The organism is Vibrio genomosp. F6, assembly GCF_005146325.1.
GTDB lineage: Bacteria > Pseudomonadota > Gammaproteobacteria > Enterobacterales > Vibrionaceae > Vibrio > Vibrio cortegadensis.
In genome coordinates, this window is record NZ_SYUT01000024.1 from 115,344 (window position 1) to 173,014 (window position 57,671).

Genomic DNA, 57,671 nt, shown 5'->3' on the forward strand with positions numbered 1-57,671 from the left:
AAACTCCAAAGCGAGTACACACAAATGCTGCACTCTCTGCGTACACCACTCTTGTAAATCCGGCTCCGCTCTCGTGTCACAACATACCGCCTGAAGCTTGCTGTAAGCGAACATCAGATATTGGTAGGCTTTTTCTTGATGATGTGGATTTTGGTTTGAATTTCGGTAGAAAGTAAAGATACGCAGGCAGCCGTCTAACCAACATGCGATGCCTTTGCTTTGTTCATCCGTGATCAAAGGCCCCCAGAGTGCATCTGGAGGCGTTAAGATCAAAGGTTCTAACCGTTCCACTTGATCATGCTTTCGGTTTTTGTACCAATCTCCGACGGGCTCTAACCAAGTGTCTAGTTCATTCATGCAACATTATCCCACTGTTTAACAAAGTGATTATCTGCGACTCGCTTAACTTCATGCTGTATTTCGCTGCTCTGTTTTCGAATACGATCTGCGTCTATGGAATAGTTTGGCTCATTTTTTACGAGTTCACCAAATGGCAGATCGGGATCTGGCACCGCAGAGATCAACAATTTCGTATATGGGTGCTGCGGGTTAGTTAAGATCGACTTAGTTGATCCCCATTCGACGATCTGTCCTTTATACATTACCGCGGTTTCTTCTGCTATGTAGTGTGCGGTCGCAAGGTCGTGAGTAATGTACAAGAAGCCTATCCCAAGCTCTTTCTTCATTTTTTGCATGAGATTGAGCACGCCAAGTCGAATTGAAACATCCAACATCGAGGTCGGTTCATCGGCAAGAATGACTTCAGCCCCAACCGCAAGTGCTCTGGCTAGGTTAACCCGCTGTCTTTGGCCGCCACTGAGTTCATGAGGGTATTTCGCGAGAGTTTCGACGGGTAACTCCACCAGCGTTAATAACTCTTTAAGGCGCTCTTCTAGAGCCGATTTATTGGCGACTTGCTTATGAATCATAAGCGGGCGCGTTAAGTGGTGCTCTATGGTGTGAGTAGGATTGAGTGAGCCAAATGGGTCTTGAAACACCATTTGCACACGGCTGCGGTAATCCAAGATGTCTTTGCGGCTGTTGAATGTAGAAATGTCTTTGCCGTTGAATAGGATCTCTCCCTCAGTTGCAGGGTAAACCTTGGTCATCAGCCTCGCGCACGTGCTTTTCCCGCAACCAGACTCGCCAACCAGTGCTAACGTTCTTCCCGCATATAGGTCAAAGCTTACGCCGTGCAAGGCTCTGAATATTTCTTCTTTGCCAAACCCACCGCCGACAGTGAATTCTTTAACGAGGTTTTTTACTTGAAAAATAGGTTGTGACATAGAGCTCTCCTAGCAGGCTGTCGCGTGAGCATGTTCGTGAATATTAGGGAAAGAACTCCATAGTTTTTGGGTGTAGGAGTGCTGCGGATTGTTACGAATTTGATAGGCTTGGTTGACTTCAACGATTTGGCCGTGACGCATGATGGCAATGCGATCGCATAGTTGACTCATTAATGCCAAATCGTGGGTAATGAAGAGTATCGAGAAGCCAAACTCCTCTCTGAGTTGGTGTATCTGCTGCAAAATCTCACGCTGTACTACCACATCTAGAGCCGTTGTCGGCTCGTCCATGATGATCAGTTTAGGGTTAAGTGCGAGGGCAATGGCAATGACTAAACGTTGACGCATTCCCCCACTGAATTGGTGAGGGTATTCGGTGAGCCGGTGGCGCGGAATGTTGACCAAGTCGAGTAACTTTTCTGCGCGATCTTTCGCTTGTTTATTGTCCATTCCTTTATGATGGCGCAGCACGTCGGCAAATTGTTCTTCAATGGTTAACACGGGATTGAGTGAATTCATCGCACTCTGGAACACCATAGCAATTTCGCTCCAACGCAAGGTATTCAATTGGTTGTCGGATAAGCTCAACAGATCCTGTCCGCCAAAGAATATTTGGCCACCAGATATGAACGCGGGCGGCTTATGCAGACGGTTAATAGCAAACGCGATGGTACTTTTGCCACAGCCAGACTCTCCGGCTAGCCCAAAAATCTCACCCTGGCCAATGCTAAAGCTGACGGATTTGACCGCGTTGAAATCACCATCATCGGTGATGTAGTCGACGCATAAATTCTTCACTTCGAGAAGTGGTGTATCTGAATTTCCCACAGACATGATAAATACTCAGTTATGATATTGATAACCATTATCATTAACATGTGTTGAATTTAGTGAAAGCGGTGAGCACAAAAATAATGAAGTGGCTCGAAATTTATCTTGAGTTGTTACACGAATTTTCAGCGGAAAAGAAGAATGGTGAGAGGGAAAATGAGAGATGGATCAAACCACATTTCTTATGGGGAATCTTTTAAATGTAATTGCAGAAAATGCTTTTGGCAAAGTTTAAATGAGGCATTTATTAATTAGGTTTGTGAAGCGTCGGAATCATCACATTTCAGTACAGATTGTCTTAACAACGAAAACCACATTTGCTACAGATTACCTGTCCGCTACATGGTGCTTTCGGAGGAAAACATGTCGATTAATTCAATTAACCATGACGAAATGACAAATATTGCAAATACGTGGGATATCACGGAAGAAGAAGTTAACCATAAACCTGAACGCCAACTAAAATCAGCTGAAGCTCGTAGACGTATCGAAGCGATGAGAGAGATTCGTGAAAGTGGTTTAAGTATGGATGAGGCGAGAGAACTAGGATTACTTCATTAATCAAAAATAGAGATACCGCGTTGCAATAAACGAGAATTCAAAAGGTGGCCGAGTCCACCTTTTTTGTTGCCTGAAGTTAAATATTATCAGCCCGATGCTGTGCGGTGGTGCAATGATATTAAGATTCATTCTGCTGATTTGCTGCTCAATTGTGTGTGATTCGAATAAAAAGAAGTGAAAAAGGTGCGGTTTTCTTGCTGTTAATCGTATTTTCTACTCTGAAATCTTATTTGCTCTATGTTATATTTCCAGCCCAAATGTATTACTGAATGGGCTGCCTATGTCGATTAACCTGTCATTGCTTCCTCCCGATGAGAAAAATAAAATCGAGCTGGATAAACAGGCATCGTTTTTAGTTTGGAAATTAAAGCAAGCTAAAGCGGGTCCTGAAGCAATTACCGAGCAAGCCAACAAAATTGTCGATGAACAAGAAAAAGTATGGTTTGCGCAGTCTGTTGACAAATACAAGCGAGTAATGGGCGTCGCATAAGCGAAACGCTTTTCTTCTGCATTAGTGGGCATTAATGGTCTCACTTTTTGCTAGAATCTGCCCTGTTAAATTGAATCAGAGAGAAGATCCCGATGGGAAGAAGTTTTGAAGTGCGCAAAGCCTCAATGGCAAAAACTGCAGGCGCAAAAATTAAAGTTTATTCCAAATACGGTAAAGAAATTTACATGTGCGCGAAAAATGGTGGTTCAGATCCAGATATGAACCTGTCGCTGAAGCACCTTATTGCTAAAGCGAAGAAAGACCAAGTACCTGCGCACGTTATCGATAAAGCGATCGATAAAGCAAACGGCGGCGGTGGTGAAGATTACGTGCCAGCTCGTTACGAAGGTTTTGGCCCTGGTGGCACAAGCGTAATCGTTGACTGTCTAACGGACAACGGTAACCGTACATTCCAAGATGTTCGCCAATGTTTTGTTAAAACAGGTGCGAAAATCGGCGTAGAAGGTTCTGTTTCTCACATGTTCGCTCACCAAGCTGTATTCCAGTTTAAAGGCGAAGATGATGAAGTCATTCTTGAAACACTAATGATGGAAGACGTAGACGTAACAGATGTTGAGCTAGAAGACGGTGTGATCACTGTATTCGCTCCAACCACTGAGTTCTTCAAAACGAAGACGGCGCTAACGGCTGCATTCCCAGAGCTGACTCTAGATGTTGAGGAAATTACTTTCGTTCCTCAAACTACAGCGCCAGTGGCTGAAGAAGATTCTGAGAAGTTCCAAAAATTCTTAGACATGCTAGACGAATGTGATGATGTTCAGCAGGTTTACCACAACGCTGAGCTGTAATTGATGGTCGATTAGCTTTTCCATGATTGGGTGAAGCTGAGAATAAATAGAAGCCGAGCGAAATGCTCGGCTTTTTTATACCTTGTTTTTACCATTTTACTTGCCATTGACCGTGGGAGTACAAAGTGTGTATCAAGCTACGCGCCATTCACGCTTAGTACATTCCGTTTATCCTCATTTATTGCCGTTCGTCGCACAGTGCGGCGGCATTCCATTTTTGTCCGTAACCTTTCAATATCAACATTTGAAAGGGACAGCAATTATGACCACTCGCACACATTTATTACCTTCAACATTTTCTCCTGCGTTATATGTTACTCGCCAAATTCTGGCCGCTGTAGCCATTGTCAGTTGCTGTGTGTTGCTAGGCACGAATATGGCAAAAGCGAACCCACCCACAGCCTTGATCAATTCGTATAATCAAGCGGCACAAGGGGATGAAGATAAGGTAGAAGACGTTTATCAACAGTTGACCTCGCTTATAAAACAACAAGGCGCTACGCCACTCACTTTAGTCTACTTAGGCAGTACAGAAACGCTACAAGGGCGAGATGCATTCTTGCCTTGGAATAAAATGAAGTACGTTGAGAAAGGGCTCGCCACGATAAATAAGGGACTTACCTTACTTGATAGCCAACTTACCCCTCTCGTGCAGCAAGAACGCATTCAAGGCATTCCTGAGAGCTATCTGACGCGTGCGCTGGCGGCAGCAACCTACTCCTCTCTTCCCGACATGTTTAACCATTTTGAGCGGGGTTACGATCTCTACTTAGCGCTACTAACAGAACCTCAGTTCGAACAGCAACCTTTTGCGGCAACGGCATGGATTTATCGTTATGCGATTCAAGCATCATTAAGAGCAAATGATAGGGAACAAGCCCAAAAGTGGATGGCGTTGATGGAGTCTAAGGATCCTCAAAATCTAGAAACTGAGACAGCAAGAGCACTCGTCGGTCAAAGTCGTGGTTAAGGGTCATTGGCATATATTGGGAGTTAACTATGATTCAATTTAATCAAATTGCGAAAAAGTATCAGCTAGGCAGTCAATCAGTTGCGGCATTGCAATGCGTTGATGGGCTCATTAATCAAGGTGAGATGGTTGCACTGTGTGGGCCATCCGGATCAGGCAAGAGTACGCTACTGAACATCCTAGGTTTATTGGATATGGAATACCAAGGAGAGCTCTCTCTAAACGGGATCGATTACCCGAAAGAGCCTTTAGCCGCCGCCAAGATCCGCCGTCATAATTTCGGTTTTGTCTTTCAAAAATTCAACTTAATACCCGTAATGACAGCGTTGGAAAATGTCGCTTATCCCTTGCATCTGAATGGTGTGAATAAGCCACAGCAAGATGAACAGGCGAAGTTGATGTTAGAAAAGGTAGGGCTTGGGGAATTCATCCACCATCGTCCAGATAACTTATCTGGAGGGCAGCAGCAGCGAGTGGCGATTGCCCGCGCATTGGTTCATAAACCCGCTTTAGTGATCGCCGATGAACCGACAGCAAGCTTAGATAGCCAAACCGCGAATTTGATCATCGATATTATGAAAATCTTGTGCCATGAAATGGGCACCACATTCATTGTCGCTACTCATGATCCTCGTATGGCGCAACGCTGCGATAGAAGTATTGAATTGCTGGATGGAAGGATTAATCATGGAGAGTCATCACTGATGAGTCACCAATCATTGAACGCTCAGAGCGTCGAGCGTCAGTTAGATCAACATCAAGTGAATGTAATGGAGGGGATGTTATGAGTCAATCAACGGATTCTGAACGGACAAAAACCATTAATGTTGCTCCGAAGAGGATCAAATTACTCCCTACCTCTTTAAGACTTGCCTGGCTCAATTTACGCAGGAATAGTCGTCGTAGCCTTTTATCCGTGTTGATCATCGCGATTGCTGTCTTTGCTCTTACTAGTGCTGGTGGCTTTGGTTTGTATACCTACGAATCTTTGCAAGAATCGACCGCAAGAGACACTGGTCATTTAACCTTGAGTCTACCGGGTTATTTTGAACAAGATGAAGAGATGCCATTGAGTAATGGTTTGGAGAATACGCAAGCCTTAATCAGACATATCATCGGCGATGAAGCGGTACGCGGTGTTCAACCTCGGGTCTATTTTAGTGGCTTAGTCTCGAATGGTACCAAGTCGACCATCTTTATGGGAACCGGCGTGAACGAGCGTGAGTTTGATATGAAAGGGCCGTTTTTGGACATGAGAGCGGGAAGCACGCTCTCTGATGTGAATTCAAGTCGTTATGATGCAGCAGAACCTGAAGTGATGCTTGGTGTCGATTTGGCGCGTAATTTGAAAGTGTCGATTGGGGATTGGGTAACACTGCTCGCGACCACCAGCGATGGGGCGTTGAATGCGTTCGATTTTAAAGTCCGTGGTGTCTACTCCACTGGCGTGCCGGATCTCGATAAGCGCCAGTTGTATGTGCATATTACGAGTGCGCAAGAGCTCTTAGCATCAGAAAAGGTCAGCACTCTGTCTGTGTTCTTATTTGAAACTTCTCAAACAGCAGCCGTACAAGCACGTATAGATGCTCAATTAAATGACTTAAAAGAGAGATCTCAGGAGCAAGGAGACATCGATTTGAGTCAAGATCTTGAGATCACCCCTTGGCAAGATCGCGCTTTTTTCTATAAGAAAGTGAAAGATCTTTATGACCGTATTTTTGGGATCATGGGAGCGGTGATGGCGTTAGTCGTTTTTGTTGCACTGTTCAACACCATGACCATGTCCGTAACTGAAAGAACCCGTGAAATAGGCACACTTTCGGCTCTAGGAAGTTACCCATCAGAAATTGTGCGTGGCTTTTTACGCGAGGCGGGATTACTGGCCTTAATCGGCAGTGTGGTTGGCACAATATCAACGGCCGCAGTGAGTATTATTTTGCTGGTGGTCGATGTTCAAATGCCGCCACCACCGGGAAGAACGGAAGGCTACCCACTGAATATTTACTTCTCCTATGAGCTTGTGCTGATGGCAACCGCAGGGGTGATGGCCATTTGTATTATTGCGGCATTTTTGTCAGCAAGAAAAGGTGTCAATAAACCTATCACGGAGGCGTTAACTTATGTTTAATTTTTCATCTGTACTACTGATGAGTACGCTACTGATTTCTGGACATGCACTGGCAGCGTCAACGCCAGACAAGCAAGCTGTCACGACGATGATCGCGAATGCTGATCAGTATCGAATTCAGCCTGGCGCGTCTAAAGTGATCTCTTTTGTCAGCCTTTATAAACATGACGAGCTTGATAGTACCCGCCAGTACAATGTCTATACGCGACCAAACCGAGAATCTCTGGTGGTATTTAAATCCCCAGTAGAAGCGGGGCAAAAAATGCTGATGAAAGAGGACAATTACTGGCTTCTCATGCCGAAAAGTCGTCGCCCAATTCGGATTACACCCATGCAAAAATTGCTTGGAGAAGCCTCTGTCGGAGATATTTCTACGCTAACGTGGAGTGAAGATTATCAAGGTGAGTGGGTCAATGCAGAGCAAATAGAAACAGGTTCAGGACAAGAAGTGAGCGCACACCAACTCAAACTCACCGCCATCACTAAAGGGGCAAGCTATCAAGTGATTACTCTTTGGTTAAGCGCGGAAAGTGATTTTCCAATCAAGGCTGATCTGTACTTGAGATCGGGAAAAATGGCGAAGCAAGCATGGTTTAAGAAAGGATTACGTGATGGGTTAACCAGCGTGGTCGCGATGACCTTACTCGATAAGATTCAACCGAGTAAAAAAACGGTCATTGAGTACCAAGATATCTCAGTTCAGAGCCTTGATGATAAGTATTACAACCCCGCTTATTTATCTCGTAATAGTGTATCGGATCTATAGCGAATGAAGTGTAAGGAGTAGGGACTTGAATTCATGTTTTTATCTATTAGGGCGAAATTTAACCTGTGCTTTGATGCTGTTCAGTTCAGGGGTGAGTGCTAACGATTCAGAGCTTAACTTTGATTGGGATTGGCAAGTGAGTGCTGAAAGCGTTCAGTCTCGGGATTCCATTTTTTTACAGGGACTTATTGATCACCAAGATACGCTATCGACAGCTGTACAGACAGGTAAGCATCAAAGCCTCAATGCCATGCTAGATGTTGAAGCGACGTACCAGCAATGGTTGGGGTTATTTGCAATCAAGGCAACGGATATTTATGCCCACTCGAATGATTCAAGAATCGAAACCAATGATATTGACGCTGAGTTCGTGGTGCGAGAGCTCTTTTGGCAAGGTGAACTCTCATTAGATTCTATTGGGCTGAGTGAACAGTACGCTGATATCACGCTTGGGAAAATTCGACTCGATTGGGGGGTTGGCTACGGTTATCGGCCACTTGATGTGTTCAAACCTTACCGTCGAAACCCGGTTGGTATTGTCGCTGAAGAGGGCACGGGAGTCGCTTCTGTCTCTTTGTTCGATGCGACAGGTGAATGGACTCTGTTATATACCGATTCATCTTGGTCTTCTCAACCAACCAATGATATTGAGCGTCAATCGCAGCAGCAAGGCGTTGGGGTCCGTCGATACGCGATGTTGGATGAAACCGAGTATCAGTGGCTCGCGTATTATGATGATGTTCGTCACGGCTTGCTGGGGGCTAGTGTTGTATCGGTACTCAGTCTGGCTTGGGAGTTTCACGGTTCGCTGGTTTATCAGAGTGATAGTTTAGGGTACAGCCAACCTGAATCATTGACTCAGTCAGTATATTTGGATCAACAAGGGGAAGCCGTGCAAGCCTTAGTGGGGTTGACTTGGGCAAATGAGGTCGGCAATAGTGTTGTTTTGGAATATTGGTACGATAGTCGAGCATGGAGTCATTCTGATTGGCAAAAGGTAATGAATAAAGCAAACATACTGAATCAGAGTCCTTTAACCGCGCCAATTAGTGCCTCTTATACCCAAGCGTATCAACAGGCGAATTTGGTTCAACACAATGTCATGTTTCACTGGACACTTGATTCTTCGGCGTGGTCACAGTGGGAGTGGAGCCAAGGTTATAACTGGTTGCAAGATGTGACTCCTACATTTGATCTACTTTATTCTCCGCAAGATACGGGTTTTATCGCCACACAATGGTTGAACGTTGGTTTGATGGATACGGGGGAGGCATCGGTTGATTTGGAACTTGCAGCACGCTTCTTAAATGGAAAGTCGAGTTCTGCTTACGCTAACTTGCCAGATAAACATATGATTCTACTTAATCTAAAAGGACGATTTTAATGATCAACGCTAAAGTGGATAGAGAATCAAGTGGCCAAACATGGCTAAGAACGGCACTATTCACAACACTATTTTGTGTCGTGATAGCGTTTGCAACTCAATCGGTATGGGGAGGCTTAATTTATCAGCACTTGATGATCAGTTGTGGCTTTGGCTATAGTGCCATTTTTGCAGCCAAGTTTATTGATGTTGTTTTCCCTGCATTACCTCGTCGCATCGAAGTGATCTGTTCTCTGGGTTTTTCTATGCTTTTTGGTACTTGGAATGCTCAGTACTGGATTCAGGATGTCATCGGCTCAGAAACTGGACTTGCTCAGTTGAGACCCGTTGTATTTTTAGGTTTCATTTTCACCATCGTCTGTTTTTATTATTTTTACACCAAAGAACAGCAGTTGGTTGCTGAGCGCGAACTCGAAGCGATGAAAAGGAAACAGTCAGAACAAGAAAAAGCACTAGTGATCAGCCAGCTAAAGCAGTTACAAAGCCAGATTGAACCGCACTTTTTGTTTAATACATTAGCAACCATTAGTGTCTTAATTGAAACGGACAGCGATAAAGCTAAATTGATGCTGCAAAAACTGACAGAGTTGCTCCGCGCTACGCTCAATAGCACTCGCCACCAGCAGACGACTATCGAGCAAGAAGTGGCATTGGTACAAGCGTATTTAGAGATTCAACAAGTTAGGCTAGGGCAACGTTTAACGTTTTCTATTCAAACAGAAACCGTAGATGTAAGCCGATCCTTACCTCCACTTCTAATCCAGCCTCTAGTGGAAAATGCATTAACTCATGGTATTGAGCCTCTGGCGCAAGGGGGAAATATCGCGCTTGAGATCCGTCAATCTGATGATCAGTTAATCATTACCGTGAGTGATAATGGGGCAGGACTGAACCCAAATCTCAATACTGCAGGAAATGGAGTAGGGTTAGACAATATTCGTCAGCGTATTACGACCTTATTTGGAGAGCAAGCTTCAATGAGTGTGAAGGAACAAAGTTCAGGAGGCGTGAGCGCAATATTAGTACTTCCCTGTGATAAGTTAGATGGTTAGCCCACACTTTTAATTACCCAATCACACCATTCGGTTGCTAAGGAAAAAGCAAACATGCCACAATTTTATACCGCGATTATTGCTGATGATGAAGCTTTGCTTAGGCATCACTTAAATAAGACACTTGCTGAAACGTGGCCTGAACTGAATATTGTTGCCAGTGCTGAAAATGGTAGAGAGGCATGGCGTCAGATAGAGGATCATCAACCTGATGTGGTTTTCCTTGATATTCGTATGCCAGAGCTTGATGGCATTGCGCTTGCCGAAAAACTTCAGAAGATGCCTCAGTCCCCGCTGGTGGTGTTTGTTACCGCTTATGATGAATATGCGGTTAAAGCTTTTGAACAGTGTGCCGTGGATTACCTACTCAAGCCTTTATCAGAATCAAGACTGATCGCCACCTGTGAAAAACTAAAGTCACGTTTGTCGGAGATTCAATCGGCAAAAGAGCCACCAGCCGATAATTCCGATCTCTCCGCTTTGATGACTCAATTACAGCAACTTTCAACCCCGGCAGTGCCTGAATATCTAACGTGGATTAAAGCGAACGCGGGGGATGATTTACATCTGATCTCAATCTCTGATGTGTTGTATTTCAAAGCAGAAGATAAGTACGTTTCTGTGTTCAAGCGAGAAGCGGATCAACAATGCCAAGAATTTATCATTAGGACTTCTTTAAAAGAGCTATTACAACAGCTAGACCCCAACCAATTTTGGCAAATCCACCGCTCAACAGTCGTGAACGTTGCTGCGATTGAGAGAGTGAAAAAAGATTTAGCAGGCAGAATGAATGTGGTTATTGCTGGAAAAAAACTTCCGGTCAGTCGCGCATCTCAAGGGTTATTTAAAGGGATGTGACTGGCGATATTTTCATATCGACATTCAATGTTTGCTCCTCGACAGGTATCAGAAATGAAAGCGCCTCTTCTATATGACTAAAAGAGGCGTCTAAACCATTAAAGCGAAAGAATCGTTACTTATTCAGTGCGCTTGCTATGGCAATATCACGTTGAATGTTCAGTTTTTCACTCTCTGAACCTGCGTTTGATAGCTTCTGTTTCATCTGAGTCAGATATTGGTCTAACTCACCTGATGTAGCGAAAAGCTTATCTTTCACATTAATCGATGAGATGTTTGTGTAGCGGCCATCATCACTGGTTGGAACTGAAATAGTGCCATCATTAATCAATGCTTTTACCACTTCGCGCTGTTGCTCAAAACCTTTTAAACCACTCAGTGACCAGCGTTTCATTGGCTTACCTTGGTACTGGCCGTTTTTAACTTCAGTTAGGTAACGGATCGTTAAATTACGGATCGTGCCTTCGTCTTCACCGTATTCGACTTCAGTGTCAAAGATAACTGGGAATTTTTGGCCTTCTAATACACCACCAGACTTGGTTAGGTGCCCCATGCGATAGCTGTTCATCCCAAGACGAATTGGAGTCGCCTCAGTAATCATATTGCCATCTGAGAATTTAAGATCAGTAATTCGCTTGCCTGCCGGTTGAGTAAGGTCAATGGTGTAAGTCACTCCAGCAAAAAAATCATTGGTCGAGTATTTGGAAGCGCGTCGCTTTGGATTAAAGCTATAAGTAACATCGCCTTCTTTTACGCTATTGAAGTACCCTGCGGACCACTCCATGTAAGTTTTGAGTGCTTTGCCCGTCATTTCGTAAACGGTGATCTCGCCACCAGCATATTGATAGTTGTAAGCGATATCTTTCGCTTTAATTGCACCTACATCTAACTCTGCACGATCATTGTCGATTTGAAGTGCGATGACATTTGCTTTTGGCGCATAGAACATACTGGCTTCTTGGAAGAGAGCACTAACGCCAGTGTCTTGAATATGAACTTGAGGAATGCCTTTGATTTCGTTTTCAGGAACAAGATCAACCCCTGTTAACCGCGCCACAACACGATTTGCATTCTCACGTAAACGCTTGTGATAAGGAGAGTACAGAGATTCCATTTTAGGATCTGATTCAATCCCTTTTATCTTATAGGTGAAGCTGTCTTTATTGACGAGCGTATATTGGCCGCCTTTCTCTTCAAACTGAAGGTCAATTCTTGAAAGCGCACGACCATATTTATCTGGTTCCGTTACGATTACGCCATTCACTACTTCTTTATCAATGCGCGTATGCATGTGTCCAGCCACAATCGCATCGAGTTCCGGATTAGCATTGGCAATATCACGGACGCCTGTTGCTTCAATACTGTTCTCATTGTCTAAACCCATGTGGGCAACGAGAACAATCGCATCGACTTGTTCATCAATCTGTTTGATGACTTTTTTTACTTCCAATGAAGGATTGGTGAACGTCATACCTTCAAGTCGGTTCGTTCCTTCTGCAAACACCTGAGTCATCGGAGTATCCATACCGATAACGCCAATTTTAATCCCTTGTTTTTCGATGATTTTATATGAAGGTAAGAACGGGTTACCATCAGCTCGCTCAATATTTCCTGCAAGTGCTGTACCTTCAAATTGAGAAAGAGATCGGTTGAGAACTTTTAATCCGAAATCGAATTCATGATTACCTAACACCCAGACGTCATAATCCATCTCATTAAAACCAAGCATCATAGGATCGACGGGTTCATCTTTAAATGTCTCCACAAAGTTGCCTTGGATAGTGTCGCCAGCATCAACAAGAATGACGTTATCTTGGTCGTTACGAATCGCTTTCACTTTGGTTGCAATTTGGCTCAAGCTGCCACGCATGTTTTGTTTATCTGCGGCATAGTCCCACGGCATGAAGTGTCCGTGAATATCAGAAGTACCTAAAATGGTGACATCGACCATATCGCCATCGGCTGCAAAAGTTTGGCCTGCAAGGGAAAGGAGAATGGCTGACGCTAAAAAGTGTTTTTTAATCATAGGGATCATTGCTTATTTTATCGGAATTAGAGTTGGCAAATGATACTTCTGATTAAAGATAATTGAGTCGACGGTGGTCTCTTTTTTTATGCAATGAGATGTATTTCATTGCAAGTTTGTGAGAGTTATCGCAAACAAAACAGATATTGAATGCTCGTTTATTAATTAACCTAATTACGATTTAGTGGATAAAATTCACCTGAGAATTACATCGAACTCTAAGTATTTTTTGTCGTTTACGAAATTGTTAATGGATTTTTGTGAATATATCTCATTAACTTTACTTGTTTTAAATCAGTCGTTTGTATTTGTTCTGTGTCAAGGGTTAGACTGTTTTTACAGGTCTTAAATTGCACTAGTAATAAAAAATGGTTTGAGTAGTAATGACTTATTCAGTTACCCTATATATGTTATTAAGAGAAAGGATGCCTCAAAATGAAATACAAACTAAGTGCAATGTTGCTATTAATGTCAGCGGCGAGTGGCGCACAAGCAAGTGAATGTGGAAGTGTAACGATTGCTGATATGAACTGGAGTTCTGCTAGTTTAATTGCCAATGTTGACCAGTTTATTTTAGAACACGGATACGGGTGTGATGCTGAATTGATCCCTGGTGATACGATGCCAACAGGCACATCAATGATCGAAAAAGGTCAACCTGATGTTGCTCCTGAGTTTTGGAGTAACTCAATGAAAGATGCTCTGGATAAGGGCGTCGCAGAGAAGAGACTTAGATTCGCTGGTTCGGCGCTTGTCGATGGTGGTGAAGAGGGCTTTTGGGTCCCAGCTTACTTGGTAGATAAATACCCTGAAATGGCAACCATTGAAGGGGTACGTAAACATGCCAAACTATTTAAGCACCCAGAAGATCCAGATACTTCTGCATTCTATACTTGTCCCGCTGGTTGGAACTGTCAGATTAGCTCTGGAAACTTGTTTGAAGCTCTGAACCTAGAAAAAGCCGGTTTCACGATTGTTGACCCTGGTTCTAGTGCTGGTTTATCTGGTTCCATTGCGAAAGCGTACGGACGTGAAGAGGCGTGGTTTGGTTACTACTGGGCACCAACTGCGGTATTAGGTAAGTACGACATGGTTAAAATTGATTTTGGTAGCGGTGTCGATGTAGATGCTTTTACTAACTGCGTGACGAAAGAAGACTGTGAAACACCAACCGTCACAATGTACCCGCCTTCTCCTGTTCATACCATTACAACCGAAGCATTCGCTTCACGTTCTCCAGAAGCTTACGACTATTTTTCTAAACGTGGCTTTACCAATGCAAAAATGAATGAACTTCTTGCATGGATGGAAGACAACCAAGCCGATGGTGTGGAAGCGATGCAACACTTTTTAACCGAGTCACCTGAAATTTGGCATGCATGGGTACCTGCCGATGTGGCGAAGAAAATTGAAAGTGCGTTATAGCTTACCGGTTTAAAGAATCATTTTAGCAGCGTTACAGGAAGTACCGTTTTAGTAGTAAGCCGGAGCCAATCGTGGCTCCGGTATAAAAGGATATAACATGTCTGATAATAATTGGTTCACTAGCTTTCCAGAAATGGATCGTTCTACTCTAAGAACAATCAAAAAAACACTGGATGGTGGTTATCGTGAATTTTCTCGTGAGTACGGTGAATTCATCGAGTCACTATTCGATCCGCTCCTCACTTTTCTTGTTTGGTTTGAAAAACTCCTGCTTTCGACACCTTGGTTTATCGTTTTAGCCATTTGTACTGGGTTGGTCTATGCAGCAAGTCGCTCATGGAAACTTGCCCTTGGTTGTATTGGTTCTCTATTGCTGATTGGATATTTTGGCATGTGGGAAGATACGATGAGAACCTTGAGCATTATCACCGTATGTACACTGGTCTCAATTTTGCTCGGTATTCCTATTGGAATTGCGATGGCTCGTTCTAACCGCGTTCAATCAATCGTTACTCCGATGCTGGATGTGATGCAGACCATGCCAGCTTTCGTATACTTGATCCCAGTGGTGATGCTTTTAGGTATCGGTAAAATTCCGGGTCTGATCGCTGTGGTTATTTACGCGATTCCTCCAGTTATTCGTTTGACCAACCTTGGTATTCGCTTGGTTGATAAAGAAGTGTTAGAAGCGGCGACTGCATTTGGGGCCAGTCAGAAACAGCGTTTGTGGGGCGTTCAGTTGCCACTTGCAATGCCAACCATTATGGCCGGTATCAACCAAACCATTATGATGGCGCTCTCTATGGTCGTTATCGCTTCAATGATTGGCGTGAAAGGCTTGGGTCAACCAGTCCTCAAATCAATTACCAACCAGTATTTTACTTTGGGATTACTCAATGGTTTCGCGATAGTGGCACTTGCCATCTTGTTTGATCGAGCATCGCAAGCATACGCAAAACGTACCAATGCCCATTTGGGAGATCTTAAACATGACTAAACCTTTAATTGAAATCAGTGGCTTATCTAAAGTCTTTGGGCCGAAGCCTTTATCAGTTATGAACCGTATTAAACATGGTGAAAGCAAAGATACAATCCTTGCCGATACGGGTCATACTGTTGGTCTGAAAGATATTAATCTTGAAATCGAAAAAGGTGAGATCTTCGTTATCATGGGGTTATCGGGTTCGGGTAAATCAACCTTGATTCGCCATTTCAACCGATTGATTGATCCCACTGAAGGGAAAATTATCGTTGAAGGCATTGATGTCATGAGCCTGAATACGAAAGAGCTGGAAGAGTTTCGACGCCATAAAATGTCGATGGTGTTTCAACGATTTGGGTTGATGCCACATCGTACGGTGATCGAAAATGTTGCCTATGGTTTAGAGATTCAAGGCATTAATAAAAGTGCACGTTTAGCAAAAGCAGAAGAGTGGCTAGAAACAACAGGCTTGAAAGGGTATGAACAACAATATCCATCGCAGCTTTCTGGTGGGCAACAGCAACGTGTTGGTCTATCTCGTGCACTTTGTACTGATGCTGAAATCTTATTGATGGATGAAGCTTTCTCGGCTCTCGACCCTTTGATCCGTAGTGAAATGCAAGATCAATTGATTGAACTACAAGAGAAGCTGCATAAAACTATTGTTTTCATTACCCATGATTTAGATGAAGCCTTACGACTTGGTGATCGCATTGCAATTTTGAAAGATGGCGTATTGGTACAACAAGGTACACCACATGAAATTCTTCTTAATCCCGCTGATGATTACGTTGAGGCGTTTGTAAAAGATGTCAACCGAGCGCGAGCGTTGACGGTTGAAACGGTGATGCAGCCACCTGCGTTGCGTATTACTGCTGAAACCATTGAAGGTGCGTTAAGTGAAATGAAAAAATCGAAGCATGATTATGGCTATCATGTTACCGATGAAGGCTATCAAGGCTTGGTCACTCAAGAGAGCTTACAAGATGCTGTTGAAGATGTGACAGTACATGATTTTAGCGATGAGATGTATGAAGAAGTTCCGGCTGTATTACCTGATGCCGTTATTGAAGAGATCTTGCCAGATACGATGTCATGCGACTACTCGTTACCAGTGGTTGATGAAGAGGGTAATTTAAAAGGTGAGTTGGAGCGCAGTGCCGTTGCCGATATCTTTTCTGAAACGAGTGAATCAGAACCTGATGTCGAGAAAGCGTCATAGCATTGATGAACTGATTACTGAATGTAGGTATTCATTTTAATTACTTTAATTTACTTGGCCACTAGGGCGTGTTGAACTTTCACTGCGGTAGTCAGTTTGAAAGTACAACTCGCCCCATTTGATCGTACTCTTAACAATATTGAGCGCTTTTAGGTGACAAACCTTGATGATCACTTCCCATCCTCACCTTCCGAATTTCAGCCGTTATCACCTTCTATTGCAACAGTATTTAATCTGCTTGATATATTTCAATCATGGTTAACGTTATAGTTGGTGTTCGAGAAACAACACCAATAATTACCTGTACTTGCTGAAGGAGCGTCGAGGCTTATGAAGAGACTTTTGGTTAGCTTAATGACATTGTGTGCGATTTTGTTTACCACAAGCGCCAGTATTGCATCTGAGCGTGCAGATTCTGCATGGGCGTTAATTGGCGATGGAGCCTTGTTGGTAGATGTTCGAACACCTCAAGAGTTTAATGTTCGTCATCTTGATGCTGCGGTGAATTACCCACTAAATACCATTAATTCATCTTTTGCCCACATCGATAAAGATCAATTAATCGTGCTTTACTGTCGTAGTGGTAATCGTTCAGGGCAAGCAGAAGCACACTTACAAGCTGCTGGCTTTACCAATTTGCATAATGGTGGTGGACTCAATGAAATGCTAGCAGCGAAACCTTAACATTAAATAATCACTATTGGTGTAAAGGAAAGAACATAGTGTGTATTTCCTGGACGAGTTAGTGATTGCTCAGGTGTAAACCAGAGCGGTAATGAATAAGCGTTGCAAATAGATACGATTACGAATACGAGAGGTCCGTTTTGGAGAGCGAAATTATCGTCCCGCTGAACAGTTTCGTGCATCGAGTCCATGATAAATTATGGTTTTCTGATCTCGTATCAAATTTAGACTGTAGCTTAAAACGGATCAGACGCTCTCGCCACTGGACTCTTTTAGGTAAAGAACATCGGCTCACCCAGCTTCGAAATGAGTTATCAGATGATCACTATCTATGGGTGAAGCAAGCAATCGATAAGGCACTGCCAAAACGGGATATTTGTCTTGCCGAGTTAATAGAGCGCAACCCAAATATCACGCTTAATCAGTTAATAACAGTGTCTGGCTGTACCATTTCTGAAGCTCGCTTAGCCATTGATGCTTTTGAAAGCTTAGATTTGGACTAGCCTCGGTTTATCGTTATGTCCGAGATGTAACCATGCTCAGTACCGACTAAAGCTTGTTTTAGCATGGATGCGGCTTCTGTTGCGGTCATGAAGCTTGAGGTGTTGAGATCTTTACCACTGGTTTTCCAGAAGCTTGTCGCCATACCTCCTGGATACACGGCAATAATCTTCATTGGGTAACCTTTAAGCTCAAGCCGTAGCGATTCGATCAACCCACGGACAGCCCACTTAGCTGCGCAATATGTCGACTCTCCCGCTTTTCCTGCTTGGGCGGCGGTGGACATCACGACGACAACATTAACCTTATGATCGCGATAACGTTGAATTAACTCTCGCAAAAAAAGAATGGTCGAAGTGATATTGTTATCAAGGAGCTGTTTGATTGCTGCTGGATCTTGATCTTCAATCTTTCCAAAGTACCCACTACCAGCACAATGGATCACGGTATTAGGAGCCTCTTCTATCGTATCGAATAGCTCGGCAACGCTTTGAGGATCACATAAGTCACTCGCATGAGTGGTTACCTGAGCGTTTAGTGGTGCACTTATCTGCTCTAATCGTTGTTGATTGCGTCCTGTTAGAATTAATTTCTCATTATCATCGCTATATAAACTAGCCAGTGCCGCGCCTAACCCACTACTTGCTCCAGTAATTAGAATCATGAAATATCTCAGGTAATGTAAAGAGTGCTTAATGTATCGCGTCAGTGGAGGGTTTTCTTCTATTAAGAGAGTGGCAGTTCACATTTATTAATTTATTATCGAAGGAATTTAGGGTTTTGATGAGAGAGAAGAGAAGGACAAATGAGGGAAGGTCGTCACTCCATCCTCCATTGCATACTGCATAGGGAGATGGAGTGGTCATCAAATTCTTATCTGAATCAATTAAAAAACAGAGGTGTGACTCTAATTAACATCGATGACTATCTTACCGCGAGTTCGGCCTGATTGGCTCTGCAAGTGCGCATCAACAATCGTCTCAAGAGTAAAGTGATGCTCGATCAGAGGCTTGAGAAGATCGGCTTCGACTAGGCTATTTAGCTCTTTTAATATACGGCTGCTTGGTTCAATAAATACAAAGGCAGCGCGAGCATTATGTGCCTGTGCCAACTCTTCATCAGGTTGATCAACCACAGAAACAAGAATGCCATTTTCTTTCAGTAATTCCCACGAGTGCTTTTGAACATCGCCACCCATGGTATCAACAACAATATCTACGGGCTCAATTTGCTCTTTCAGCGATGATTTTGCGTAATCAACCGCTTGATCAGCTCCGAGGTTGATTAGCAGATCTTGATTCGCAGCAGAAGCCGTAGCAATCACCGTCGCGCCTTTTGCTTTTGCGATTTGAATGGCTAAGTGACCTACACCACCAGCGCCAGCATGGATGAGAACTCGTTGACCCGGTTGCACATTGGCAACATCTACAAGACATTGCCAAGCCGTGATCCCTGCTAACGGTAAAGCGGCGGCTTCTGAGAAACTCAGTTTAGGGGATTTTAAAACCGCTTCGTCTGCTTTTACTGCAATATAGTCAGCATAACTACCATCACGAGCAATGTTTGGGCGGCTGAATACCTCATCACCAACATTAAATTCACTGACCTTCGAACCGACTTCCACCACAATACCCGCGACATCCCAACCTAGCGTTACAGGTAGTTCATATGGAATGAATGCTTGCAAATAGCCCTCGCGGATTTTCCAGTCCACCGGGTTAATCGCTGCTGATCTTACGGCAATTAGAACGTCATCATCATTGATTTTTGGTTTAGTAATGTTCTCTAGCTTTAGTGTTTCAGTGCCACCATATTGGTGAATTCGGACAGCGCGCATAGGTTATTCCCTTTAACATTTTTCGTGAGTCTACTGATACGAGTGGTATGCAAAGAAAAGCACCCGTATCTGATTTTGTACTTTGGTAATGTCGACTAAATTGCGAAACCGTTAACCGTCAGTTGAACATCTATGTTGCCACGCACTGCATTTGAGTAAGGGCATACTTGATGAGCGGTTTGAACTAAAGCGGTTGCTTGCTCTTGGTCAAGATCAAGCTCAACAGATAAGCTAACCGTTAGCGCAAAGCCACCGTTTTCATTAGGACCAATACCTACTGTAGCCGTTGTTGGTGCTGATTTGATCGCCACTTTTGTTTCACGGGCTACGTGTAAAATTGCATTTGAGAAACATGCCGAGTAGCCCGCTGCAAATAGTTGCTCTGGATTCGTCGCGTCGCCAGATCCGCCCATCTCTTTTGGGTAGCTAAGAGCTAGAGAAAGCATGTTGTCATCTGTGCTTACTTGACCACTGCGACCTGCCATTGCTGTTGCTGAAGTTGTGTATAGTGCTGTCATGTTTTGAATCCTGTAATAGATAGTTATTTTGATTGCTAGCAATTAGGTTGTGCGCAACTTGATTTTTATTAATACTAATTGAAAGAATTTAAGTGCGCAAGTATATTGTGCGCAATTAATTAATTTTTATTGGTGATTACATGAGTGAGCAAGGAAAAGATGAGTACCTAAGTTTGGATAATCAGGTCTGTTTCGCTTTATATAGTGCTTCTAATGCGATGGGTCGAGCTTACCAACCTCTTCTAAAAGCGTTAGATCTCACATACTTGCAATACATAGTGATGATGGTGCTGTGGGAAGAGCAAGTGATGAATGTTAAAGCGCTTGGCCATAAAACACACTTAGATTCAGGAACACTAACGCCACTGCTAAAACGTTTAGAAGTGAAAGGGTACGTCAGTCGAACCCGTAGTTTGGAAGATGAGCGAGTTCGTGTGATATCTGTGACCGATTTGGGGGCGGAGTTACGTGAGCAGGCTAAAAGTGTTCCTAGCGAAATGCTGTGCATGTCCAAAATGAATATTGATGATCTTCTTAAGCTGAAGAAGGACTGTGAACAACTGTTAGCAAACTTAACAGGCGGGTGAATGAAAAAGTGGAATCGGGGTGAGCGATAACCTTGCCCTGATTAACGTGTTTCATTAGGTGCTGAGATTTAGCGCTATGTGTTAAATGTTCGGCTTATTTATAGTTTGATGTATATATATTGTTATATTTACATCCTTATACTCTTCTATTATCTCCTCCCACATTTAATAATAAATAGAGATGTCGCTTAAATAGCCAGTTAATAAATATTAATCAACACTTTGATAATAATGGGCATGAATAACTACTTAATTAACGAATGAATTCTATTAACATAAATATAATTTTTAGACGCGTTGGGGAATTTATTCACTTAAAACGACATAAACTACGCATTAATTGAGTGTTATTTTGGATTAAATGGAATTTATCGTGATCGAATTATCAAAAATGAACAAAAACCATAAGAAGAAGCCATTATCTCTCTGAGATTATATTCACAATAAGCGAATCGTTCACAGTGAAAACTGACATTAAAGCTCGAATATGAGTGAAACTACGGATAATTAATCGAATAATGACTATTTATTCCATATTTCTAGGCATTCTAGTGAAATGATATTCGGACATTTATCACATTTCCCCTAGATAATTTTACTTAACATAGCGCCACTTTAATCATTCATTCCAATACGATCTATTAAAAATAAAGACGTATTTCTGTACTCTATAAAAAGGATAAATGTCTAATGAGCGGCGATATCATTAAGTTTTCAAGAAACACTGAAAATGCACCACAAAGTTCTGTATCTACTCAAACAGTAGCTTTTTCTCATTATAATAATATTTCAGCTCAATTACCTGTAGACCCAAAAACAGGTAACATTGTAGTTGGCACTGTAAAAGATCAAGCAAAACAGTGTTTAGACAATATTAAAGCGATTGTAGAAAGTATCGACCACGTAATGGACGACGTAGTAAAATTGAATATCTTCGTTAAGAATATCGCAGATATTGAAGCTATCGATGAAATCTACACATCTTACTTCCAAAGCGATCTTCCAACTCGTGTAACAGTTGAAGTCGCTGCATTACCTCTGAGCGATGCTTTGGTACAGATTGATGCTCTTATCTCAAACGGTGAAGGCACAACGCCTCAAGCACCTTGCGCGCTAATTAAAGTATCAAGAAATACTGAAAATGCACCTAAGGGTTTATACTCTCAAACGGCTGCATTCTCTCACTACAACAACCTAGCAGCACAATTACCTGTTGATCCAAAAACAGGCGCATTGGTTGCTGGTGGCGTTAAAGAGCAAACAGAGCAGTGTTTGAACAACATCAATGCAATCCTAGAAAGCATCGGTCACGTGATGGGTGATATCGTTAAAACAACAATCTTCCTTAAAGATATCGAAGATGCTGCTATCGTGAATGAAGTTTGTGCTAAATTCTTCCCAGGCTACGTTCCAGCACGCACTGTTGTTAATGCATCAGCTTTACCTATGGGCGCATTGGTTCAAATCGATACTTCTGTGTCACATGGCGACGGAACTCCACCACAACTTCCTGAAGATACAAGCCTTCTTGTTATCGAAGCGAACAATACAGACAATGCTCCAGCAGCACCATACTCGCACACTGTTGCATTCTCTCACTACAATCATATTGCTGGTCAATTACCTGTTGACGCTAAAACAAATGAAATCGTTGCTGGTGATGTAAAAGCTCAAGCTGAACAGTGCCTGAAAAACATTCAAGCAATCATTGAAAGTGTTGACCATGTAATGGACGACACTGTGAAAATTAACATCCAACTTCAAAACATCGAAGATATCGACGCTGTAAATGAAGTTTACACAACATTCTTCAAAGGCGACCTTCCGGCAAGAACAGTTGTTGGTGTTTCAGCGATTCCAATGAATGCTCTAGTACAAATTGATGCTGTTGTTTCTAACTGTGAAGGTACGCCTCCACAAGCATAATCTGTATTCGATTACGGCTGAATCGTGATTAAATTGTGATGAGCATAATTGCGGTTCAGTAGCATTCGAAATGGAAAGAAGGGGGCGTTTCAGTGATCCTACTGTTTTAGCTAACGGGATTGGTTACAGAAATGACGCTTTATTGAAAGCCACTATTATTGTGGCTTTTTTCGATCGATAGGAATGAACTAACATCCAGAAGTCTCGCGCTGGTACTCTGGTAATTCATTATTTCCAGCCGTTGCTTGAGTATATAAAACCCAGCAATTACCACTTTTTACATCCCCAGAGCTACTCTTATCATAACCTACATACAAGTTAGCCGCCCCCTCTTCTTGGGTTGAAAAGCTACCGTCAATAATGATTGCATCGTCTATGTGTGTATTGTCTATGTAGTTATAGATTAAGTCCCACTCACCTTTGTGCTCTTGCTGAATCCCATCTTTGTTGAGATCAAGAAAAGTGAGTCGAGTGCTTGAGGAACTTGGATCTCTCACTTTTACATAGCCTAACAAAGCTTTGGCATGAACCTGCTCATTGGCATATTGCATGCTGCTTTGCATTGAACGGATGGTGCTGATTCTTGCATCTGTTTGGATATTCAAAAATCGAGGTAGTGCTGTGACTGCAATAATACCAAGAATGACAATAACGACGACTAACTCAATAAGGGTAAATCCTCTGGTTTTCATGTTTATTCCATTAAAATACAAAGAAAGATGAATATATGAGCACTATACTACCATTAATTCAAATGAGAATAGGTTGATACCAGCTCTAAAGAGAACCTTAAGAGATGAGTAAGCAACTTTGGTTTTATCTCAAATCTAATTTTTCCTTCAATGTTCCGGGTTTGATAAAAAGCCCAGATATGAATTTCAGATCTGGACTTTTTGTTATATCAACATATTTTATTCAGTATTCTAAACGGTGAATCGGTCAACCAAGTTATATAACTCACGCGCTTTACCATTCAATTCTTGGCTGCCAGAGCGATTTTCATTAGCAAGCCCCGCTGATTGGTTACTTTGGTCAGAAATCACCACTATACGCTCAGATATCTCTTGTCCGACAACACTTTGCTCTTCTGTGGCGGTCGCGATCAATGAATTCATATCCATGATGGTATCAATTGACTCTTTGATTTTGGCCAACGCTAGACTGGCAGAATTCGCTTCATCAACGGCTTTGACACTTCGGCTTTGGCTAGAATCCATGGCTGTGACTGCGTTGTCTGACGCCGCTTTAAGTTGTTGGATCATCGTATGGATTTCGCCTGTGCTATCTTGTGTGCGACTGGCTAATTTCCGAACCTCATCGGCAACTACGGCAAATCCACGTCCTTGTTCGCCTGCTCGTGCTGCTTCTATAGCGGCATTTAAAGCAAGGAGGTTCGTTTGTTCTGCTATATCTTGGATCACCTCTAAAGAAGATGAGATATTTTGCACATCACCTTCAAGCCTAGAGATCACATTGTTTGCTTCAGCGACTTCGTTTGCCAACGCTTGCACGGAATCGGCTGCTGAAAGGACAATCGCACTTGCTTGATCGACATTATCTTCTGCGTTTTTAGCAGACTGAGCTGCTTGATGTGCATTGTTAGAAATTTCATGAGCTGTCGTCGTCATTTCTGTCATTGCGGTGGCGACTTGGTCGGTTTCGGTATGTTGACTTGAGGCGAGTTCATCCACTTGTGTTGCACGATTGCTCATGTTATTCGTTTCATCGACGACTTCTTGGCCGACTTGGCTCACTCTAGAGATGATTGACTGAAGGCTGGTAACGAAGGTGTTGAAATTTTTAGTGAGTTCAGAAAACTCTGGAACATTAGATTCCTGCATGCGGGCTGTTAAATCGGCATCACCACTGGCAAATGAGCGAATTGAGGAATCAAACTGTTCTAATGGACGCATTATGCTGCGATTCACCAATACTGCGAATAGCGCGACAATGATGGCAATAACAAGGCAGAATAACCCAATGGATGTAATGCTTCGATTCATGCTGGCAGTCGAAAGAAGTTGCATCCCTTCAATAGCTCTATCAACGTCGTCAGTATAAAACCCAGTACCTATCATTAGATCCCATTGTGGAAAATAAGCAGAGAAACTGAGTTTCGGTAGAGGCTGTGTCTCTCCCGGCTTAGGGAAGTAATAGGTAGTAAATTGTTCCCGCTTAGCATTTTTAATCAAATCTTGAATAAGGTAGTTACCTTGTTTGTCTTGAAGGTTGATAAAATTCTCTCCAAGTCCTTTTGTGGATTGACCTTGAATGACACGGATCCCGCTAGAGGTGTACCCGAAGATATAACCACTTTTGCCAAACTTGATCTCTTTTAACGTTGCTATAACTTCTTCAAGTGTTCCATTTGAATTTACGATGGGCGTGATTGCTGTCTGAGCGATCTGAATATAGGACTTTAGTTCCGCTTTTTTCATGTTCATCATGCTGTCTCGGGTCGAATCAATTTGCTGTCGATTTAGCTTATTAAGTTCGTTGTAGGTGAGAGACATCATGCTGATAGCAATAACAAATAATGGAATCATGGAGAGTATATAAAGGCGTTTACGTATAGTGAGGTTCATAACTGCTTCCTGAAAAATGTAATAAGGCTGACATTACTCAATCAATGAGCTATTTTTTATATTTTAAATATAGTCTACCCAGTTATAAGTAATATAGATGTGAAGGAAATGTAACTTTAACTAAAGTTGTAGGAGTATTGTTTGAAGTGAGAAATCGAGGCTGATTTCAAGAGATAAGAAGCGTGTGTGACATTCGATACAGTGATACGGGTCACTGTATCGTAGTTTAATAGGAGATCAGTTTGACGGTAGGAAATAGCGATGCCAGTTGTCATTGATCTGATCATAGTTGAAGGTGCAAAAGTCTTTACGATCGGTCAGGTAATCATTTTCTACTTCATTGAGCAGTGCTTGATGTTTTTCAGGATCACTCCCGTATACAAGACATAAGGTAGAAAAATAGCGCTGTAAATCGAAACTATGTTCATCGATATACTCACCGAAATCATAATAGTCAGGCCTGTCGTCAGATTCGAAAGCGAACATATCAGCGGCACTGATTGCTGCATCATCTCCTTGATCTACAAAGTTAAGCATCAGGATAGTCGCGAAGTTATCGACCGCATCTTCCTCTTTTCCTAGTATCGCAATATCTTGATCAGCAATAAACGCATGCCCGGCCTCATGCAATAAAGTGTGCAGTAGAGTGTCTATTGCCCCCAGTTGCGCAGATTTCTGAAATTTTTCCTCATACTTATTTTTTTGAAAGTAAGATAAAGATTCTTGATAAAAGCGGTAAGGGATATAAATAGTATGTTTATCAGGATCATATAATGGCCCTTCAGTACCACCATATTGAATGGTTAATGTCTTATTAAAAGGGAAGGATTGATTGGACAGCTCTATTACCGTTTGATTGATGCCACTAGCTTCTATTTGCTGTTTCGCTACCTGCTCTGCAGAGTTGTCAGGAGCCGAAAATTGAATGATCATATTTGGTTTGGCTGCGAGGGCAGGAGAAATGCACAAACAAGAGTAAGTGATCGTGCTAAATAATCGTTTCATCAAAATCAGTCCCTTTTATTTTCAATGTTATAGCTATACCGCATTATTATCATTTAAACAAATGGCGGGATGGTGAGTATCGTTTTATAAACAACATCATTAACGGTATTGATTTTGGAGAAATGTTTCGTTTAAAGCTGAGGTGAAGATAAATTTCGGCAGATGAAGACGATGTGCTATAATCCGCGCCCGATCCGATTTGGAGCATAACTTAGGGTATTTTTATGAGTGTTAAAAACGAACTTCAAGAAATTAACAATCGTCTAGATAAGTGCCGTCATAAAATGGCTGCCGCTAAAACTCGTCAAGATCGCCCAGTGGTCCGTCAGTTTGAAGAAGAGATTAAAAAGTTAACTAAAAAAGTTGCACAGCTTAAGCATAAGCAGAGCTATGACGTGAACCAAGAGCGTAAAAGTTTAGTTGATATGCCTTTCAAGCGTGCAATTACTAAAGCAGAGCAAGCTGATATTGGTAAATTGAAAAAATCAGTGAAAGACCTAGTTATTGTCCACCCAATGACCAAATTAGGCAAAGAGTTACGTTTAGAAGAAATGACAGGATTTGCACCTAAAGCATTTTAATTCTTTAGATTGTGCGAAAAAAGGAGCTTAATAGCTCCTTTTTTGCTTTTTTACTTCTAAGTAAACAAGCATATAGGCGTAGCCAAGGCGTTATGAGGGAGATCATAAACAGGCTATCGCTGATACATACCTAACGTGCGCGTAACATTGTACGCAATTAACTTTGTACTGTGGTGTGATTTTTATTCATTTCGATTGAAGTGACCACACCAAACTGAGGACACATACCAGCCAAGGTACTTAACTATTACAACAACTCTCATTAAGGATGATGATTGAGCAAATATAAGAGGTTATATGAATCAATTAATTTCAGTAGGGCCATTAGAGTCTTTTCTTATTGCCATCAGCGTGCTATTTCTTGGCCACTTTGTTAATACTAAGCTTCCTACGTTAAAGAAATACAACATTCCAGAACCAATTGTTGGTGGGCTAATTGTCGCCATTATTATCACTATGCTGCACTTCAATGGCTTAGATCTTGAATTTTCTCTACCATTACAAAATACCTTCATGTTGATGTTTTTCAGCACTGTAGGGCTTGCCGCTAACTATACTCAGTTAATGAAAGGTGGTGCGAAGGTCTTTATCTTCTTAGGCATTGCATCGGTATACATCATTATTCAAAACGGTGTCGGGGTGTCATTGGCAACCGCTTTAGGGCTCGATCCTTTAATGGGGTTGATTGCTGGATCCATCACCCTATCTGGTGGTCACGGTACGGGAGCCGCATGGTCACAAACGTTTGCTGAAAATTACGGTTTGTCTAACACCTTAGAAATAGCGATGGCTTCCGCGACCTTTGGTTTGATTATTGGCGGTATTATTGGCAGCCCAGTCGCGCAGAAGTTGATCGATAAAAATAACTTTGAATCAGACTACGGTACTGGAACTCACACACATGAGCGCTTCCCTGAGTTAGTTACCTATAACGAATATGAAGAAGATAAAGTCACCGCAAAGAAAGTGATTGAAGTGCTGTTTATTCTTCTTATTTGTGTGACGGGTGCTAAGTACCTTGAACAATGGGTAAGTACCTTTGAGATCAAGTGGTTAATGATCCCTGACTTTGTATATGCACTGTTTATCGGTGTGTTTATTACCAACGTGATGGAAGTGACTAAAGCTCATAAGATTGATACCGAAACGGTGGATATTCTCGGTACTGTTTCTTTGTCTTTATTCCTTGCTATGGCATTAATGAGCCTTAAATTGTGGAACATCTTCGATTTAGCGATTCCATTCTTAATGATCTTAGCTGTTCAAGCGGTGATTCTAGGTATTTTCGCTTATTTCGTGACATTCAAAGTCATGGGTTCAAATTATGATGCGGCGGTTATGGCTGGTGGGCATTGTGGTTTTGGTCTAGGTGCCACTCCAACGGCTGTAATGAATATGGGCTCATTGGTTAATCGCTTTGGTCCATCACCACAAGCATTTATGGTGGTGCCTATTGTCGGTGCATTCTTTATTGATATCGTAAACCTGATCATTCTTCAAGGTTACATTTCGTTTATAGGATAAGCGGTAAATTAGCCTTTGATTAAAACGGCTAGGATACTAAACATAAAAGCTCTGCTGATTTAGCAGAGCTTTTTTTATAGGCCGGTATTAATGAGGTAGGGCTAGGAAGAACTAAGATTCTTGGTTTGTAACACTCAAAAATCCTGTTGCGAAAGTGGAAGGTAAATAGTGGCATGAATCCAGAGAAAGGCTTCTAATCAGAAGCTACCATTAACCGTTGAACTTCCCGTCTCCGCTCTTGTAAATAATTTTAATTTTAAATTCAGTGCCTTGCTGATCTTGATATGCTTGTGATTGCACTTCTGATTTGAGTGGTTTGATTTTTGCTATGATTAATTAAGACAAAAGAAATTATGCTAGTAGCTCTGTCTGTTTGCTCCATACCTTTGTGTTTGTACAGAGTGAAAATTTTATGATTTTATTTAATGATAAAATTGTTATATAAGAAGGTTATACTAGCTAGTTTTATAAAATTACGCACCAGAGGCGTTTAAGGGGACATATGGGAATTCAATTACTTTCAATGCTGGAAAGTGTCTCGAATACACTCGTTATAGACAAAAAAGGCAAATTATTGATTCTCGCAGATGGTGTGTCCCCAAGCCCTGGTGATGTAATTGTTGGCACAACGACTACTCCGGATAATAATTCTTCGTTAAATGTCGAAATTGTAGGGGAAGATAATGATATTCAACCGCTTCCACTTGGGGATGATATCGCCCAAATCCTACAAGATATTGAAGATGGTATTGACCCTACATTAAATGAAGAACAAGCGGCAGCAGCGGGTGCAGGTTTGAGTTCCAGTGTAACTTTGGCTGCATCAATTGAAGCTACGTTACTAGAGACGCTTGCCGAAACGTTTTTTGAAACAACCGCGAATTCAGAAGTCGCGCTTTCAGAAACTCAGAGTCTGGCACTCCTTGATTTACTCGTTAATGCGACGCCTTTCGCGGCAACGGAAATCAGATCTTTTGATGAGGAGTCACAAGACAGCGCGTTAAACCTCACCCTACCAGCCGATTCAGATGGTGATGTATTAACTATAACCGTGACTGAGTTACCCAATTTAGGGCAAATAACCCTTGCCGACGGAACCCCGATTTCTATCGGCCAAGAGCTGACTCTTGCAGAATTTGATAGCCTTCAATACGACGCTCCAGATGATTATGTTCCGGGTGATGACGCTGGTGCCTTTGGTTACTCTGTCGATGATAATCAAGGGGAAGATAACTCTATCCAGCAGGGTGAAGTTCAGTTTCGTATCAACCCAATTAATGATCTCCCAGTTGCCTCTGATTCTTCTCAAACAACAGATGAAAACCAAATTCTTACAGCACAAGTGCCTGATGCAACTGATGTTGATGGGACGATTAGTTCATACCAAGTCGTTGATGATGTAACCCAAGGCCAGCTTACCTTTAACTTAGATGGTTCTTATTCTTTCGATCCCGGTACTGATTTTGATTTTCTTGCGGCTGGTGAAAGTAGTCAGCTAACGTTTACTTATACCGCTATGGATAATGAGGGCGGTGTGAGTGAAACAAAAACAGTGACGATCACGGTTCAAGGCCTAAATGATCCGGCTTCTATTTCTGGGGATGATTCTGGTGCGGTAACGGAGGATACATCGTTACCGCTTCTGCAAGACAGTGGTTCTTTACGCATTTCTGATCTCGATGGAGATGATGAAGCCAGCTTTAAAACTAATAGCGTGGTTGCTGCAACTGGAACCCTTGGTGCGCTCACTTTAACGGAAGCGGGCGATTGGAGTTACTCTGTTGCTAATGCTGCCGTGCAGTATCTCGGTGAAGGTGAGACCAAATCCGAAGTGTTCACCGTCGAATCTTTAGACGGCACCGAACACACCATCACCGTAACCATTACTGGCGTGAATGATGCGGCTGTCATTACGGGCGTAGATACTGGTGTAGTAATTGAAGATGCTGCCAATCCAATTCTTAGTGACTCCGGAAAACTGGAAATCACTGACGTCGATGGCGCTGACGAAGCGAAGTTTGATATTAGCAGCGTAACACCTGCCGCTGACGCTCTTGGTAGTATCACCATTGATGAACTAGGCAATTGGGATTACACCGTCGCCAATGGCAAAGTACAGTATCTCGGAGAAGGTGAAACCAAATCTGAACTGTTCACCGTCAAATCTTTAGACGGTACCGAACACACCATTACCGTGACTATTACAGGCGTGAATGACGCCGCAGCCATCACAGGTATCGATACAGGTGGAGTGACAGAAGATGCTGCTAATCCAATGCTCAGTGATTCCGGAAAACTGGAGATCACTGACGTGGATGGCGCTGACGAAGCGAAGTTTGATACTACCAGTGTGACGGCCAGTGTTGGTGCATTAGGTAGCCTTACTATCAATGAATCTGGCAACTGGGACTATTCCGTCGCCAATGCCAAAGTGCAGTATCTTGGCGAAGGTGAGACCAAATCAGAACAGTTCACTGTCGAATCTTTGGACGGCACAGAACACACCATCACCGTAACCATTACTGGCGTGAATGATGCTGCTGAAATTACAGGTGTTGATACTGGAACGGTAATGGAAGATGCCGCCAACCCAACGCTCAGCGATTCCGGTAAGTTGGAAATCACTGACGTCGATGGCGCTGACGAAGCGAAGTTTGATATTAGCAGCGTAACACCTGCCGCAGACGCACTTGGTAGTATCACCATTGATGAACTAGGCAATTGGGATTACACCATCGCCAATGACAAAGTACAGTATCTCGGAGAAAGTGAGACCAAATCCGAAGTGTTCACCGTCAAATCGTTGGATGGAACAGATCACACCATCACCGTTACGATCACGGGCGTAAACGATGCCGCTGAAATTACAGGTATCGATACTGGCGCAGTGATTGAAGATGCCGCTAATCCAATGCTTAGTGATTCCGGTAAGTTGGAAATCACTGACGTCGATGGCGCTGACGAAGCGAAGTTTGATATTAGCAGCGTAACACCTGCCGCTGACGCACTTGGTAGTATCACCATTGATGAATCAGGCAACTGGGATTACTCCGTCGATAATACCAAAGTGCAGTATCTTGGCGAAGGTGAGACCAAATCAGAACAGTTCACCGTCGAATCGTTGGACGGCACCGAACACACTATCACTGTGATCATTACGGGCGTGAATGATGCCGCTGAAATTACAGGTGTTGATACTGGTGCAGTAATTGAAGATGCCGCCAACCCAATTCTCAGTGATTCCGGTAAATTGGAGATCACTGACGTGGATGGCGCTGACGAAGCGAAGTTTGATACCACTAGCGTGGTGGCCAGTGCGGGCGCATTAGGTAGCCTTATTCTCAATGAGTCTGGCAACTGGGATTACACCGTCGCTAATGACAAAGTGCAATATCTTGGTGAAGGTGAGATCAAATCTGAAGTGTTCACCGTTAAATCTTTAGACGGCACCGAACACACCATTACCGTTACCATCACGGGCGTGAATGACGCCGCTGTCATTACGGGTGTCGATACAGGTGCAGTAATTGAAGATGCCGCCAATCCAACGCTCAGTGACTCTGGCAAACTAGAGATCACCGATGCTGATGGCACTGACGAAGCCAAGTTTGATACCACTAGCGTAACGGCCAGTGTGGGTGCATTAGGCAATATCACCGTTGATGAATCTGGCAACTGGGATTACTCCGTCGATAATGCCAAAGTGCAGTATCTTGGCGAAGGTGAGACTAAATCTGAACAGTTCACCGTCGAATCGTTGGATGGTACCGAACACACCATCACCATGACTATTACTGGTGTAAATGATGCTGCCGAGATCTCTGGCGATGCATTGGGCTCTGTCGTAGAAGACACTAACTCGCCAATGCTAAGCGACAATGGTTCATTACGAGTTTCTGATATGGATGGCAGTGATGAAGCCAGCTTTAAAACCAATAGCGTGGTTGCTGCAACTGGAACCCTTGGTGCGCTCACTTTAACGGAAGCGGGTGATTGGAGTTACTCTGTTGCTAATGCGGCCGTGCAATATCTCGGGGAAGGTGAGACCAAATCCGAAGTGTTCACCGTTGAATCTTTGGACGGCACCGATCACACCATTACCGTTACGATTACCGGCGTGAATGATGCGGCTGTCATTACGGGCGTAGATACTGGTGTGGTGATTGAAGATGCCGCCAACCCAATTCTCAGCGATTCCGGTAAGTTGGAAATCACTGACGTCGATGGCGCTGACGAAGCGAAGTTTGATATTAGCAGTGTCACACCTGCCGCTGACGCTCTTGGTAGTATCACCATTGATGAACTAGGCAATTGGGATTACACCGTCGCCAATGGCAAAGTACAGTATCTCGGAGAAGGTGAGACCAAATCCGAAGTGTTCACCGTCAAATCGTTGGATGGAGCAGATCACACCATCACCGTTACGATCACGGGCGTAAACGATGCCGCTGAAATTACAGGTATCGATACAGGTGCAGTGACAGAAGATGCCGCTAATCCAATGCTCAGTGATTCCGGAAAACTGGAGATCACTGACGTCGATGGGACTGATGAAGCGAAGTTTGATACTACCAGTGTGACGGCCAGTGTTGGTGCATTAGGTAGCCTTATTATCAATGAATCTGGCAACTGGGACTATTCCGTCGCCAATGCCAAAGTGCAGTATCTTGGCGAAGGTGAGACCAAATCAGAACAGTTCACTGTCGAATCTTTGGACGGCACTGAGCATACTATTACCGTTACCATTACGGGCGTGAATGATGCCGCAGTCATTACGGGTGTCGATACAGGTGCCGTAATTGAAGATGCCGCCAACCCAACGCTCAGTGATTCGGGCAAGTTGGAGATCACTGATGTTGATGGCACTGACGAAGCGAAGTTTGATATTAGCAGTGTCGCACCTGCCACTGACGCACTTGGCAGTATCACCATTGATGAATTAGGCAACTGGGATTACTCCGTCGCCAATGACAAAGTACAGTATCTAGGAGAAGGTGAGACAAAATCAGAACAGTTCACCGTCAAATCGCTAGACGGTACCGAACACACCATCACAGTGACCATTACTGGCGTGAATGATGATGCTCAATTCTCAAATATCAGTAGCCGAGATTTAGTTGAAACCGATGCCGTTTTATCAACATCGGGAGATTTAGATGTCGTTGATGTGGACGGTGATAATACAATTCAACCTATTGTTAATCAGGCTGGCAACTATGGCATCTTCAATATCAATAGTGCTGGAGTGTGGACCTTTGTCGCGAAGGAAACCTTCGATTACCTAAATGTAGATGATGCACCTTTAGTCGATGTTTTCACCGTGAAATCAGCGGACGGAACCGAAACGAATATAACCGTAACCATAAGTGGAACCAATGATGCCCCTGTCGCGACGGCAGATGTTTCGTCACTGGGAGAAGATAGTCCGTCTGTTGTTGTGGATGTGCTTTCAAATGATACCGATGTAGATAACTCAAATCTCACCATTACTTCTGCAACCATTACTTTACTTGATGGCAGTGGTTCCGATCTAAAAGGTCGAGTTGAAATTATCGATAATAAGCTGACATTTTTCACCGATGGTCAGTTTGATTACCTCAACGATAACCAAACCGCTGACGTTCAAATTCAATATGTGATCAGTGATGGTAAAGGTGGAACGGATACTGAAACGTTAACGATTACAGTCAATGGTTCTAACGATGCGGCTGTGATCGACGGTGATTTGGTTAAAGTTTTACAAGAAACCGACGCTGCACTTTCGACTAGTGGCGATTTGACCAACCTTGATGTTGATAATGCCAATGAATTTAAGGCCCAAACCAATGCAGGGCAATACGGAACATTCAGCATCGATACGTCTGGCCACTGGACTTTTGATGCTCACAGCGCTTATGACAACCTGAATACCACAAGCGCACCTCTTGTTAGTGAATTCACAGTGACTGCCGTGGATGGAACGACTCAAATTGTTAAGGTCACGATTGAAGGCACCAATGACGGTCCCGTGGCTTATGATTCAACAGAAAGCACAACAGAGAATCTAATATTATCATCTCAAGTAACTGATGCTTTTGATGTTGATGGCACGATCGCCAATTATCAATTGGTGTCTAGTGTTGGCAAAGGGCATTTAGACTTTAATGCGAATGGTAGTTTTGATTTTGATCCGCAGAATGCTTTTGATCACCTCAAAGTTGGTGTTCAAGAGACGGTCACCTTCACTTATACCGCCACCGACAATAGTGGTACCGCGAGTGAGATCCAAACCGTAACGATAACAGTTACAGGCCAGAATGATGCACCACATGCCGTTGTGGGTTCCCTTGCTGAAACCGAGCAAGAAGATAACATCTACTCGGCAACTGGCACTCTAATAGCACAAGATGTTGATGATGGCGCAACTCATACGTGGCGCATGGTCGGTCTCACCGATAGTGAATTTGGAGAAATCTCGATTACAACCGCTGGTGTGTGGACCTATACCTTAGATAACGTTGCCGCACAAAAATTAGCCGAAGGTGAAACGCGTACTGAAACCTTTGCGGTTGAGGTGGATGACGGTCTAGGCGGAACTCGCCAGGAAAATATTGTAATCAGCATCAAAGGAACTAATGATCTGCCCGAAATCTCAGGGCCTGATACCGGCTCTGTGACCGAGGATATCGCAAGCGACAATCAAGCTTCAGGTCAGTTGTTGGTTTCAGATGATGATGTGCTTGATGGACATACTTGGAACCTTGAAGGTAGCCCTGCCACTAATGCTTCCCCTGCTAGCTATCAAGGTTTATATGGAACCATCACGCTCACGGCTTCCGGGCTTTGGGAATATACATTAGATGACACCAAAGTTGATTTCCTCGCGGCGAACGAGACTCGCAAAGAAACATTTGATGTGTTGGTTGATGACGGCCATTCCGGACAAGATTCTACTCAGATTGTAATTACAATTAACGGCACCAATGATGCCCCCAATATTTCGGGGGATACCAGTTTACTAATCAAAGAAGACCAAAATTCAGGTTCGATTTCTGGTGATTTAAATACAGGCGATGCGGATCTTACCGATGATCATGTCTGGGGTTTAGCTGCAAACGAGGATGGTGCTGGTCGATATGGTACGTTTAGTATCGATCCTGATAGTGGTTCTTGGACTTATGTTATTGATAATGATAAAGCTCAAGAGCTACAGAAAAACAGAGTCTATAAAGAAAAATTCACCGTTCAAGTCGATGATGATAATGGTGGTATTGATACACAAGTTATCACCGTTAAAGTGAAAGGCACCAACGATGCGCCAGTGATTGATGGGGCGCATAACGATACAGGTCTAGTGATTGAGGATCGTGTTTTTACGGCTCAAGGCGATCTTGATGTCAGTGATGTCGATGTTTACCCCACTTCTGATAATCACCAGTGGAGAGTGGTTGGCGGTACTCAAGGTCTGTATGGCTCGATTTCCATTGATAATAATGGAACATGGACGTACACCTTAGACCCTGCAAAATCGAACTTCATGGAAGAGGGAGTCACTTATCAAGAGCAAGCCTTTAGAATTAGAGTGACTGATGGTAGAGGCGGGCGAGATTTCCACGAAGTTAATGTCGAAGTTATTGGGCATAACGATAAACCTGACATTAATGGTGTCTCGAATGGGTTATTAACCGAAGATGTGACCACTCAAGCGACAGGCCAACTCCTCTCAGGCGATCCTGATGAAAATGAAACCCACGTGTGGTCGATTGTGGGTGGTCAGGAAGGCACCTATGGTTCGATCACTATCGACCAAAATGGACAGTGGACTTATGATCTCGAAAGTACTCTGCTGCAAGGCACAAACACTCAAGCTTTAGCGGAAGGCGAAAGGGTACAAGAAACGTTCACGATTCAAGTGATTGATAAACACAATCAAGTCGACACACAGGAAGTGACTCTAGACATTGTGGGTACGAATGATCAACCCGTCATTTCAGGAACCTTCGCCAATGCAGTGACAGAAGATGACTTCCCTGCGAATGATATTAATGCCGATATCACAACATCGGGCACATTGAATCATGGGGACGTTGACACCACCGATGATCACTCTTGGTCACTTAAAACGGGCAAAGGTCATTATGGTTCGATTTCGATTGACGATGATGGTAAATGGACTTATGTACTGGATAATACTAACTCTTCGGTTCAAGAGCTTTTGTCGACCGAGTCGTTGACCGAAACGTTTTATGTCACGGTCAAAGATGACAGCGGCACCTCAAACAGTACCTCGAATCAAGAAACCATCACCGTTACGATTCATGGTTCGAACGATAAACCAACGCTAACGGGCACGACTTCTGGCAGTGTGATTGAAGATTCAGGTAGTAAAGAAGTGGCTTCAGGTCAGTTGGTAGTAAGCGACATTGATGTTAACGATACACATACGTGGAAAGTGGTATCGGAAGATGTTAATGGCGTTGCTAATGGCACATACGGAACGTTAGAAGTCGATTCAAGTGGTCTGTGGACCTATCATTTAGATAGCGACCGATACGCGACGCGAGAGATCCCGCCTGGAATTAATGAAACCGATAGCTTCCAAGTTGAAGTAACCGATCTTGATGGCGCAAAGACCTTAATCACCGTTAACATAGATGTCGCAGGAACAAATACAACCCCTGATATTAATCTGGATGCGAGCTATAGCATTGTTGAAGATTCCGTACCTAATCTGATTTCAGGGACGTTCGATTCTGGTGATCCTGACAGAGACGATGTGCTCGATTGGAAAATTATTGGTTCAACGGGGCAGTATGGCACCCTGACGCTCAACTTTAATGGCACTTGGTCATACAGCTTAGATAACGGCAATAATGCAGTGAACCGATTGGACCAAGGTGATGTGGGTGAGCTGCATGATTCGATTCAAATCCGCGTGACCGATAAGTTTGGTGAAACTTCCGTTAAGACAGTCGTGATCGATATTGACGGGGCTAACGATGCACCAAATATTAAAGGTGCGCTTAGTAAAACCATTAGTGAAGATGCCTCAACGATTAGCGGTCAACTCCAAGATGGCGACCCTGATGCTGATGATCATAGCCATATATGGTCACCTTCAAGCTTGGTTGGCGATCACGGTAACTTCATCATGTCTTCTACTGGTGAGTGGACGTATCTTTTAAATAAAGACACAGATGCGGTGCAAAATCTGAATCCTAATCAGCACCTTACTGAGACGTTTAACGTAACGGTTAAAGATGAACACGGTGCGACTTCGACAAAAACCGTCACGGTGACCATCCAAGGCAGCAATGACTTACCTACGATTTCTGGCAATGTCAGCGATACCTTCACCGAAAATCAAACTCCGGATCACCTGTCCGGCAAACTTGATTTAGACGATATTGATAATTTAGATACTCCCCAATTTACACCTGTGCCAGAGAGTGCGCCTTATCAAGGGAATTACGGTACTTTCAGTATTGACGCTGATGGTCATTGGAAATTTACTCCAAATGCCGCATTGATCGAATCGCTCGCGGAAGGTGAAAGTAAAACCGAAACCTTTAATGTCGTCGCGACGGATGACTTCGGTGGTGTCGTCACACAAGACATAGAGATCACAATAAAGGGAACCAATGACATTCCGTTGATTAGCGGAGCCTCTTTTGGTTCTGTGGTTGAAGACAGTGCCGATCTTGCGGATAACTCGTTGCTACAAGCTTCGGGGCAGTTGGTCTCTACAGACGTGGATAATAACAGTTCATTAGTCAGTTGGGCGATTGAGGATGCGAGTGCAGATGGCGGTGCAACTTTTGGTGTAGGTAAATTTGGTACGTTAACACTGGGTAATAATGGTGAATGGCTGTATGTGTTGGATAACAACGATCCTGATACACAAGCATTGAACCCAGGAGAAGTGGCAACAGAAACATTTTACGTATCTGGAACCGATAATGATGGCGGGAAATCAGCGAATCACACCATCACTATTGAGGTTCACGGTTGGGACAATGATAGTGGTTCCGGCTCTGGCGGTACACCGATTGAGATCTTAAAAGCAGAAGTGACCGAAGATGGGACACTAGTACAAACCGCATTGACTGATCCTGGTGGTTTGCCATTGAACATTGCAGGAACAGCGGAACCGGTCGATGGCGGTTCATTCGGCTCCTTAGTTAAAAATACCACAACTGGCGAATGGGAATACCAACTGGCTAACAACTCGGATTTAGTTCAAGGACTTAAGACGGGACAAGTGATCAATGAAACCTGGCGCATTAATACGGGAAGTGGTTTTTACACTGTAAATATTGCGATTAATGGTACTGATGACAAACCTGAAATCACTTTTGCGACAGATACTCCAGCTACACAAGATGATCTCGTTGTTGTCGGTGAAACCATAGAAGATATAACGACCAACATCAGTGGTGTGCTGGGTATTGATGATCCTGACTTTGGTGATTCACATACTTGGAGCATTGAAACAAATGTTGTAGGCACCTATGGTTCGTTAACTTTGAACAGCGTGACGGGCGAGTGGGAATATCAGTTAGATAATGATTCAGTGGTCAATGGATTGGATGCGGGGGAAATTCAGTACGATAGCTTCACCATAAAAGTCGTCGACTCTGATGGATTGATTGATACGAGAGAGATCCAAATTAAAGTGGTTGGTTCCGCTGAGGATATCTCTTTAGGTGATGTCGAGATTTTGCGGCTGAATGCTCAAGAGGATATTGATGATCAAGATGGAGCAGCCGATGGGACTATCACACAAGAGGGAGCATTACAGCTTCCCGCAGATTCAGGCCTAGGGGCGAATCCAACATGGACTCTGGTGGATGGTGCAGGTAAATACGGTGATTTGACTGTTGATGCGAATGGTCACTGGGTCTTCACTCTTGATAATAATAGTGCTGCGGTTCAAGGGCTACAAGATGGTGATTCTGTACAAGATGTTTTCGCAGTTTACGTGGTGGATGAAAATGGAAAAACCGTAGTTGATGAGCATGGAGATCCTGAATTATTAGAGATTGTGGTTGATGTTACAGGGACTAATGATATTCCGAGCATTGGCGGTAAAATTACAGGCTCAGTTGATGCCGACAACAGTGGCACAATTTCAGGTCAGTTAACCACGGGAGATGTGGACAATACCGATACACATACATGGATTGATAACAGTATTGCAGGCACTTATGGTGTGTTCTCGTTGGGGGCAAATGGTAAGTGGACCTATGATGTTGATGAAACTAACCCTACGGTTATTGCTCTTAACGGTAGAACGCCAGCAGACACATTAACAGAAACCTTCAACGTTCAGTTGACGGATAGTGCTTCTAATTTGGGTGACCCATCGACATTTGATACGCAAGACATCATTGTCACGATCCACGGAACCAATGAAGCGCCAACCATCGCGGGGGTTGATAGTGCCGTTCTCAGTGAAGATAACGTTGTCAGTGTCACTCGTAACTTAACCGCGGATGATGTTGACTCCGGTGATACGGTTAAATTTGTACCAAAAACCATTGCTGATGGCACATCGCTAAAAGGGACTTATGGCGAGTTCACCATTGATGAAGATGGAGAGTGGAGCTATAGCATTTATAACTCAGCCGCTCATGTTCAAGCATTAGCCGAAGGTGAGTCGGCAAGTGAAACCTTTATAGTGACAGCAAAAGATGATTCGGGTGCATCGGTCACACGTACTGTGACAGTCCACATAGAGGGAAGTAATGATCTGCCTACTCTTTCTGGTGACGATTCAGGGGCGGTTTCTGCGGTTGATGGCAGTACTGCAACGGGCAAGTTAGCGGCAAGTGATGTCGATGTGGGTGATAGCACCACCTACCATGTAAAAACCGATGGCACACTCGGGGCTATCAGTATTGATGCGAATGGTCATTGGACCTATGAAATTGACGAAACGAACCCTGCGGTTATTCGCTTGGCTCAAGGAGAGTCAACGACAGATACAGTGCAGATCATCGCTAAAGATAACCACAGGGGTGAATCCGTTCCAATGGATATCGTTGTGACGATCAACGGTACTAATGACGCGCCAGATATCGTCGCGATTGCCACACAGCAAATGAGTGAAGATACCTTAACCTCGCTGTCTGGAGTCTTCGATAGTGGCGATCCAGATTTAACCGACACTCACAATTGGCAAGTGGTTAGCGGAGATTCTCGCGGCACGTTAGTAGTGAATTCAACAACAGGGGCGTGGGATTTCGATTTCAATAATACACTTGATGAGTTCCAAGAGCTCGCTGTTGGCGAATCAATCACCCTTCAATATATGGTAAAAGTCACCGATGAACATGGTTTATCTGACACTCAACTTGTCGAGTTTGAGGTCAACGGAACCAATGATTTACCTTCAGTGGAACTTGCAAATAGCGAGGTGAGTGGACGAGTTGAAGAAGAAGGCGTATCTGTAGATAGTGGCTCTTTAGTAATCTTAGATAAAGACACTTCTGATGTGCATGCGTTTAAATTTGACGATGACTCACAAGACAAAGAGGGCAGTTACGGCGACCTGCATATTGATCGTGTGACGGGTGATTGGACTTATACTATAGATCCAGCGAAAGCCAACTTGTTAGTCGATGAAACGGTTCAGGATACGTTTACCATCCATGTTGATGATGGAAACGGTGGAATGACTTCACAGGTGGTGACTGTGGATGTCGTAGGAACCAATGATAAGCCAACTATCGCAGATACAAGCGTGACTTTAGGCAGTGTTACTGAAGAGGTTCAGACGCTGGCTACAGGCTCTATCCTTGGTCAAGATCCTGAAAATCAAGATGTCAGTTACGCATTCACATCTGGGCAATCCAGTTATGGTTTTTTTGCTATCAACAGCAGTACAGGTGTTTGGACTTACACACTCGATGCGGTGCTCTCTCAAGCGCTGTCTACTACCCCTATTACCGAAACGTTCACAGTCCATGTGATCGATGAAGGCGGGGCAAGTACACCACAGATAGTTAGCGTCACATTGGTTGGTGATAACGATAAACCTGTGATCGCAGGTTCAAGCACAGGAGATGTGCTTGAAGATTATATCGATCAAATATCAGGGCAGGTGACGGCAACGGACATTGATTCACCGTCTACGGATTTGAGTTGGTCTTTAACCTCCAGTGCGATTGGTACCTATGGCTCTCTCTCTTTCAATACCGCGACAGGTGATTGGATATATGACATCACGGCGGGAAGCACCTCAAATATTGCTGCTGGAGACACGGCTCAAGATACTTTCACTGTCGAGATATCAGATGGTGTGAATAGTGTTGAACAGGTGATAACGATTAATGTGTTGGGTAATCATATTCAGCAAGGTGTTGTCGGTGACGATATTTTAACGGGGTCTACAAATAATGAGTTGCTTTGGGGCGGGCCGCAAGATGGGAGTGATGCTGGCCAAGCGGATACCTTTAAATGGTTAAGTAGCTCTATGGGCAGTGTGGCTTTACCTGGCAATGATATCGTCAAAGACTTCGACATCAATATTGATACGATTGATTTGCATGACGTTGTGAATATTGATGATGTTTGGAGTTCCGCTGAGCTTGCGGAGAGAATTGAGATAACAGAGGTGGATAACGAAGCTCTGATTACGATTAACAATGAACTCGGTGAGCCATTACAGACGATTACTTTGCAGGGCGTTGATCTAGACTCGTTATATGGTGAAGACGCGAGTTTGCTATCGGGCGCCGAGAGAGTGAGTAAATTGGTTGAATCTAACCAGTTGAACTTATCCGATACGAAAGGGCATGAAGGTGACGATGAGCTTCATGGCACTATCGCTGATGATATTCTGTCTGGTGGTGCAGGGCATGATAGCTTTGTCTTTGATGAGCAGCATTCAGGAACCATTGCTATGCCATCTGTTGACACCGTGAGTGATTTCTCTATTGACCATGACGTTGTCGACATCTCTGATTTATTGCCGCCATCACCATCGGTTGATGACCTACTTTCACGCATTGAAATTACGGTCAATGACGATATTTCCTTGCTCGATGATGAGGTGAGTACCGTCATTTCAGTATTAGATAATCAGGGTGGGCAGACTGATATTGTGTTGGATGGAGTCGGTTGGGAGCAATTGAACCCTAATAACGTTCCGGATATCGCAGATATTTCCTCCGCCGATTTACTGAGTATTATGCAAGATGACCTGCATATTCTGAAAGTGGATGGGTAAGTTATAAGATGTAGCTGAATCACTCAGCAAGGCGTATGGATTATGCTGAGTGATGACGCTTTCGTGGTGAGAACATAAGTAGCGAGAACATGGTCGTGGGGTATTATTTCTGCGGAGATCTATTGTAAGCCCTCTTTTTGATATAAACCTTAGTAAGCCTTGATTCCAAATTTGCGCAATGCTGGTGGAAGTACCGTATCTAGATTTGGGATATCGTCAGCAGAGAGCTCAATCAAATTAAAGCTGTGTTTTTGGTATATCGCCAGAGTGGCTGCTTTTTTCTGTTCGCGAGCATCACTACTGCCTGTACTTGTTTCTGAGCCCCAGTACTGCAAATAGACTTTTCCAGCAGGAATATAAAAATCACTGATGACATCTTCATTGATTGGAAGTTGTCTCTCATAGGCATGGACAACACCAGCCATATACAGCCAGTTATCAATAATTAGCTCGTCGGTAGAGCGAACATAGTGCCCATCAAGAGTACGGTGTTTGGCTTCAAACTTCTGTCTAAAACTGGATATTGATTTATCCGTCGTGTGAGTTTCGGCATCTTGTCCAAGGAACTCAATAACAGACTGCTTTAGTCGCTTGTTACGTAAAATGGAATCGTGCCATAAAGCAAATAGGCTTTCAGATGCTTTATCTTCTCTTTGCTCCCCACCCACTCGAAATCCGGAACTTGTGATTTCCCAACCTTGATCTGTTTTTTTAATCCAGCCTAATTCACTTAAAAGTTGGTTAATTTTTTTTGCATTGAGTTTAAATCGCTCGCCAAGTTGGGTGGCACTTTGAAGTTGACCAGTAGTGGCGCCCATATCAATGAGGAGGTTGCTAGGCCAGATGATAAAAGGCCCAAATTTGGGGTGATCAAGAAACTCTCCGCCGAACTTTTCGCCTTGTTCAGTAAGGATCCACTTATCTTCTACCCGTACAATATAGCCTGCTTTTTTTAAGTCAGAAAATAGTTGCTTGGGTTCGATATCTCGCAGTCTAGCAAGCGCAGAAGTTGAGATTTTTTCAGACATATAGAGGCTCCAAGGTTAAGACGTCTTTATCATATCAGCATTCCGCAATCATGAGTATTTTGGACATAGAGACCAAAGCTTATTGGAACCTACGCTATTCATAATCAAAACGACTCAAAATCAAAGCTAAAGTTTTTAAACCCTAAACCCTAAACCCTAAAATTTAGAATCTAGGACCAACAGCCGATAAGCTAAGCTTTTTGAGCGGAAGAGATCGCTAAGTCATGGGCGAAAACAGGAGGCAATTTATGTGTTTTTGCATAGTACATGGCGATATCTGCATCGTGTAAAATATCGCTAATCGCGACGCCATTAGAGGCATGATAGTGGCTAATGCCCACACTAGCAGAGAGGGAGAGTAGGTGTCCTTTATGGTGGATCACGCCCTCAATAGATTTTACTAATGAGTTTGCGATCTCTTGAAGGCGTTCTTCTGAGTGAAGCTTGGTGAGACAAACGATGAACTCATCACCACCTAATCGGTAGACGGAACCTAATGACGCAACATCGGCCGCTAAACGCAAGGCGATCGTTTTTAGAAGAGCATCTCCCGCGAGGTGACCATAAGTATCGTTGATGGCTTTAAAACCATTTAAATCAAGCATCATAAGTGTAAAGCTATCGTGGAACCCATCTTCTACTTGCTCAACAAATGCGTTAAAGCTAACTCGATTTGGAACCCCAGTAAGAGCATCTGTCTTTAGTTGTAATTCTGCCAGTTGCTTTGCTTCGATAAGCTCACTAATGTCTAGAGCTGAGCACTCAATTTCATCTTGAATTCGTTCAGAGTGGTTTACCTGAAAGTACTTCGTAGAGTTGGCAATAGTCAGTGAATACTCGAATCCATTATTGTTTTCACGCAGCATAAGTAAGCGGATGAATTGAGCCAGCAGCATGCCATCATCTGCATTATTGATGGCTTTAATACTCCCAAATATCTGCATGAATTTACGATTCGCCCTGACTATTTTCCCCGTCTTAACGTTGATAACAAATAGACACACTTGAGTTAAATTGTAGGTTCTTGAGTAGCGTTCCTCACTCCGTCTTAGCTGTTTCATAGAGCCCAATAGACGAATACGCATGGTTTCTAAAGATGAAAAAAGAGCATCAATCTCGACAAAGCGGTTGTGCTTCGGAGGCGGGGTTTCAAATTCGCCATTGGCAACCAATAAGGTGAAATTTTGCACATCGCTGAATGGTTTTTTCAATGTAGCGAGTATTTGACGGCTAAAAAGGTAAGAGATCGAGGCAACCAGTAAAATGAATAGCACTACTTTAGGTAGCATGGAGTAATAAATAGCGTTACTAAATGCGTCGTTATCTTTGTAGATCACTAAGCTCCCTAAGCTATTGCCTTTCACGCCATATACAGGGTAAGAGAACTCAATTAGATCAGTTGCTTGAGTGGTATCATTGACGACTTCTGCTAGTGTCATCGCATAAATTTCAGACTCTAATCTTACGGATGTGATGTAATCGAGGCGCGAAAGGTCGTTAACCACTAACTCTGCTAGAGGGAGATCGAAGCGGCTTAGTGATTTCTGAGCATTAATGAGCTGTTGAGAAAGGACTTTTTCGTATAAGTTTCTCTGCTCATTTTGTTCAGAAATTAATGCTTTTGTTACCCCAAACCCTCCGATAACCAGCATCGGAACTAAGGTTAGTATGGTATATAAAATAATAATGTAGGAAGAGAGTTTCTTCATTTTTATATCTGACATAGGGTTGAAATTTCACGCGTAACTGAATTGTTTTTGCCTTTCAGTTTTACGAGAACATCATTGATCTGCTCTTTTTCATCATCGGATAAATTGGAATTATTCTGGTTGATGATAATGTTAATAATGCCTTGTTTTATCCCAAAACGTTTCTCATTACTGTTCCATATATCATTTTTTAGTAACATTAGAGCCGCAAAAATAGCACGGTCAGCTCGCTTCTCTAATGAGGCTACAACCGTGTTTGGATACTTACTACTGTAGTCATAGTCGATTCCGAAACTGAATCCACCTTCTGTATTTTTCATGGTCTCCATGACGGCTTGGCTAGCAAAGCCTGCGACAGGAAATATAACGTCAACATCATTGCTGGTCATCGTTTCTGCCAGTCGTTTCGCCGTTGCAGAGTCATCCCACGAAAACGCACCTGTATTAATGTAATCAGTAGAAAGCGTGGCTGTTGGGTTGGCTTTTTTTAGCCCTAATTCATACCCACAGCGGAAGTTTTCAATGACAGGAATATCTAACCCGCCGATAAACCCAACTTTGTTTGTTGTCGTTTTTAGCCCTGCAGCGTACCCAATCACATAGGCACCTTCTGCATGGTTAAAGGTAAGGCCCAATATGTTAGGGACATCGAACGCGACATCTAGAGAGATGAATCGAGTCGATGGGTAGTTGTTGGCCACCTGATCAAAGTGTTCGAGTGAATTAGCATCTTGAACAATGATAGGGCTGTAGCCTTGCTCTGCGTTTTTTCTTAACTCACTGAGGTAGGCTTCGTTATCACGTTCAAGCCGTTTACGAGTCACGGGAATTAAAGAGACCTCCTCAAAGCGAGTGATGCCCCGATCAATCATGTGTAGATAAGTTCCTTCATCTAACTTTCCCTGAAATAAGACTAAGGGTTTTAACTCGTCATGAGCAGCAAGAGCGTGGGAGGTGAGTAGTGCTGCGATAAGCCCTAATATTTTTTTAGCCACTGAATTGTCTCAATTATTATTTTATTATGTATGACGCATAGGTGTTAAGTTTTATATATATTATGTTGGCCAGCACTTTGCTTTGGATTGACCATAATTTGAACACCTAAATGACGCAATTGCTGATTATAACGGTATTAAAATAAACAAAATGCCAACTGGATTATAGTTTTAGATATTTGTTAAAAGCAATTGAGTGCGTATTGGAAAGTATACGACTTGTTCTTGTCAATATTACAAATGTAACGAAATGCAACCATTTGATTTGTGAGGTAATATACGGTTAAGCGAGGGTTTTCTATTATTAAGTTAATTAAAGCTGGTAAGCGATACTTAAACTCTAAATGGCATATTAAGAAGGGGAAAACGCAAGCACTCATGTTCAGGCTAGAGCACCTGCGTTTTAATTGTTGTTATTCAGTTGCTGCTGTTTAGCCGATGACGATCTGTCCTAGAACATAGCCTAAGCAGCAGGCACCAATGACGCCGATTAAACCGACAGACATGAAGGAGTGGTTGAAGTACCACTTGCCAATTTTAGTGGTTCCTGAGCTATCAAAGTTCACGGTTGCAATGTCTGATGGGTAGTTCGGAATAAAGAAGTAACCATATACTGCAGGCATCAAGCCGATCAGTAAAGCTGGGTCAAGTCCTAACCCTAAGCCGACAGGAAGCATCATCCGAGCCGTCGCTGCTTGTGAGTTAACCACAACAGATACAATGAATAGCGCTAAAGCGAAGGTCCAAGGGTAGTTCGTTACCATTTCAACAATACCGGATCTAAATTGTGGCATTGCATATTTGAAGTAGGTGTCGGACATCCATGCGATACCGAAGATAGCGATAGCCGCAACCATTCCTGATTTGAACACCACGCCGTTAGGTACGTCTCTAGGATCGGTTTTTGTGGCGAGAAGAATTACACCACCAAACGCGAGCATCATCATTTGAATGATAACCGACATTTTAATGGGCTTATCACCGTCAACGATGGTGCGGATCTCTGGAACCATGGCAATGAAGACAATGGCAGCAATCGCCGCTAAGAAGATTAATACTGAATTACGAGCAGTGGTTGGTAGCTCTTCATCTAAAGATGTCGCGGTAGTATTGAGGATTTTTTCGCGCCAAATAGGATCTTCCAAACGTGCTTGATACTCTTCATCGTCCTCTAACTCTTTACCACGTTTTAGGCTGTAAAGAGACATTAATAGCGTACCAAATAACGTTGCTGGAACGGTAACCAACAAGATAGAAAGTAGCGTGATATCGGCTTGGATATCTGTCAATTGCGCGAGGTAATAGACAACAGCAGCAGAGATTGGCGAAGCAGTAATGGCAATTTGAGATGCAACAGAAGAGGCCGCCATTGGTCGCTCTGGTCGAATGCCATTTTTCAACGCAACATCACCAATAATGGGCATGATTGAGTAAACCGCATGACCAGTACCCAGAAGGAAAGTCATTGAATAGGTAACAAATGGGGCAATTAACGTCACGCGTTTCGGATTTTTTCTTAGTAATTTTTCAGCGACTTGAAGCATGTACTTCAATCCACCTGCGGCTTCAAGAATTGAAGCACAAGTGACAACCGCTAAAATGATAAGCATCACAGTCACTGGCGGAGACGTTGGTGGCATTTTGAAAACAAAAACCTCAACGACAAGCCCGATTCCTGACACGACTCCAAGTCCGATACCGCCGTAGCGAGAACCGATATAGAGCATTAAGAGCAAAAATAGAAACTCTAAATACAGCATAGATATATCCCTTTAATTAGTATTGTTGGATATATTTTCCGCTCAAATGGGTTTAATTTATGAAATGCAGCTCACACAATAATAACGAGTAAAAATGGAATATTAATACTTAAGGGTTAGTCACGCTATAGCTGATAAAAGTAAATAAATAACGGAAATTCTGTAGGTAAAACGTTATGTTAATTGTCCTCCTGAGTTAATTTATTATTCTTTTTATTAATATGCATATTGAGGATATAAGAAGACCCCGCAACAACGCTGTTATTGCGGGGCCCAATGATTGTGAAATCCTCTTCGGTGATGACGTTGGGCTAAATCAATGTCATCACCGTTTTAAACAAAGAGTCTATTAATGGAAGAAATCAACTTGCTGTTTTAGTGAGCTCGCCTCATGCTGAAGCTGCTGAGCGCTAGCGGATGTTTTTTCACTGACACTACGACTTTGAGTGTTAAGGTCATTAATCTCGGTCGCACTGGTTGCCACTTCTTGTGATACTTGCGCTTGCTGTTCAGATGTTGCGGCAATGGTATCCGCTTGAGACGCGATTGAGCGGACTTGTTCTGCGATTGACTCTAGCGCGCCGCCTGCTTGTTGTGCTTTGTTCAATACATGGTTTGCATTGTCTTGACTCTGTGTCATTAACTTCACTGCATTGCTTGTCGAGCTTTTTAGCTGATCAATAATCGTCACCACATCTTTAACCGATGTTTGTGTGCGATGTGCAAGTGTGCGAACTTCATCAGCAACAACCGCAAACCCACGGCCTTGTTCACCCGCACGAGCCGCTTCGATAGCCGCATTAAGAGCGAGTAAATTGGTTTGTTCTGCTATTTCATCAATCATTCTTGTGACCGATTGAATGCTTTCACTATCTTTATTAACCGTTTCAATCGCTTCAGCAGACTGGTCTAGCTGGTCATTCAACTGCGCGACATCAATGCAGACGCTTTCCACAACTTCAAGCCCTGCTTGGCTATCTGTGTCTGCTTGGCGTACATTCTCTGCAATCGCTTCAACCTGTTCAGCAACGGATTGTGCAGACGTTGCCATCTCTTCGATTGCTGCGACGACTTGTTCAACCTGCTGCTGTTGCGCATCTGCTTGAGTTAAGCTTTGATTAGCATTACCAGCAACATCATTAGATTGAGCGCTTACGCTATCACTGGTGGTTCGGATTTGAGCAACCAATTCATCGAGCTGGCTCGCCATGGATGAAACCCCATTGTTGAGGTTTACGATCTCATTCGATGAATTCTCACTGCCCATTGGGATTTTGATGCTGACTTCGCCTTTACCAAGCTTGGTCATATAACCACTAAGCAAAGTCAATGGACTTAGTGTTCGATTCAAAAAGATGGTCAATACAACAAATGTTGCAGCGCCAACGAGTACAGAAATGAGCGCGATTAATTTTAGTAATTCATCGCTGCCTTTTGTTACTTCTTTAATAAATGTGCCACCTAACAGTTTCCAGTTCCAGCCAGGAACTTCGGTGAACACTAAGTATTTTTCACCGACCGTTCCATTGTACTCATATGGATATGTAATGGTTCCTGAAGCTTGTTCGAAGATTTGTAAGTAAGGTTTGTTACCTGCGTAATCTGTTGTCTCAGTGATCGGCGGATCGTTTTCATCGTTTTTAGGGTGGAGTAGGTAGCGGCCTTGACGTCCTTGAGCATTATCGACAAGAATGGTGTAGCCCGTATCTCCCCAATGTACTGAGTTTAGAGATTTAAACAGCTCTTGCGTTGCTTCTTCTACAGGTAAACCAATGAATGAGATCCCCATAGATCGACCGTCAGAGGTCAAAATTGGTGAGTAATAAGTGATGTAATTTGTGCCAAACAGTTTTACTTGTGAAAAGTAAGGTTGGCCACTTTTCAGTTTTTGATAACCAGGGTGGTTGGTTCCAAGGGTTGTTCCTACGACTCGGTTACCTGCTGGGTTCTTTAAAGATGTAGATACGCGAACCCAATCATTTCCGGATGGTACAAAGAGTGTTGCGACTGCGCCAGTATCACGGGTGAAGCTGTCAACAAGCTTAGTATCGTTGATCAAGCTTTCGCCATATTGAGTGATGTTAAAAATTTCTTTCCCTTGAAAATCAACGGTGTAATCTTCTAAGTAGACACCTGCTAGATAGCCATTTCGAAAAGTGGACTCTAAAGTTTTTGCGCTATGCAGGTAGGCATCGAATTGACCTGAAATTGTTTTAGCCATCGCTTCCACTTTAGACTGATGTTCAGTCAATGTGGTTTCGAGTAGCGTTTTTGATGCAGTTCGATATGCTAATGTTGCGATTGAAGTGAACGCAATGAGTAAGCACAGGCTAATGACCAGTTTGAGTTGAAACCCAACACTTCGGTTTTTATAGCTATTTATCATTTGTGGCCCTTGTTTAGGTGACATACATATCAATATTAGATGAATGATTTCATGGTTCAGTTTTACCGCATACGACAAAATTATCAATAGTGGATTTTGATATACATTAAGCTTTTATTTCTATTGTGAATATGACCTAAGATGGGAGCCAAAACTTTCATCACTTCTATTCTCGTTTAAAAACAAGATAATGTGGCTGTATAGGCATATGGGGTGAGTGTATTTTTAGTGCAATTTAGCTTGAGGTGTAGAATCTATGATGCCAATGGCAGATTCGAGATCCCTCAGAATATAGTGGATATGCGGTTCTATATCCGGCCTTGGGCCTAAAAGGTCAGGTATCATCGCGGTAATGCATCCAGCCTTTAGGCCTGCGAGCACCCCATTGTTAGAATCTTCAAGCACTAAGCAATTTTCTGGCGCAATGCCAAGTTGTTGTATGGCTTTTAAATAACCGTCGGGGCTTAGTTTTCCTTGAGCAACACTGTCTGCGGTGATGATGGTATCAAATTGACCTAAATAGAGGCTTCCTTCAAAATTACGTTCAACGTCAGAACGGGGTGATGACGTGACTAAGGCGCATTTCAAATTTTTGCTTTTTAATGTGGAAAATAGGGCATGGAACCCAAGTTTGTATTTGATCCCTCCACTGTCTCGCATCGAATTAAAATAGGCATTACGAGTATTTCGGTGCATATCTAAATCTATTTTTTCTGAGACATGCAGAGTCAGTAGTCGCTCACAATCTTTATCTTGAACGCCAATAAATGCGTAATACAGTTCGTCACTTAACTCGAAACCTTGAAGGTGGGTTGCGTATTGCCAACTCTCTTTATAGATCCATTCTGTATCAAAAATCAGTCCATCCATATCAAAAAGTAGTGCTTTGATCATGGTTTATCTCCAATCAATAATGTATTTCGTGTCATGCGCAGTGAGTTAAGAACTGATATTTATATCATGAATTGATGCCATCCCTTTAAGCAATAATGGAACGATTCAATGGGGCGTTAGTTTGGCGCTAAATCACAAATTGAACAATAACAATGTGAATAGTGTGGAATTGATGAGCGATTCATTACGGGATAGAGCTTAAGATTGTTAGAATCGGCGACTTCTAATGGTTAGCGACTTTTGGTAGTTATGAAAGAAAGAGTCATTGTTTCAGTATCCTCAGTGCGAGGGACAAAACATTACCATTTAAATAAGTGGTATCGCCATTGCCTGAAATGTGTCGGGTATTCGTTCATTGCGTGTGTGATTTCGGCTGGTGGTGCGATTTACTACTTGTCGAACGAAGTTGATTTTGCAAAATCTAAGCAACAAGAGCTCGTCAGTCAATCAATGACGCTGACTGAAGAAGTGACCTCTTTAAAAGATCTTAAACTGGATTTAGAGAGTGATCTGTTAGAGCGTGAAGAGCGAATGCATATTGTCTCTGACCGCTTAGGGGACTTAGAAAAAGTTCTTGGAATGAAAGAGAGTAGCGGTGAATTAGAATCACGCTTAGATACCGCAGCCATTACCTCTTCTGTCAGAATGGTGATGCTCACCCAGATTCCAAGTGGTGCTCCTGTACATAATGCGCGAATTTCTTCAGGTTATGGTAAACGCAAGCACCCTATCACAGGCAAAATAAAGACTCATCGCGGACAAGATTTTGCAGTAAATACAGGCACTCCTATTTATGCACCAGCAGACGGTGTCGTAGAAGTGACTAGGCCTAGTAATAAAGGCTCCGGTAATTTTTTACGTTTGCAACACTCTTACGGCTTTTCGAGCTCATACTCTCACTTGAAAAAGTTTGCAGTGAAAAGGGGTAATTTTGTACAGAAAGGCGACCTGATTGGTTACTCAGGAAATAGTGGCCTGTCTTCTGGTCCACATCTGCATTATGAAATTCGTTTTGTTGGCCGAGCGTTAGATCCTCGACCGTTTGTCGATTGGGGAGTAAATGAATTTGAATCAATATTTAGTAAAGAACGAGGTATCCGATGGGAATCTTTAGTAAACAAAGTCGAGCACAGAGTCAGCGCTCAGCTACAACTCTCATCGCAAAAGGTTGTGCAATTAGCGGACAATTCAAGCTAGAGAGTGATATCCAAGTTGATGGCGAGATTGAAGGTGAAATTCATGTCGCCAAGACTCTAGTGATCAGCCAAGCTGGTTGTATCCGAGGGGAAATATTTGCAGACAAAGTCATTGTGAACGGTTCTCTTGATGGTATCTGCCATGCCAATAGTGTTGAAGTGCTCAGTCAAGGTCAAGTGAGTGGTACCATTTACAGCGACAACTTAAGCATTGAACAAGGCGGTAAGTTTAGCGGAACGACTCACCCTGCTTCTTCAAACCAAGTTGTTGAACTAAAAGAAATGCAAGCCGGAAAGTGTGACGACCCTGAGATATTGGCGCAAGTGAACCAATAAGCGATAGTGGTATTGTAGGTGTCTGATTCTTTGGCAGAGAATACATAAGCATCTTTACAACAGAAATATAAAAGCCCCGAACGCCAATACGTTCGGGGCTTTTTATCGGTTAGTAGCGAATACTACTTGATACCTTCAGCTTTAATCGATACTTGTTTTGATAGAATATCGAACGTAACTGTATATGCTCCAGTGTCTGCTGGTGTGAAGGCGATATTTCCATTGTTATCTGTTAGTGGTAATGATTCGTCAGCGACGGTGACAGCAGAGAAACCATGTTCACAATTGCCCCATCCACCACAAGTAAATTTAAACTCAGTCGTTTCATCAGCGGTGAGTTCGCCCGTTGTGAAAGTCACTAGAGTCGCATCTTTAGAGTCAGTTGTCATTTGACGTCCATCAGCGTGATCCCAACCTCCAGCAAGTGTTCCTGGAATAAACCATGTTTTATCTTTATAGCTTTCTGCTAATTTAGCATCAACAACGACCGGGTTTTCTGGGTCTGTCGCATCCAGCGAGAACTCGTACATTCCCATGTCAGTGAAGTTTGATGGGCAGTTATCGTTATCACAGCTGATTTGATCATCCCAAGAACCCTTGGTGAACTTATAGCCAGTATCGGTGCCAAGTCCTAGTTGGACAGTGTAGAGACCGCTGTTAGTGTAAGGAACTTCAATTGCTGAAGGGTTCCAGTTTGCTTGCTCAAATCCACCAGCAATGTATACCTTGGTTTTACCGAATGGAGGTAAGTCTGCTTTTTTCAGTGCAACAGGTAAACCTAGACCGCGTGCATCACCACGAGCTTGAACAAAGACAGCTGTTGACCATGCTGGAACCGTGAAAGTACCATCGGCAAAGCTTGCATCTCCTGCAATGCCATCAGTTTTATGCTTGCTGCTCAGTTCAAAGCCAGTTAGTGCGATCAGTTTATCTTCATTGTCCTTAAAGTCTTTAGCAGTCTGTGCGTTAGGTGTTGCGTTAATCATAACGACGATAGCATCAAGGGTTGGGTCTAAGTCCACAGTTTGTGTCGTACCATTATCAATGGTCATCACAATTAAACCGGTTGTTTGACCTTTGCCTGTATTACGGAAATCGACACGGTTCATGATTTCTTCAGCACTTGGCAGTGTCATCAAGTCGCTTGCTTTACGTAGAGTCAGTAACTCTTTGTAGTTCTCAAACATACGTTCCATATTGACAGCAGTAGGTTGAGAGTTTATGTCAGCCGTTGCACGAGTGATTTGGTCGTAGTTCGCTGCATCTTTCTCTTTTGCTGGTAAGCCTTTATTCCAGTTGTTATCCGCTAGAGTAAAGTCAACTAGGTTGTACCAATCACCGTAATCGTAAGAGTCACGTTGCATCGATTTAGAACGAAGGAGTTCACCACCCATATGGTTAAATGGAATCGCTTGGCCTAGTAGAACCGTAGACATACCGATCGTTTGCATCTGAACACGTTCTTCAACGGTCGCTTCTTCGGCAACTTTGAACATGTTGCTGTCCCAGAAGGTTTGGTTATCGTGTTTAGAAACGTAGTTTTGAACTTCCCAAGGTTGCTCTGCATAGCCTGCGTTTTGGCCGTTGTAATCGATAGATGAACCGACTTGCGTATTGCCTTCGAAATCAACCATCTTGAAGTTTTTAAGGTTACCCGCCATGCCTAAACGAGTAAGGTCAACTTGTTGTTGAGCACGCTTAACTTCTGCTGCCGATACGTTACCTTCTGCATCAAGCATTCGCTCGTTAGGAAGCGTCGCTGCACCCGTTGCAAAGCCTTGAGTCTCTCTGATTGAATCACCGCTATCGAATGGGCTACCGCCACGTACTGCGTCACGTAGACGGTCAGAGAATGAACCAATACCAGTACCACCTAGGTTTGGTTGAGTCGCTTGAATGAAGCGTTTGTTATCTGCAACTTCACCAAAGTTCCAACCTTCACCGTAGAAGTAAACATCAGGATTCACTTTGCGAGCAGCTTCTAAAGTTCCTTTCATTTGTGACAGTGGATGGTGTCCCATCAAATCCCAACGGAAGGCATCGATCTTATAAGCTTCTGTCCATGTTTGAACAGAGTCATCAATCAGCTTAGCAAACATCGCATTTTCTGGTGCGGTATTGTCACAACAGGTAGAAGTTTCAACAGAACCTGTATCTGGCACTAAACGTTGGTAATAAAGCGGTACGACTTTATCAAGTACTGACTTGTCGTTAAGGCCTGATGCGTTGGTGTGGTTGTATACCACATCGACGACAACGTTCATGCCAACATCTTTTTTAACTGACTGAACCATTTCACGGAACTCAAGGATACGTTTGCTACCTTCAGCATCGGTGGCGTATGAACCTTCTGGCACAGTGTAGTGGTATGGGTCGTAGCCCCAGTTGTAGCTATCGACAGCACGAACATATTCGTTTAATGCTTCAACAACAGCGTTGTCTTTATTGTCTTCTGTTTGAAGTTCTTCAAAGGCTTCTGCGATGGTGTTGCCACTGTCACAGTACTCTTTGAATTTGTCGTCGTTCTTGATTTCCGGTTTAAGTGAACACAGTTTGCTGAATGGTTGATCGATATTTGCGACTTGCGATGGGTCTTCGTTGATCGTTGCAATGTCAAAAACAGGCATTAAGTGTAAATGGGTCATCCCCGCTTCACTTAACTGTTTTAGGTGATCAACCGGTTTTGAGTCCGCTTCTGTAAACGCTAAGTATTTACCTTTGTTTTCAGTGCTAGCATCACGAGCAGAGAAGTCACGAACATGTGATTCGTAGATCACCATGTCAGATAAATCACCATCAGCTTCATTTTGTGGATGAGGTGATTTTAAACTATCCCACCCATCTGGTTTAAGATCATCAGAATCAAGGTCAACTGCTTGGCTGTATAGAGAGTTGGTCGATAAGCTGACTGAGTATGGGTCAGTTACTTCGTAGCCGTAGCCTTTTTGTTCGCGAGGTTGGAAAACCTTCATCGCATAACGGTAGAATTGGCCATCAACCGTATCTTTCTCTAGCTCAACACTCCAGCTGCCTGACTTGCTGTCTTCTGTCATCTCATGGCGCGATACAACGGACTTGCCGCTATTGTAAACAACCAGTTCAACATCGGTTGCTGTTGGAGCCCAAAGACGGAAAGTAACGCCATCATCGCTGTAGATCGGGCCATACTCTAAGTCGGTCGCCGCTTCAGCAAAGATTGCGTCAAGAGCACCAGCATATTGAATCGCAGTTGATGAACGTAATTCAGAGGCTTCGCCATCAGCGCCATTACTTGAAGAGATAGCGACCATGCTACCTTTCATCAGGTTTGCTAAAGCTAAGTCAGCAGGAAGTGTCGGAATTTCAAACGCAGGGTAATCAGCTAAATGTGGGAATTTCGCTTTCTGTTCATCCGAAAGATCTGTACTCGTTAGTTTGATAGATGTACCGCTTACAACACCATCTTCCGATACGTCAAATTTACCATTAGGCGTGAACATTATTTGTACTAAGTCGGCGCCTGAACCAGCTTTCCATACCATAGTGTTGTCATCTAATAGGATGGCACCAACGGTATCAATGGTAAATTCAGATGATGGGCCACCTGTTTCAAACGCAAGTGCTCGGGTCGCGTAAGACGTTTGGTTTCCTGGGATATAAGTGACGCTTGGATTATCAGCAATATTTGAGATATCGATAACTAAATCGCTGTTAATCAACTTATCTTTATTTGAGTTACGGAAAATGACATTGAAACATTGAGTCGGATCATCCGTTACAGGGATGTACCACACTGGACCAAACTCGTCAGAGTCGCTTGGAGTCACAGAGACATCATCCCAGCCATTATTGACCGCTGTAGGGTCGACGGCATTACAGTTACTGTTATTCCAAATATGTAGGTTCAGGTTACCGTAGCCATCTTTATCGGCACCTTCTTCTTTGTAATCACCAAGTGCATCATAAAGGTTCAGTGCAAAGTAGCCTGACGCTGGAGCAGGAAGCTCATCAGGAGCGGAAACTTTCGGTAATTTTACATCCGTTCCCGTTTGATCTAGGCCGTGAGAAGCCATGAAGGTGTCTTGACGAGAGCCCGTGATTTTTGTGCCATTTGAAGCGACACCCAGTGATTTTCCTGCGTCATCAGCATCAATTGCGACAGGAACATCGGTCGAGCCATCTGAGATGTTACAAGCTCCAATGACATCTGCTGCGGTTAGAAGCCAAATTGGGCCAAATTCATCCGATGAAGTTGCGGTGAAACTTTTCTCACCGCATACAAGATTCCAATCAACCGTTTTTGTTACTGTTTTGAAAGTACTCACTGCAGGCGCGATGTAACTGACAACAACTTGATCGGCTGTTGGCGTTGGAGCGGCTGCTGGTAAATTAACACTCGGTGTTAGCTCGACTTCTCCTGGGGTTGAAGGAGCAGGGACCACAGGTGATGATGAGTCGCTATCGCTACCACAGCCAGTAATTACGGCCGCGGACAATAGCGGAATCATTGCCTTTGATAGGGTTGAAAGTTTAAAGAGTTTTGTATTCACGTTATATATCCATATTATGATGACTTTAATTTTAATATATTAAAAACATATGCCTTCTACTTAATGTGAACTTTATTTATAAAGTTAT

Annotated in this window: 38 protein-coding genes and 1 pseudogene (1 of these 39 only partly in view); 22 read left to right on the plus strand and 17 right to left on the minus strand. The window is 43.2% G+C overall.

All coding sequences use genetic code 11. The features are described 5' to 3' along the window. The 3 genes in view from FCV43_RS09490 to FCV43_RS09500 are tightly spaced (at most 9 nt apart) and all read right to left on the minus strand, a layout consistent with a single transcriptional unit that may run on beyond the window. Window positions 1-357 carry the 5' portion of a transcriptional regulator gene (locus FCV43_RS09490; RefSeq protein WP_136995009.1) on the minus strand. 126 nt of this gene lie to the left of the window's left edge, so only the first 357 of its 483 coding nucleotides appear in the window; its start codon is at window positions 355-357; the stop codon falls past the left edge of the window. Further along, complete coding sequence (locus tag FCV43_RS09495) at window positions 354-1,286, minus strand: ABC transporter ATP-binding protein (RefSeq protein ID WP_136995010.1); 933 nt, start codon at window positions 1,284-1,286, stop codon at window positions 354-356. Before FCV43_RS09495 ends, FCV43_RS09490 begins: the two co-directional genes overlap by 4 nt. 9 nt (window positions 1,287-1,295) lie before the next feature. Beyond that, complete coding sequence (locus FCV43_RS09500; RefSeq protein ID WP_017053872.1) at window positions 1,296-2,120, minus strand: ABC transporter ATP-binding protein; 825 nt, start codon at window positions 2,118-2,120, stop codon at window positions 1,296-1,298. A 360-nt stretch (window positions 2,121-2,480) separates the two neighbouring features. Here FCV43_RS09500 and FCV43_RS09505 point away from each other — a divergent pair, with 360 nt between their 5' ends. From FCV43_RS09505 to FCV43_RS09550, 10 genes and pseudogenes are all read left to right on the plus strand, one after another. Then, entirely contained in the window at window positions 2,481-2,678 is a 198-nt protein-coding gene (locus FCV43_RS09505) for a PA3496 family putative envelope integrity protein (protein ID WP_017053873.1), read from the plus strand. A 280-nt stretch (window positions 2,679-2,958) separates the two neighbouring features. Continuing rightward, a complete protein-coding gene (locus FCV43_RS09510) occupies window positions 2,959-3,168 on the plus strand; it encodes a DUF3283 family protein (RefSeq protein ID WP_017053874.1) in 210 nt (69 codons plus the stop codon). 92 nt (window positions 3,169-3,260) lie between these two features. Continuing rightward, on the plus strand, window positions 3,261-3,977 hold the full coding sequence (locus FCV43_RS09515; protein ID WP_017053875.1) for a YebC/PmpR family DNA-binding transcriptional regulator: 717 nt from the start codon (window positions 3,261-3,263) through the stop codon (window positions 3,975-3,977). A 262-nt stretch (window positions 3,978-4,239) separates the two neighbouring features. Beyond that, the gene (locus FCV43_RS09520; RefSeq protein ID WP_136995011.1) at window positions 4,240-4,947 is read left to right on the plus strand and encodes a hypothetical protein; all 708 of its coding nucleotides are present in this window, start codon (window positions 4,240-4,242) and stop codon (window positions 4,945-4,947) included. Window positions 4,948-4,976: 29 nt separating this feature from the next. Next, window positions 4,977-5,630: pseudogene (locus tag FCV43_RS09525) on the plus strand (ABC transporter ATP-binding protein); the annotation flags it as partial. 101 nt (window positions 5,631-5,731) lie between these two features. Beyond that, the gene (locus FCV43_RS09530) at window positions 5,732-7,075 is read left to right on the plus strand and encodes an ABC transporter permease (RefSeq protein WP_136995013.1); all 1,344 of its coding nucleotides are present in this window, start codon (window positions 5,732-5,734) and stop codon (window positions 7,073-7,075) included. Further along, window positions 7,068-7,841 (plus strand): outer membrane lipoprotein-sorting protein, encoded by a 774-nt coding sequence (locus FCV43_RS09535; protein ID WP_136995014.1) that lies wholly within the window; start codon window positions 7,068-7,070, stop codon window positions 7,839-7,841. Before FCV43_RS09530 ends, FCV43_RS09535 begins: the two co-directional genes overlap by 8 nt. Before the next feature lie 73 nt (window positions 7,842-7,914). Then, the gene (locus FCV43_RS09540; RefSeq protein WP_240697151.1) at window positions 7,915-9,225 is read left to right on the plus strand and encodes a hypothetical protein; all 1,311 of its coding nucleotides are present in this window, start codon (window positions 7,915-7,917) and stop codon (window positions 9,223-9,225) included. Further along, a complete protein-coding gene (locus tag FCV43_RS09545) occupies window positions 9,225-10,277 on the plus strand; it encodes a sensor histidine kinase (RefSeq protein WP_136995016.1) in 1,053 nt (350 codons plus the stop codon). Before FCV43_RS09540 ends, FCV43_RS09545 begins: the two co-directional genes overlap by 1 nt. Window positions 10,278-10,331: 54 nt before the next feature. Then, the gene (locus FCV43_RS09550) at window positions 10,332-11,135 is read left to right on the plus strand and encodes a LytR/AlgR family response regulator transcription factor (protein ID WP_136995017.1); all 804 of its coding nucleotides are present in this window, start codon (window positions 10,332-10,334) and stop codon (window positions 11,133-11,135) included. A gap of 115 nt (window positions 11,136-11,250) precedes the next feature. Here the strand turns inward: FCV43_RS09550 and FCV43_RS09555 are convergent, their stop codons facing one another. Then, window positions 11,251-13,158, minus strand: coding sequence for a bifunctional metallophosphatase/5'-nucleotidase (locus tag FCV43_RS09555; protein WP_136995173.1), 1,908 nt, complete (start codon window positions 13,156-13,158; stop codon window positions 11,251-11,253). A 438-nt stretch (window positions 13,159-13,596) separates the two neighbouring features. Here FCV43_RS09555 and FCV43_RS09560 point away from each other — a divergent pair, with 438 nt between their 5' ends. The 5 genes from FCV43_RS09560 (at window position 13,597) to FCV43_RS09580 (ending at window position 17,977) form a co-directional block, all read left to right on the plus strand. Then, complete coding sequence (locus FCV43_RS09560) at window positions 13,597-14,586, plus strand: ABC transporter substrate-binding protein (RefSeq protein ID WP_017052364.1); 990 nt, start codon at window positions 13,597-13,599, stop codon at window positions 14,584-14,586. Window positions 14,587-14,683: 97 nt separating this feature from the next. Continuing rightward, the gene (locus FCV43_RS09565; RefSeq protein ID WP_136995018.1) at window positions 14,684-15,583 is read left to right on the plus strand and encodes an ABC transporter permease; all 900 of its coding nucleotides are present in this window, start codon (window positions 14,684-14,686) and stop codon (window positions 15,581-15,583) included. After that, window positions 15,576-16,790: a quaternary amine ABC transporter ATP-binding protein gene (locus FCV43_RS09570; protein WP_136995019.1), complete on the plus strand. Its 1,215-nt coding sequence runs from the start codon at window positions 15,576-15,578 to the stop codon at window positions 16,788-16,790. The genes FCV43_RS09565 and FCV43_RS09570 overlap by 8 nt, the downstream gene beginning before the upstream one ends. 330 nt (window positions 16,791-17,120) lie before the next feature. Beyond that, complete coding sequence (locus FCV43_RS09575; RefSeq protein ID WP_113798686.1) at window positions 17,121-17,474, plus strand: rhodanese-like domain-containing protein; 354 nt, start codon at window positions 17,121-17,123, stop codon at window positions 17,472-17,474. A 140-nt stretch (window positions 17,475-17,614) separates the two neighbouring features. After that, entirely contained in the window at window positions 17,615-17,977 is a 363-nt protein-coding gene (locus FCV43_RS09580; RefSeq protein WP_276607067.1) for a ribosome recycling factor family protein, read from the plus strand. Here the strand turns inward: FCV43_RS09580 and FCV43_RS09585 are convergent. From FCV43_RS09585 to FCV43_RS09595, 3 genes are all read right to left on the minus strand, one after another. Further along, complete coding sequence (locus FCV43_RS09585; RefSeq protein WP_136995020.1) at window positions 17,974-18,639, minus strand: SDR family NAD(P)-dependent oxidoreductase; 666 nt, start codon at window positions 18,637-18,639, stop codon at window positions 17,974-17,976. The genes FCV43_RS09580 and FCV43_RS09585 overlap by 4 nt on opposite strands. A gap of 243 nt (window positions 18,640-18,882) precedes the next feature. Beyond that, the gene (locus FCV43_RS09590; RefSeq protein ID WP_136995021.1) at window positions 18,883-19,812 is read right to left on the minus strand and encodes an NADP-dependent oxidoreductase; all 930 of its coding nucleotides are present in this window, start codon (window positions 19,810-19,812) and stop codon (window positions 18,883-18,885) included. A gap of 95 nt (window positions 19,813-19,907) precedes the next feature. Then, window positions 19,908-20,330: an organic hydroperoxide resistance protein gene (locus tag FCV43_RS09595; RefSeq protein WP_017052370.1), complete on the minus strand. Its 423-nt coding sequence runs from the start codon at window positions 20,328-20,330 to the stop codon at window positions 19,908-19,910. 140 nt (window positions 20,331-20,470) lie between these two features. Between FCV43_RS09595 and FCV43_RS09600 the strand changes: the two genes are divergently transcribed. Both FCV43_RS09600 and FCV43_RS09605 read left to right on the plus strand, forming a co-directional pair. Then, the gene (locus FCV43_RS09600) at window positions 20,471-20,917 is read left to right on the plus strand and encodes a MarR family winged helix-turn-helix transcriptional regulator (RefSeq protein ID WP_136995022.1); all 447 of its coding nucleotides are present in this window, start codon (window positions 20,471-20,473) and stop codon (window positions 20,915-20,917) included. A 690-nt stretch (window positions 20,918-21,607) separates the two neighbouring features. Further along, complete coding sequence (locus tag FCV43_RS09605; RefSeq protein ID WP_017052372.1) at window positions 21,608-22,843, plus strand: RidA family protein; 1,236 nt, start codon at window positions 21,608-21,610, stop codon at window positions 22,841-22,843. Window positions 22,844-23,031: 188 nt separating this feature from the next. Here FCV43_RS09605 and FCV43_RS20755 read toward each other — a convergent pair whose 3' ends face one another. From FCV43_RS20755 to FCV43_RS09620, 3 genes are all read right to left on the minus strand, one after another. Beyond that, entirely contained in the window at window positions 23,032-23,535 is a 504-nt protein-coding gene (locus FCV43_RS20755) for a prepilin-type N-terminal cleavage/methylation domain-containing protein (RefSeq protein ID WP_136995023.1), read from the minus strand. A gap of 231 nt (window positions 23,536-23,766) precedes the next feature. Beyond that, on the minus strand, window positions 23,767-25,428 hold the full coding sequence (locus FCV43_RS09615) for a methyl-accepting chemotaxis protein (protein ID WP_136995024.1): 1,662 nt from the start codon (window positions 25,426-25,428) through the stop codon (window positions 23,767-23,769). Window positions 25,429-25,665: 237 nt separating this feature from the next. Next, complete coding sequence (locus FCV43_RS09620) at window positions 25,666-26,433, minus strand: DUF4344 domain-containing metallopeptidase (protein WP_136995025.1); 768 nt, start codon at window positions 26,431-26,433, stop codon at window positions 25,666-25,668. Between the two features lie 224 nt (window positions 26,434-26,657). Here FCV43_RS09620 and FCV43_RS09625 point away from each other — a divergent pair, with 224 nt between their 5' ends. The 3 genes from FCV43_RS09625 (at window position 26,658) to FCV43_RS09635 (ending at window position 42,750) form a co-directional block, all read left to right on the plus strand. Then, window positions 26,658-27,014 (plus strand): YibL family ribosome-associated protein, encoded by a 357-nt coding sequence (locus FCV43_RS09625; protein ID WP_136995026.1) that lies wholly within the window; start codon window positions 26,658-26,660, stop codon window positions 27,012-27,014. Window positions 27,015-27,311: 297 nt separating this feature from the next. Continuing rightward, complete coding sequence (gltS, locus tag FCV43_RS09630; protein ID WP_136995027.1) at window positions 27,312-28,538, plus strand: sodium/glutamate symporter; 1,227 nt, start codon at window positions 27,312-27,314, stop codon at window positions 28,536-28,538. Between the two features lie 502 nt (window positions 28,539-29,040). Next, window positions 29,041-42,750, plus strand: coding sequence for a VCBS domain-containing protein (locus FCV43_RS09635; RefSeq protein ID WP_136995028.1), 13,710 nt, complete (start codon window positions 29,041-29,043; stop codon window positions 42,748-42,750). 149 nt (window positions 42,751-42,899) lie between these two features. Here the strand turns inward: FCV43_RS09635 and FCV43_RS09640 are convergent, their stop codons facing one another. From FCV43_RS09640 to FCV43_RS09665, 6 genes are all read right to left on the minus strand, one after another. After that, window positions 42,900-43,778, minus strand: coding sequence for a glycerol kinase (locus FCV43_RS09640; protein WP_136995029.1), 879 nt, complete (start codon window positions 43,776-43,778; stop codon window positions 42,900-42,902). Between the two features lie 191 nt (window positions 43,779-43,969). Next, the gene (locus FCV43_RS09645; RefSeq protein WP_240697147.1) at window positions 43,970-45,487 is read right to left on the minus strand and encodes a GGDEF domain-containing protein; all 1,518 of its coding nucleotides are present in this window, start codon (window positions 45,485-45,487) and stop codon (window positions 43,970-43,972) included. A gap of 2 nt (window positions 45,488-45,489) precedes the next feature. Further along, entirely contained in the window at window positions 45,490-46,482 is a 993-nt protein-coding gene (locus FCV43_RS09650; protein WP_136995031.1) for a BMP family ABC transporter substrate-binding protein, read from the minus strand. Window positions 46,483-46,913: 431 nt separating this feature from the next. Continuing rightward, window positions 46,914-48,242 (minus strand): anaerobic C4-dicarboxylate transporter, encoded by a 1,329-nt coding sequence (locus tag FCV43_RS09655; protein ID WP_136995032.1) that lies wholly within the window; start codon window positions 48,240-48,242, stop codon window positions 46,914-46,916. A gap of 349 nt (window positions 48,243-48,591) precedes the next feature. Next, window positions 48,592-50,628: a methyl-accepting chemotaxis protein gene (locus FCV43_RS09660; protein ID WP_136995033.1), complete on the minus strand. Its 2,037-nt coding sequence runs from the start codon at window positions 50,626-50,628 to the stop codon at window positions 48,592-48,594. A gap of 225 nt (window positions 50,629-50,853) precedes the next feature. Continuing rightward, window positions 50,854-51,522, minus strand: coding sequence for an HAD family hydrolase (locus FCV43_RS09665; RefSeq protein WP_136995034.1), 669 nt, complete (start codon window positions 51,520-51,522; stop codon window positions 50,854-50,856). Between the two features lie 249 nt (window positions 51,523-51,771). On the opposite strand from FCV43_RS09665, the gene FCV43_RS09670 reads away from it, so the two are divergent. After that, the gene (locus tag FCV43_RS09670) at window positions 51,772-52,719 is read left to right on the plus strand and encodes a M23 family metallopeptidase (protein WP_113798572.1); all 948 of its coding nucleotides are present in this window, start codon (window positions 51,772-51,774) and stop codon (window positions 52,717-52,719) included. Then, window positions 52,623-53,054: a bactofilin family protein gene (locus FCV43_RS09675; protein WP_136995035.1), complete on the plus strand. Its 432-nt coding sequence runs from the start codon at window positions 52,623-52,625 to the stop codon at window positions 53,052-53,054. The genes FCV43_RS09670 and FCV43_RS09675 overlap by 97 nt, the downstream gene beginning before the upstream one ends. A 122-nt stretch (window positions 53,055-53,176) precedes the next feature. Here FCV43_RS09675 and pulA read toward each other — a convergent pair whose 3' ends face one another. Beyond that, window positions 53,177-57,541: a pullulanase-type alpha-1,6-glucosidase gene (gene pulA / locus FCV43_RS09680; protein WP_136995175.1), complete on the minus strand. Its 4,365-nt coding sequence runs from the start codon at window positions 57,539-57,541 to the stop codon at window positions 53,177-53,179. Window positions 57,542-57,671 lie beyond the last annotated feature (130 nt).

Excerpts from the sequence above, each read along its gene's own strand:
- FCV43_RS09540 (WP_240697151.1), top strand. The coding sequence starts at position 7,915 with ATGCTGTTCAGTTCAGGGGTGAGTGCTAACGATTCAGAGCTTAACTTT.
- FCV43_RS09565 (WP_136995018.1), top strand. The coding sequence starts at position 14,684 with ATGTCTGATAATAATTGGTTCACTAGCTTTCCAGAAATGGATCGTTCT.
- FCV43_RS09620 (WP_136995025.1), bottom strand. The coding sequence starts at position 26,433 with ATGAAACGATTATTTAGCACGATCACTTACTCTTGTTTGTGCATTTCT.
- pulA (WP_136995175.1), bottom strand. The coding sequence starts at position 57,541 with ATGATTCCGCTATTGTCCGCGGCCGTAATTACTGGCTGTGGTAGCGAT.
- FCV43_RS09635 (WP_136995028.1), top strand. The coding sequence starts at position 29,041 with ATGGGAATTCAATTACTTTCAATGCTGGAAAGTGTCTCGAATACACTC.
- FCV43_RS09585 (WP_136995020.1), bottom strand. The coding sequence starts at position 18,639 with ATGATTCTAATTACTGGAGCAAGTAGTGGGTTAGGCGCGGCACTGGCT.
- FCV43_RS09645 (WP_240697147.1), bottom strand. The coding sequence starts at position 45,487 with ATGAAGAAACTCTCTTCCTACATTATTATTTTATATACCATACTAACC.
- FCV43_RS09500 (WP_017053872.1), bottom strand. The coding sequence starts at position 2,120 with ATGTCTGTGGGAAATTCAGATACACCACTTCTCGAAGTGAAGAATTTA.
- FCV43_RS09590 (WP_136995021.1), bottom strand. The coding sequence starts at position 19,812 with ATGCGCGCTGTCCGAATTCACCAATATGGTGGCACTGAAACACTAAAG.
- FCV43_RS09640 (WP_136995029.1), bottom strand. The coding sequence starts at position 43,778 with ATGTCTGAAAAAATCTCAACTTCTGCGCTTGCTAGACTGCGAGATATC.
- FCV43_RS09660 (WP_136995033.1), bottom strand. The coding sequence starts at position 50,628 with ATGATAAATAGCTATAAAAACCGAAGTGTTGGGTTTCAACTCAAACTG.
- FCV43_RS09530 (WP_136995013.1), top strand. The coding sequence starts at position 5,732 with ATGAGTCAATCAACGGATTCTGAACGGACAAAAACCATTAATGTTGCT.
- FCV43_RS09575 (WP_113798686.1), top strand. The coding sequence starts at position 17,121 with ATGAAGAGACTTTTGGTTAGCTTAATGACATTGTGTGCGATTTTGTTT.
- FCV43_RS09520 (WP_136995011.1), top strand. The coding sequence starts at position 4,240 with ATGACCACTCGCACACATTTATTACCTTCAACATTTTCTCCTGCGTTA.
- FCV43_RS09570 (WP_136995019.1), top strand. The coding sequence starts at position 15,576 with ATGACTAAACCTTTAATTGAAATCAGTGGCTTATCTAAAGTCTTTGGG.
- FCV43_RS09670 (WP_113798572.1), top strand. The coding sequence starts at position 51,772 with ATGAAAGAAAGAGTCATTGTTTCAGTATCCTCAGTGCGAGGGACAAAA.
- FCV43_RS09495 (WP_136995010.1), bottom strand. The coding sequence starts at position 1,286 with ATGTCACAACCTATTTTTCAAGTAAAAAACCTCGTTAAAGAATTCACT.
- FCV43_RS09605 (WP_017052372.1), top strand. The coding sequence starts at position 21,608 with ATGAGCGGCGATATCATTAAGTTTTCAAGAAACACTGAAAATGCACCA.
- FCV43_RS09625 (WP_136995026.1), top strand. The coding sequence starts at position 26,658 with ATGAGTGTTAAAAACGAACTTCAAGAAATTAACAATCGTCTAGATAAG.
- FCV43_RS09560 (WP_017052364.1), top strand. The coding sequence starts at position 13,597 with ATGAAATACAAACTAAGTGCAATGTTGCTATTAATGTCAGCGGCGAGT.
- FCV43_RS09615 (WP_136995024.1), bottom strand. The coding sequence starts at position 25,428 with ATGAACCTCACTATACGTAAACGCCTTTATATACTCTCCATGATTCCA.
- FCV43_RS09665 (WP_136995034.1), bottom strand. The coding sequence starts at position 51,522 with ATGATCAAAGCACTACTTTTTGATATGGATGGACTGATTTTTGATACA.
- FCV43_RS09505 (WP_017053873.1), top strand. The coding sequence starts at position 2,481 with ATGTCGATTAATTCAATTAACCATGACGAAATGACAAATATTGCAAAT.
- FCV43_RS09595 (WP_017052370.1), bottom strand. The coding sequence starts at position 20,330 with ATGACAGCACTATACACAACTTCAGCAACAGCAATGGCAGGTCGCAGT.
- FCV43_RS09545 (WP_136995016.1), top strand. The coding sequence starts at position 9,225 with ATGATCAACGCTAAAGTGGATAGAGAATCAAGTGGCCAAACATGGCTA.
- gltS (WP_136995027.1), top strand. The coding sequence starts at position 27,312 with ATGAATCAATTAATTTCAGTAGGGCCATTAGAGTCTTTTCTTATTGCC.
- FCV43_RS09510 (WP_017053874.1), top strand. The coding sequence starts at position 2,959 with ATGTCGATTAACCTGTCATTGCTTCCTCCCGATGAGAAAAATAAAATC.
- FCV43_RS09515 (WP_017053875.1), top strand. The coding sequence starts at position 3,261 with ATGGGAAGAAGTTTTGAAGTGCGCAAAGCCTCAATGGCAAAAACTGCA.
- FCV43_RS20755 (WP_136995023.1), bottom strand. The coding sequence starts at position 23,535 with ATGAAAACCAGAGGATTTACCCTTATTGAGTTAGTCGTCGTTATTGTC.
- FCV43_RS09655 (WP_136995032.1), bottom strand. The coding sequence starts at position 48,242 with ATGCTGTATTTAGAGTTTCTATTTTTGCTCTTAATGCTCTATATCGGT.
- FCV43_RS09535 (WP_136995014.1), top strand. The coding sequence starts at position 7,068 with ATGTTTAATTTTTCATCTGTACTACTGATGAGTACGCTACTGATTTCT.
- FCV43_RS09675 (WP_136995035.1), top strand. The coding sequence starts at position 52,623 with ATGGGAATCTTTAGTAAACAAAGTCGAGCACAGAGTCAGCGCTCAGCT.
- FCV43_RS09600 (WP_136995022.1), top strand. The coding sequence starts at position 20,471 with ATGAGTGAGCAAGGAAAAGATGAGTACCTAAGTTTGGATAATCAGGTC.
- FCV43_RS09550 (WP_136995017.1), top strand. The coding sequence starts at position 10,332 with ATGCCACAATTTTATACCGCGATTATTGCTGATGATGAAGCTTTGCTT.